Source organism: Desulfocurvus thunnarius (genome assembly GCF_055390965.1).
In genome coordinates this window covers 2,396,176-2,453,846 of sequence record NZ_AP042411.1, presented here as the reverse complement: position 1 = coordinate 2,453,846, position 57,671 = coordinate 2,396,176, and the positions used below count along the sequence as shown (strand labels likewise).

The following is a 57,671-nucleotide window of genomic DNA, read 5'->3' as shown; positions in this document are numbered from 1 at the left end:
AGGTTGTATTCGATGGAATACTGCGGCCAGAGCCAGGCGCCGCCGGAGTGGGCCGAGGGGCTGTGTTCGACGAAGGTCTGGTGCGGGGTGTCGGTGAGCTTCGTGTCGCCGAAAACGAGGTCGGCTTCGGGGCTGGCGTCCAGGGCGGCGGCCAGGGTGGCGTAGGCGTCGGGGGCCAGACGGTCGTTGGTGCTGAAGGGCGTGAGGTAGCGGCCCGAGGCCAGCAGGGCGGCGTGGTTCCAGGCGCGGTAGATGCCGATGCGCGTGGGGGTGCGCAGGTAGCGGATGCCGTGGTGACGCTGCTGGAAACGGCGGACCACGGCCGCCTCGTTTTCGGGCGAGGCGGCGTCGATGATGATGATTTCCAGACGTTCGGCGATGGTTTGGGCCAGCAGGTCGGTGAGGCATTCCTCCATGAAGGCTTCGGAGGCGTAGGTGGAAACCAGGGCGCTGACCAGAAAGTCGCCGGGGCGGTGGCCGGTGTCGTCGCGCAGGCTGGCGGCGGCCTCGCGGCCCAGGTCGCGCAGGCGCGCGGCTTGGAGCAGGGCGGCCACTTCGGCGTCGTCGGGGTTGGAGTCCAGGTGATGCTGGGCGGCGGCGATGCAGGCCGGGTCGTCGCCCGCGGCGGCCAGGGTTTCCAGCAGGCCGAGCAGGGCCTCGCGATGGTGGCGGTTGGCGGCCAGGGCGGCGTCGAATCCGGCCAGGGCGGCGGGCAGGTCGCGGGCGCGCAGGGCGGCCCGGGCGGGGGCGAGGTCCGGCGCCGGGGCGCCGGGGTGCGCGGGCCAAGGCTGCCCGGCACGGTGGGCGGCCAGGGCGAGGTCGGCTCCGGGCATGTCCGGCGGCAGGTAGAGGATCAGGTCGCCCGGCGGCAGGGCCAGGGGCAGTTGAGGCAGCTCCAGCAGGGCGGCGGGCGGCGTGTCGGCGGCGAAGAGGGCGTGGTGCGGCCCGAGCCATTCAGGGGCGATGGGGGCCGGGTCATGGTCGGGGTCGGCCTGGCGCAGGGCGCGGGCCATGCGCAGCACGGCCCGCGCAAAGGGCGCCAGCCGCCCGGCGAGCAGGTTGCGCGTCAGCGGCGCGGCGGCCGAGGCTTCGGGCACGAGGAAGCGTTGCATGACGAGGCGCGCGCCGGTGCAGTCCACGGGCTGGTCGGGCCGGGCCAGCCAGGGTTTGGCGGCGGGCGGCGGGGCCGAGGCCGCGCCGGGGAGGGCCCGGCCCGAGGCCAGGGCGTCCAGGGCCTCGCGGCCCGCCGGGCCCGGGGCAAAGGCCGCGCGCACGGGTCCGCCGCCGCTGCCGAAGAGCAGGGCCGGGGCGCCGGAGGGCACGGCCAGCAGGGGCCGGGGGTCGTCGGGCAGCAGGACGCGCGGGTCCAGCAGCAGGAGCGGGGCGTCCGGCGCCATTGCGGCCGTGGCGGCCAGGGCGTTCACGGCGGCGGCCAGGGGCTGGGGGCCCGTGGCGTCCAGGGCGCGCAGCCCGGGATGGGCCACGGCGCCCAGGGCGCGCAGGGCGCCGGGGTCCAGGCAGCCGCAGGCCAGGGCCCAGGGCAGGCGCAGGTCGTCCAGGCGCTGGCGCAGGGCCAGGACGAAGGCCAGCTCGTCGCGGGCGGCAAGGGTCAGCAGGCAGGCGGGCGCGGGTGTGGGCATGGCGTCTCGGGCGGTTGCGGTGCGGGCGCGGTCGTTCCGGCAATAGCGCAAATCGTGGCGGCTGCATACCGGGGCGGGGGGCCCGGGCTCCGGGCGGGGCGCTGTTCCCTACCGGAGCATGGGCGGAAAATGCGCTTGTGCCAATGGTTTTTGCCCGTGTACCGACTTTGCGCGAAAGGGGTTGTCATATTTTGCACAATCGTAATATAGCCAGCCATAAGGAAAAGAGGGGCGCTGCGGCGGGCGGGGCCCCACGGGGGGGAAGGAATCCGGGGGGAGGGAGATGGAAGAGCCGAATGGAATCAATGGATTAAAGGCTGCGCCCAAGGCCAGGCGGCGCCGTGGGGGTGCGTCGGGACTGCGTTGGGTATTGCGGTTGCTCGATCCGGGCCGCTGGTCGCTCAAGGGACGGTTCCTGTACATTACCGGCGCGTTGCTTTTTCTTGGAAACTTTATTCTTATCGGATATTTATACATCATCCTGGAAGAAAATATCACCACCACGGCGGCGGACCGGCTGACGCTGCTGCGCGAGGTGGCGGCGGGCGAGGTGCGCCGGATGCAGGACACCCTGCACGCCCAGGCCCTGGCTCTGGCCGACATCCGGGCGGTGCAGGAGGGGCTGGAAGCCGGGGAGGCGGCGGCCCTGCGGGCCCTGCTGGTGCCCTATGAAAACAAGATCCGCCATGGGCTGCGGGCGCAGTCGGCGGAGTTCCGCCTGGCGCCCCGGGAGGCCGGGGGCCAGACCGTGGACCCTGCGGCGGCCCAGGCCTGCGAACGGCACGCGGCGGCCATGGGCGTGCGCGTGGAGGACGGGCGGCCGGTGGTCTACGCCGTCGTGCCGGTCTTGCGCGATACGCGCGTGGTCGGCACGGCCATGGCCGCGGTGTCGCTGTGCGAGGCGCTGGCCGGGGCGTCGCTGCCGCCGGAATACGGCCTGGCGGTGCTGGTGCCCGAGGCCGGGGGCCCGGCGGACGGCGCCGCCCCGGGCCTGGGGGAACGGCTGGTGGTTGCCTCCTCCCTGGGGCGCGGCGGGCAGGACCTGCCCAGCCCGGAGACCTTGCGCGCCCGGCCCGTGGCCCGCAAGGGCCATGTTCACGCCACGCTGATGGGGCTTGCCGATTCACAGGGGCGGCAGACGGCGGGGGTCGTGGTCAGCTACAACGCGGCCCTGCTCGGCCAGGCCAAGTGGAACCGCATCAATCTGTTCGCCTGGTTCTTCATCGGCGGGGCGCTGGTGCTCTGGTTCGCGCTCTATGCCAACGTGGCGCGCATCGAGCGTTTCTTCAGCCGTCTGAAGAAGATCATCATTTCGTCGCATTCCAATTATTTCGGCGAGCGCTTCGAGGCCGACCACCTGCACTGCCTCGACGTTATGCATTGTCATAACGAGGAGTGCCCGGTGTACCAGAATCCGTCCCTGGTCTGCTACCTGGAGACGGGCTCCGAGGCCATTTCGCCGCGCTGGCGCGACACGTGCATCTTCCTGAACAAGTACGACAGTTGCAAGGCCTGCCCGGTCTACGCCATGCGCCGGGGCGACGAGCTGACGGAGATGCGCAACGTGGTCAACACCATGATGCGCCTGTGGAGCAACTTCCTGGGCCGGGTCGGCCACCTGATGGCCTATGTGCTGCGCAGCCAGGAGCACACCGGGCAGATGCCCTCCCTGGACGAGATTTCCGACCGCCTGGAGGAAATGGCCAAGCTGACCTTCTTCAGCCGCGACCTTCAGGGCGTGCTGAACAAGGAGGAGGTCCACGCGCAGCTCGGGCACGTGTTCGCGGACCATTTCGGGCTGCGCCGGCTGCTGCTCTTCGAGGTCCGCGCCGACGACGGGTCCATGGACGTGGTGCTGGACCATGTGCCCGACCAGCCGCTGTGCCGCGACATGGTGTTGCGCAACACCGACGCCTGCCGCGCCTGCCGCACGGCCGAGGACGTGGTGTCCTTCTACAACCCCGTGCTCTGCCCCTACTTCAACTGCGACCAGGACAAGGACGTGCGCTGCTGCCTGCCCATGGTCATGGGCGGCAAAGTCGGCGGGGTGGTGACCTTCCTGGCGCCCCGGCGCGACTGGGAGGGCCTGCGTAAGCAACTGCCCATCCTGCGCAAGTATCTGGACGAGGCCGCACCGGTGCTTTCGTCCCTGCGGCTGCTCATGCTCTCCAAGGAGCAGGCCCTGCACGATCCGCTCACGCGCTGCCACAACCGGCGATTCCTGGACGAGTTCATCACCACCTTCGAGCCCCTGGCCGACCGCGAGAACCGCACCACCGGCCTGCTCATGTGCGACATCGACTACTTCAAGCAGGTCAACGACGAATACGGCCACGAGGCGGGCGACGCTGTGCTCAAGCAGCTTGTGGCCATCATCCAGGCGACCATCCGCAAGACGGACCTCCTGGTGCGCTACGGCGGCGAGGAGTTCCTGGCCCTGCTCCAGAACGTGGAGCCCGGTGCCTCGGAGGCCGTGGCCGAGAAAATCCGCGCCACGGTGGAACAGACGGCCCTGCGCCTGCCCGGGGGCATCACCATCCGCAAGACCATCAGCGTGGGCGTGGCCGAGTTTCCGCAGGACGGGCCGGGCATGTACAAGGCCATCAAGTTCGCCGACGTGGCGCTCTACGAGGCCAAGCGTGCCGGGCGCAACCGGATCATGCGCTTCGTCCCGACCATGTGGACGGACCAGGAATACTAACGGAGCGGCCGCCGGGAGAGTCTCCCGGCGGCCGACAGCCCGCCCGGGGCCGCCCACGCCGTGCGCCGCGCTCCGATGGCTCGCCCTTTTCCCTTGTCCGCCGGTTCCGGCGCCAGTCCTCCCTTGCCCTGCCTCCGGGCTTTCGATGTCGGGGTCTTTCCATCGTGCAAAACAGGTGCGCCCGGCGGATTAGGCAATAATCGCGCAGGATCATGTCTGCCGCCAGCCGGACAAAAGGGATATAACCACCTCGGAAAAACGGGTTCCCTCCGGCGGGATACCCGCCGCACCCGTTGAGCCAAAAGGTTTTTTGTGGTTTGGTTGTTTTTGCAGACGTATTTCAAGCAGAGGAAGCAGCATGGAAAAGGCAAAAGTGTTCTTCACTGATTTTCGGACCGTGGCCTTTGGCGACGGCCTGCCCGCCAAGCTCAAGAAAATGATCAGGAAAGCCGGAATCGGTGAAATCGACATGCAGGGCAGGTTCGCCGCCATCAAGCTGCATTTCGGCGAGCTGGGGAACATCAGCTACCTGCGCCCCAACTACGCCAGAGCCGTGGCCGACGTGGTGAAGGAGTTGGGCGGCAAACCCTTCCTGACCGACTGCAACACCATGTACCCGGGAAAACGGAAAAACGCGCTGGAGCACCTGGAGTGCGCCTGGGAAAACGGCTTCACGCCGCTGACGGTGGGCTGCCCGATTCTTATCGGCGACGGGCTCAAGGGCACAGACGACATCGCCGTGCCCGTGGCGGGCGGGGAATACGTGAAGGAGGCCAAAATCGGACGGGCGGTCATGGACGCCGACGTATTCATCAGCCTGACCCACTTCAAGGGCCACGAGGTGACCGGCTTCGGCGGCGCCATCAAGAACATCGGCATGGGCTGCGGCTCGCGCGCGGGCAAGACGGAGCAGCACAGCGACAGCAAGGCGACCATCGACGAGGCGCGCTGCAAGGGCTGCCGCACCTGCCTGAAGGAATGCGCCAACAATGGCCTGGAATATGACCCCGAGGCCAAGAAGGCACGCGTCAACCAGGACAATTGCGTCGGCTGCGGGCGCTGCCTGGGCGCGTGCAACTTCGACGCGATCTCCTTCGGGTTCGACGCGGCGGTCAAGGCCCTGAACTGCCGCATGGCCGAATACACCAAGGCCGTGATCGACGGCCGACCCCACTTCCATATCTCGCTGATCGTCGACGTGTCGCCCAACTGCGACTGCCACGGCGAGAACGACGCGCCCATCCTGCCCAACCTCGGCATGTTCGCGTCCTTCGATCCTCTGGCGCTGGACCAGGCCTGCGTGGACGCCTGCCTCAAGGCCAAGCCGCTTCCGGGCAGCCAGCTCGCCGAGAACATGACCAAGCCGGGCTTCAGGGACCACCACGACCATTTCACCAACTCCACGCCCGAGTCCGAATGGCGGACCTGCCTGGAGCACGCGGAGAAAATCGGCCTGGGCACCCGGGAGTACGAGCTGGTCATCGTCAAATAGCGGGACGGCCCCTTCCCCCCGGGAGTCGGCCCGCCAACGCCTGCGCCCGGCCCCTCCGCCAGCACGGAGGGGCCGGGTGCGGACCCGCCAGGAGGAGAGCCATGGATCGTCGCGACTTTCTGAAAAAGGCCATCGGTGGCGGCATCGCCGCCGGGTCCACCCTCGCCCTGGGCGGCGTGGGCGGCTTTTGGAGCGCCGCGGCCCGCGCGGCGGAGCCGGAAACGGCCTGGGACCTCGTGGCCGTTCGCGGCGGCGAACCGGACGAAATGTTCGACGCCGCCATCAACGCCTACGGCGGCATGCAGGCCTTCGTCCCCCGGGGAACCTCGGTCGTGGTCAAGCCGAACATCGGCTGGGATGTAACGCCGGAGCGCGCGGGAAACACCCACCCCGGGCTGATCGGGTGCATCGTGGCCCGCTGCCTCAAGGCCGGGGCCCGGGAAGTTCTCGTTTTCGACCACACCTGCGACGACTGGCGGCGATGTTACCGCAACAGCGGCATCGAGGCGGCGGTGGAGGCGGCGGGCGGCCGGATGGTTCCGGCCAACAGCCAGGACCACTACCGGGAGGTGACCGTGCCCCGGGCCGCGCGGCTGACCAAAACCATGGTCCATCAGGCCCTCCTGGACGCGGACGTGTTCATCAACGTGCCGGTGCTGAAGGACCATGGCTCCACCATGCTCACCGCCAGCATGAAGAACCTGATGGGTGTGGTTTGGGACCGGGGACAATGGCACCGCAACGACCTGCACCAGTGCATCGCGGACTTCGCCTCCTTCCGCAGGCCGGACCTGACCGTGGTGGACGCCTACAACGTCATGAAGCGCAACGGGCCGCGCGGCGTGTCCGTGGACGATGTGGTCACCATGAAGGCGCAACTCCTTGCAACGGATTTCGTGGCCGCCGATGCCGCCGCCGCCAGACTGTTCGGCGTGGAGCCTGCGGAAATCCGGCACATCCGGCTGGCCGCGGAGATGCACCTGGGGCGGATGGACCTCCAGAACCTGACCATCAACCGCATCAAGCTCGGGTAGCATGAGCCCGCGGTTCTTGAAGCGGTTGCGGGTTGCCGTCGCCGTCGTCTTCCTGGCCCCGACCGCGCTTCTCTTTCTGGATTTTCGGGACACCGGGGCGCGGCATCTGGCCGAGGGCGTGCTGTACCTGCAATTCGTGCCCTCAATGCTGCGCTTTTTGGGCGGCGCCACGTCCGGTGCCGCCGGGTGCCTCATCGTGCTGGGCCTGACCCTGCTTTTCGGGCGGGTCTATTGCTCCACCGTCTGCCCCTTCGGGGCCCTGCAGGACGCACTGGCCCGCCTCCCTGGCGGCAAGGGCCCGGGCCCCGGAAAACGGCGGCCCCGGTTTTCGTTCGCCAGGGCGCACGGCGTGCTGCGCTACGCGACCCTCCTGCTGGCCGTGCTCCTGTTCCTGGGCAGCAGCGGGCTGCTGTTGAACCTGCTCGATCCTTTCAGCAACTTCGGACGGATTTTCACCACCCTCGCCCGGCCCGCCGTCCTGGCCGCGAACAACCTGGCGGCGCCCGTGGCCGAGCGGCTGGGAATCCTGGCCCTGTACCGGGTGCCGTGGCCGGAAACATCCCCCGCCGCCGTGGGCGCGGCCCTGGTCGTGCTGCTGGCCGTGGCCTGGGCCGCCGCCCGGCGCGGCCGGCTCTACTGCAACACCCTCTGCCCCGTGGGCACGCTGCTCGGAATGGTCTCCAGGCATGCGCCGTTTCGCGTCCGGCTCGACCCCGATGCATGCCGGGGCTGCGGCCTGTGCGCACGCGTCTGCAAGGCGGAGTGCATCGACCACGCGGCACGGACGCTGGACGCGTCACGCTGCGTGAACTGCTACAACTGCCTGGAGGCCTGCCCCGAGGGCGCCCTGCGGCTTGGCCCCGGTTCCGGGCGGCCCCGTCCCGTCCAGGGCCGCCCCGGCCGCAGACGATTCCTGGCCGCTCTGGCCGTGGCGGGGCTGGGGGTGACCGCGGGCAAGAGTGTGGCGCAAACCGCGCAGGCCGTGCCGCCGCCTCTGCAAAGCCGCCCGACCACCATCCCCGAGGCCAGAACCAGTCCGGTTTCGCCCCCGGGCTCACAAAGCGTGGCGCGCTTCACGGCCCGGTGTACGGCGTGCCACCTGTGCGTGGCCGCCTGCCCGGCCCAGGTGCTGGTGCCCGCCTTTCTCGACTACGGCCTGTCCGGCCTGCTGCAACCGCAAATGTCCTTCCGGTCCGCCCACTGCAACTTCGACTGCACCCTCTGCTCGGAAATCTGCCCCAGCGGGGCCATCGCGCCGCTGGACAGGGAGCGCAAACAGCGCACCCAGGTCGGCGTGGCGGCGTTCATCCGGGAAAACTGCGTGGTGTATACCGACAACACCAACTGCGGCGCCTGCTCCGAACACTGCCCGACCAAGGCCGTGCGCATGGTGCCCTACCTGGACATGGCGGGCCACAGGCTCGTCATTCCGGAAGTGCGCCCGGCCCTTTGCGTCGGGTGCGGCGCCTGCGAACACGCCTGCCCCACCCGGCCGTACCGGGCCATCGCTGTGAACGGAAACCCGGTCCACGCGCTGGCCGACAAGCCCGAGGAGGAAGCACCGCTCCCGGAGCCCGCCGCCACAGAGGATTTTCCTTTCTGAAAACGCGCTTCGGCGCCCGGCCTGCCTTGACGGGTATTCCGCTCTCCCTTCGAATCTGCTCGTCCCGCAGGCACGATGCCAGGTTCTTCGCGGCCTTTGTCCGCTGCGGCCGCACGATTTGAACCATTTTTCACAAATCGCATTTTCCGGCCTCCACGGCCGGGGTCATTTTTCGGGCTTCGCCCAGGGCTGGGTCCACATCGCACTGCGCATCCGGACGGCCAGGAGCAGCGAACCATTAATGAATCCTATTTAAAATAGGTATATTATCTCATTAGCACCTGGAGCGTCCGCTTGGATTCCGGGCCTCGGCCCGGCCTTGGGGCACCGCGATGTACCCTCCCGCGAGGCAGCCCGAGGGCGTGGTGCGATGGCCATTGGGGATGCTTTTCGGCTTTCCCGGTCATTTTTCATTCAGAAAATACATTTTCAAAAAACAGGCAATAATATATTGATATATAATACTTTTCAATGAAAAACACCACGCCGGGCCCAGAAGGACAGCCAGAAGAGGGTTTCCGGTGCTTCGGCACCATATCCGGGTGAAATATAATTGATTCTCAATGCACTTTGCGCTGCTTCCCGTGTTGCGTGAAATCAGTAACGAACGTTGCGTTCCGCGAGAGAGTCTTCTAAGACGGTAAAGCTGGTTGAATACCCCTATCTTGGAGGACTGCATCCATGGAAAAGCTGCGCAAAGTGCTGGCCGTCTGCTTCGTCATTGCCTTCGTGACCGCCCTGGCGGGCGCCGCCCAGGCCGGGCCCATCGTCATCAAGTATTCCCACGTCGTCGCCGAGAACACGCCCAAGGGCCAGATGGCCACCAAGCTCAAGGAGCTTGTGGAACAGCGCCTGGCCGGAAAGGTCGTTGTGGAGGTTTTTCCCAACTCCCAGCTCTTCGATGACGACAAGGTGCTCTCGGCGATGCTGCTGGGCGACGTGCAGCTTGCTGCCCCGGCGCTGTCCAAGTTCGAGAAGTTCACCAAGCGGTTGCAGATCTACGACCTGCCCTTCCTGTTCCGCGACATGCCGGCCATCGACCGCTTCCAGCAGGGCCCCGAGGGCCAGGAGCTGCTCAATTCCATGACCAAGAAGGGTCTCATCGGCCTGGGCTACCTGCACAACGGGCTCAAGCAGATGACCTCCAACGTGCCCCTGCGCGTGCCCGCCGACGCCAAGGGCCGCAAGTTCCGCATCATGCAGTCCGACGTGCTGGCCGCGCAGTTCGAGGCCCTGGACGCCGTGCCCCTCAAGGCGCCGTTCTCCGAGGTCTTCACCCTGTTGCAGACCAAGGCCATCGACGGGCAGGAGAACTCCTGGTCGAACATCTACTCCAAGAAGTTCTTCGAGGTGCAGCCCTACATCACCGAAACCAACCACGGCGTGCTCGACTACATGCTGGTGACCTCCGTGGAATTCTGGAACAGCCTGCCCGACGACGTGCGCACCGTGCTCAAGGAGTGCATCGACGAGGCCATCGTGCACAACAACAAGGTTTCCGACGCGAAGTCCACCGAGGACAAGGCCAAGATCGCCGAATCGGGCCGGACCGAAATCATCGAACTGACCGACGCCGAGCGCGAGCAGTGGGTCGAGGCCATGAAGCCGGTGTGGAAGAAGTTCGAGGGCGATATCGGCACCGACATGCTTGAGGCCGCCGTCGCCTCCAACAAGAACTAGCCGGACCGGCCCATGCCCACCATACGGATGATTCTCAACCGCTTCGAGGAGACGGTCATCTCGCTGCTGCTCGCGGCCATGACCCTGGAAGTCTTCATCGAAGTCATCATGCGCTATGTGTTCAACAAGGGCCTGCTCTGGGGTACGGAGCTGACCCTGCACCTGGGCGCATGGATGGTCCTCTTCGGCGCCTCCTACGGCATCAAGGTCGGCTCGCACATCGGGGTGGACGCGTTCTTGCGCGTCCAGCCCCCGATGGCGCGCCGGGTCATCAGCACCCTGGCCGTGCTCGGGGCCCTGGCCTACTGCGCCCTGGTCATGATCGGGGCCTGGGGCTACCTCTCCAAAATGTATGCCATCGGCATAGAATTGCAGGATATTCCAGTCCCGCGCTGGATGGCCCACAGTATCCTGTTCATCGGCTATGTCATGCTTTCGGCCCGGCTCATCGAGCTGCTGATCCGCGTGGTCACCGGCAAGGCCGACGGCTTCAAGCTGCCCGACGAGGCCAAGGAAGGCATCAAGATGTACGTCAAGAAAGAGGGTCGCGACGGGCGCGGTGCCGCACCAGGCGGCGGGGAGGCGTCCAGGCCATGACCACCGTCGCCCTGTTCCTCATCCTCTTCCTGTGCCTGCTGTCGGGCATGCCCATCGCCATGGGCCTGGGCCTGGCGAGCATCTCGACCATCCTGTTCTTCTCCAGCGACTCCCTGGCGTCCATCTCGCTGAAACTCATGGCCAACCTGGGCGAACACTATACCCTGCTGGCCATTCCGTTCTTCATCCTGTCCTCGGCGTTCCTGTCCACAGGCGGTGTGGCCAACCGGCTGATCCGCTTCGCGGTGGACTGCGTGGGCTCCATCCGGGGCGGCCTGGCCATGGCCTCGGTGCTGGCCTGCATGCTCTTCGCCGCCGTGTCGGGCTCCTCGCCCGCCACCGTGGCGGCCATCGGCAGCATCGTCATCGCGGGCATGGTCCGCTCCGGCTATCCGGAGTCCATGGCCGCCGGCGTCATCTGCAACGCGGGCACCCTGGGCATCCTCATCCCGCCGTCCATCGTCATGCTCGTCTACGCGGCGGCCACCGAGGAATCCGCCGCCCGGCTGTTCATGGCCGGGGTCGTCCCCGGGCTGATGATGGGCCTCATGCTCATGCTGGTCATCTACGTGGTGGCGCGGGTGAAGAACCTGCCCGCCCAGCCCTGGCCGGGCCTGCGGGCGCTTGTGCTCTCGTTCATCTCGGCCTCGGGCGGCCTGTTCCTCATCTTCATCGTGCTCGGGTCCATCTACCTCGGCGTGGCCAGCCCGACCGAGGCGGCGGCCCTGTCGGCGGTGTACGCCTACCTCGTGGCGGTGTTCTTCTACCGCGACATGGGCCCGCTCAAGGGCGTGCCCTGGCGCCACCCCGGCGAGGGCCTGGCCCAGGCCGCCCTGCGCAACGCGGGCGGCATGCTCCTGGCCTTTCCCAGGAGCCTGTACCACCCCGAGGTGCGCAAGGTGGTGCTGGACGCCTCCAAGGTGTCCATCATGCTGCTGTTCATCATCGGCAACGCCATGCTCTTCGCCCACGTGCTGACCACCGAGCGCATCCCGCACCACATCGCCGAGCTCATCGTGCACTGGAACCTGCCCGCGTGGGGCTTCCTCATCGTGGTCAACATCCTGCTGCTCATCGCGGGCAACTTCATGGAGCCGTCGGCCATCCTGCTGATCATGGCGCCCATCCTGTTCCCCATCTCGCAGCAGCTCGGCATCGACGGCACCCACCTGGGCATCATCATGGTCGTGAACATGGAAATCGGCATGATCACCCCGCCCGTGGGCCTGAACCTGTTCGTCACCTCGGGCATCACCGGCAGGCCGCTGACCTGGGTGCTGCGCGCGGCGCTGCCCTGGCTCATGGTCCTGCTGGTCTTTTTGGTGCTCATCACCTACATCCCGGAAATCTCCCTGGTCCTGCCCGACTACATCGACCAGGTGCGCGGCTACAAGTAGGCCGGGAACCGGCCCCGAAACCAAAGGCCCCCGCCGGAGAACTCCGGCGGGGGCCTTTTCGTGCGCGCGGGCCGGGCGGGCCCCGGCGCGGGCCGCTATTCGGTCTTGCCTTCGCGGCCGGTGATCAGGATCAGGTGATACCCGAACTGGGTGCGCACCGGGCCGTGGACCCTGCCGACCTCTTCGGTGAAGCAGACCTTGTCGAAGGGCTCGACCATCATCCCGGGGCGGAAGGTGCCCAGGTCGCCGCCCTGGCGGCCCGAAGGGCACTTGGAATGCTCGCGGGCCACGGCCTCGAATTCCGCACCGGCCTCGATCTGCTGTTTCAGCTCCAGGCAGGCCTCTTCCGTGGGCACCAGAATGTGCTTGGCGGTACACGTCAGCATGGGCTCTCCTTGCGTTTTTTGCATTGATGAACGCCCGGCCCGGGCGGGCCGCGGCGGGAGGCGCAGGGTCGCACAAGGGCCCGCCCTTGGCAAGCCGCCCCGTGCCCCGGGGGCCGACTTTTCTTGACAGGTCCCTCAGGGCACTGTACCGCTATTCTCCCGTTCCCCTGAAACCATGGAGAACCGATGAAGATCATTGTGCAAATTTTTGCAGTTGCCCTGCTGGCCCTGGCCGTGTGCGCCGTGGACCCGAGCCCCGCCGACGCCGCGCGCTTCGGCGGCGGCAAATCGTTCGGCGGCAGCCGCTCTTTCAATCAGAGCTACTCCAAACCCGTGGCGCCCCAGCGCCAGACCGGGCAGCAGCAGATGGCCGCCCCCGCCCGCCCGGGCATGGGCGGCATGGGCGGCATCTTCGGCGGCCTGCTGGCCGGAACGCTGCTCGGCTCGTTGTTCTTCGGCCAGCCCTTCGCCGGGGGCGGCATGCTCGACATCCTGCTCATCGGCGGTGCCCTGTTCCTGGTCTTCCGCCTGCTGCGCGGGCGCAGGCCCATGGCCCAGCCCGCCGGGGCGGGCTACGGCGGCGCGGGCCCCGGCGCCTATCCGGGCATGACCCGCGACGCGGGCCCCGGCGCGGCCTGGGGCGGGCTGGCCAGCGGCCCCGACACGCGCCCCGAGGTCAGCATGCCTCCCGGCTTCGACGAGGCCGAATTCCTGCAAGGCGCCAAGGCCGCCTACGCCCGGCTCCAGGCCTCGTGGGATGCGCGCGACATGGAGGACATCCGCCAGTTCACCACCGGCGCGGTGTTCAGCGAAATCAGCGCCCAGGCCCAGGCCGACCCCGGCCCCTCGCGCACCGAGGTGCTCATGGTCGATGCACGCCTGCTCGAAGCCCGCACCGAGGGCCCGGCCACCCTGGCCACCGTCTACTTCGACGCCCTGCTGCGCGAAACCCGGGGCGGCGGCACCGAACAGGTCCGCGAAGTCTGGCACTTCCGCCGCCAGGACGACACCGCTGGCGGCATGTGGCTCCTGGACGGCATCCAGCAACTGGAACAGTAACAGCCGCGGGGAGCAGGGGCGCGTAAGAACGCCCCTGCCCCAGGCGCCAAAAACAGGCGCTCCGCCCTGCCCTGCCCCGGGCCCACCCCACTCTCCCCCGTCCGGAAAGGCTCCCTCGGGGAGAACACGAAAGCGACCCGGCCAAAGCCGGACCCAAGGCCTCAAAGCAACCGGGCCGGGTTCCCACTCAGGGAATCCGGCCCGGTTGTCTTGGGCCCGCCGGGGCCGTGTCTGTTTTTCGGTGCGGGCCCGGCATGCGGGCCATCCGGGGCCTCCGGCCCGCCCGGAAGCGGCTCCCGCCTCTCTCGCCATTCCCCGGGGGGAGGCGCCGCCTTTCCCGGGTCCGGGCCGTCGCCGCTCCCGCCGGTTTCGCGCTCCCCGTGCCTACCGCTCCCGGCGGCCCTTGGGCCGGGAGGCGGCGTCCTGGTCCAGGAGTTCCAGGTCCACCTCCAGGCGCGCGAGGCTGACGCCACCCAGGCGCACACGCAGCTTCTGGCCCAGGGCGAAGCGTTTGCCCGTGCGCTCGCCCACGATCTCCTGACGGTCGGTGAGGTAGTGGTAATAGTCGTCGGACAAGGTGGACAGGCGGACCATGCCTTCGGCCATGACCTCGTTGAGTTCGACCCAGAAGCCGTAGTCGGACAGGCCGTTGACGATGCCGGTGTAGGTTTCGCCGACCTTGTCCTCCAGGAAAAGGATGGTCAGGCGCTTGAGGATTTCGCGCTCGGCCTCGGTGGCCACGCGTTCGCGGGCGCTGATGTGCTCGGCGATCTTCTTCATGGTCGTGGCCCGGGGCAGGGGCTCGTGGTCCATGCCGATGGCCGCCTTGAGGGCGCGGTGAACGACCAAATCCGCATAGCGGCGGATGGGCGAGGTGAAATGGCAGTAGCAGTCGGAGGCCAGGCCGAAGTGCCCGGTGTGCTGCGGGGAATAGACGGCCTGCATCATGGAGCGCAGCACCAGCCGCCCGGCCAGGAACTCCAGGTCCGTGCCCTGGGCGGCGGCCAGCAGGGCCTGGAGGTCCGCCGGGGAGACGGCAGCCCCCGGGGCGGGCAGCTTGGGCGCCAGCTCGGTGCGCGAGAGCAGCTTGAACACGGCGCGCAGCTTGTCGGCGTCGGGCGCGGGGTGGATGCGGTACATGCAGGGCAGCCCGCGCGCGGTGAGCAGCCGGGCCACGGCCTCGTTGGCCGCGATCATGAACTCCTCGATGAGCTGGTGGGCAAAGGTGCGCGGGCGGGGGCGGATGTCGGTGGTTTCGCCCATCATGTTGAACATGATTTCGGGCTCGGGCAGGTCGAAGTCCAGGCTGCCGCGCGCGGCGCGCACGCGGTTGAGCACGCGGGCCAGGCGTTCGGCCTCTTCGAGCATGGGCAGGACGGCGCCCAGGGTCTGGCGCTCGGCGGGGTCGTTTTCGCCCAGGGCGCGGTGGACCTGCATGTAGGTCAGCCGGGCGTGGCTCTTGATGACTGCGGCGTGGAAGCGCTCGTCGCGGGGCTGCCCGTCGGGGGTGAAGCCGATTTCGGCGACCATGGCCAGCCGGGGCACGTCGGGGTTCAGGCTGCACAGGCCGTTGGACAGCGCCTCGGGGAACATGGGCTCCACGGACTGGGGAAAATAGTAGGAGTTGCCGCGCTCGAAGGCCTCGCGGTCCAGGTGCGAGCCGGGGGCCACGTAGTGGCTCACGTCGGCGATGGCCACGGTGAGGCGCCAGCCGTCGCCCTCGCGGCGCACATGCACGGCGTCGTCGAAATCGCGGGCCTTGGCGCCGTCGATGGTCACCAGCCCCAGGCCGCGCAGATCCTTGCGGCCCTCGAAGTCCTCCGGGCCGGGGTCGCCGGGCAGGATGCGGGTTTCCTCCAGCACGCGGCGGGGGAACTTGCGCGGCACGCCGTGGGCGCTCTTGACCAGGGCCTCCTGGACCTTGGGGTCGGATTCGGAGCCCAGGTTCTCGGCGGCGCTGGCGGCCCATAGCCCGGCGTCGAGCTTGTCGCCGGGCAGCACGTGCACGATGTCGCCGCGCTCGGGCTCGTCGGCCAGGGGTTTGGTGTCGGCCATGACGTTGAAGTGCAGGCGCGGGTCGGTGGGAAAGGCCAGGTAGAGGTCCGGGCCCAGGCGGCGCTCCACGCGCACGGGCAGGGTCTTGAGCCCGCGCGCGAGCACGCGCACGATGCGGCCCTCGGGGCTCTTGCCCCGGCCCTGGCCGTCGCGCCCGCCGCGCGGGGGCGCCACGGCGACCATGACCTCGTCGCCGTGCCAGGCGTCGCCGAAGCTGCCGCGCGGCACGAAGATGTCCTTGCGGCGCTGGTCTTCGGGAATGACGAAGCCCACGCCCGAGCGCTGGACCTGGAGCCGCCCCTTGACCAGGGACATGCTCTCGGTCAACCCGTAGGCCCCGCCCCGGGTGCGGATGATGCGCCCGGCTTCCAGCAGGGCGGCCAGCACGGCCTTGAGGTCGCGCTTGCGGTCCTTGCGCAGGTCCAGGCGGCGCAGCAGTTCGGTGGTCCGCAGGGGCTGGCGCGCTTCGCGGAAGGCGCGCAGCACGGAGGTCTGGTCCAGCCCGGAGGGGGCGGATTCCTTTTTCTGGGGTTTGCGTTTGCGGGCCATGGGGGCTCCTGGGCTCGGGTGGCGGGGGCGGCGGCTGCCGCTGGGGCAATTGTACAGCAGGGCGCGGGAATGGCAACCGCCAAGGCCGTGGCGATCCGGTGGCGGCCCTGCGCGGGCTGGGCCTCAGGCGCGGCCCGGTGCGGGAAGGCCGTGCGGCCTCAGGCGCGGGCCACGGCGGCCTCCCACCACTGGGGGAAGGACAGCTCGGTGAACAGGGCCTCGCCGAAGGCCAGGGTGGTGTCGAAGGTCCACAGCCGGGCGGGGCCCAGGGCGGCGAGCTTCACGGCGTCCTTGGCGGTGCAGAGCACGTGGGCGGCGCCCGTGCGCCGGGCCTCGGCGTCGATGAAGTCGCGGTCGGCGCGGGTGTAGGCGTGGTGGTCGTCGTAGCGCAGGTGGTGTGCGGGCGGGGTGCCCAGCAGGGCCTGGGCCGTGGCGGCGACCTGATCGGGCTCGCCCACGCCGGTGACCAGCAGGTACGGCTCGCCGCCGAAGTTGCGCACGGTGCCGCCCTGGTCCAGGCGCACCAGCCCGCGCACGGCCAGGGAAAAATTGAACACCGGCTTGCCCAGGGGCTCCAGGTGGCGGCGGATGAACGGGCCCAGGGCCCGGAATTCGTCGGGCGGGCACTTGATGAGCAAGGCATGGGCGGCGGTCAGGGCGCCCGCGCCCTCGCGCCAGGGCCCGGCGGGCAGCACGCGGTCCCAGTCGGCCAGCAGGTCCGCGGGTTTGAGCAGTACGAGGTCGATGTCCCGGGCCATGGCCAGATGCTGGAAGCCGTCGTCGAGCACGAGCATGTCGGGCGGGTCGGGAGTCTGGGCCAGGGCCAGGGCCGCGCGGGGCCGTCGCGGGTCCACCACCACGCGGGCCCCGGGGTGCGTGCGCGCCAGCAGCAGGGGCTCGTCGCCCGCCTGCCCGGGGCCGGATTCGGGCGTGACCAGATAGGGCAGGTGCGGCGGACTGGCCTTGTAGCCCCGGGTGAGCACGGCGGGGCGCCGCCCGGCCTTGAGGGCCCAGTCGAGAATCCAGTCCGTAAGCGGGGTCTTGCCCGTGCCGCCCCAGCAGATGTTGCCCACGCTGACGGTGAGCCAGGGCGCGCGGTGGGCGCGCAGGGTCCCGGTCGCATAGGAGCGGCGGCGCAGGCCCATCAGCGCGGCGTAGAGGCGGCCGGGTATTCGCAGCAGGGGCGAGAGGGCGTCTTGCAGGGGGACGAGTTGGCGCATGGGAAAAGCCCGGGGGCGCGGGGCCGCCCCCGGGCTGGTGCGTCTAGTTGCGCGAGGAACCCATGAAGCGCAGCAGGAACAAGAAGAGGTTGATGAAGTCGAGGTACAGGGTCAGGGCGCCGAGAATGGTGCCGCGGCGCAGGGCGGCATCGTCGCCCGCCGGGGCGGTTTCGCCCATGACCTTGAGCTTCTGGGTGTCCCACGCGGTCAGGCCGGTGAACAGCAGCACGCCGACGCCGGAGATGATCCAGTCGAGCGAGCCGGACTGCATGAACATGTTCACGACCATGGCGATGATCAGGCCGAAGACGCCCATCATCAGGAAGCTGCCCATGGCGGTCAGGTCGCGCTTGGTGGTCATGCCGTAGACGCTCATGGAGCCGAACATGCCCGCGCAGACCAGGAAGGTCTTGAACACCGAGGCCCCGGTGTAGGCGATGAGAATGCTGGACAGGGACAGGCCCATGGCGCAGCTATAGGCCAGGAACATGCCCGTGGCCATGCCCGGGGACATTTTGCGGATGCCCGCCGACAGGGCGATGACGAAGCCCAGGGGCGCCAGCAGGACGATGAACATGCTGATCTGGTTGCCGAAGATGAGCTGAAGCAGGGTCGGGCTGCTCGCCGTCATGAACGCCACGGCTGCGGTCAGCGCCAGGCCGGCGGTCATCCAGCCGTACACGCCGCGCATGAAGGCGTTGAGGACCTCGGCTCCGGTGCGGGAAAGGCCCGCAGTCTGGTACCGTTGCATTGTTTCCTCCGAATTCATGGTCACGTTCAGGGTTTCACGTTCTTCCGACTAATAAACAGCATCGGGCCCCCTGGCAAGGGAAAGCGGACGGCGGCCGGGGCTCAGGAGTGGTTCTTGGGGTCCATGCGGTCGCGCACCGGGGCGGCGTCGGCCCAGGTCGGCTCGCTCCAGGCCAGGGGCGTGCTCCGCGACGGGGCGACCTCGACCGTACGCTGGGCGCCGCCCTGGCGCACGGCCACGGTCACGGCCTGGCCCGAGGCCACGGCCCGGGGGCTGAAGGACGCCACGAAGGCGGCGGCGGCGGCCACGGCCTCGGGCGCCCAGGGCCCGGCCAGTTCGCGGCCCACGGCCAGCGGCCCCGGGTAGCCCTGGACAACGAAGACCATATCCTCGGGCCGGGCCAGCTCCGAAAGCTGGTCGTTGCTTTTCTTGTCGCGGCCGATGGCCAGCCAGTGCGTGCCCGCCCAATACTGCCGCCCCACGTTGGCCAGGTAAAAATGGGCCGCCGGGGGCTCGGCCACCTGGGCGAAGATGGGCGCGTAGCGCTTGGCCGAGGATTCCTCGGTCAGCAGGCAGCCGCCCGCCGGGGTCGGGATGTCGGTGATGCCGAAGCTTCTGGCCAGCTCAAGCTGCGCGGTACGGCCCCGGCCCCAGAAGCCATGCAGGCGCTCCCGGTCCACGAGGCCCGAGGTCTCCATGGGCGTGGGCTCCTGGCGCAGGGCGCACAGCGGGCGCAGCAGCACGTCGCGCGTGCCGGACTCGTTGCGCACGCTGTTCATGGCGTCCTGGCGCTGGGACATGGGCCGCTGGCCGACCACCTCGCCGGTGACGATGCACCGCGCGCCGTAATGGTCCATCAATTCCCGGGCGCGGGTGAGCATGAGGATCTTGCAATCCACGCAGGGGTTGAAAAAACGCCCGAAGCCGAAACGCGGCCCGGCCAGCATCATGCGCACGAAGTCCTCGCCCGCGTCCACGGCGGTCACGTCCAGGCCGTAGGTCCGCCGCCAGTAGCCCAGGCGGCGCGGGTGGCCGAAAAAAGGGCTGGTGAAATGCAGGCATTTCACGGCCAGGCCCTGGGCTTCCATGACCTTCACGGCCAGCAGGGAATCCAGCCCGGCGCTGAACAGCGCCACGGCGTCGTAAGTCTTTTTGCTCATAGGTCGCGGTACTCTCGCGGGCAATGTCCCGTGGCAGGGCCTATAATGCCTGGGCCCGGGGCTGGCAAGGGCGGGGCGACCCGGGGCGCCCGCGCACGGCGGCGGCCCTGTTTCCCTTGTTATTCCGCACGGCGCGGCGCTTTGGAGTCCCGCGCCGCGATCCGTGTCGCGTGCGGGCCGCCCCGTGTACAGCGCTGTTGCCCGCCGCCCCGCGTTTTGCTATGTCGTGGCTCTTCGCACCAAAGACCCCCGCCCAGCCAGGAGAACCAGACATGGCCCGACGCCCCCAAGCCAGCCCCGAGGAAATGCGCCGCGAGGCGCTCGACACCGCGCTTTCCACCATCGAGCGCAAGTACGGACAGGGTTCCGTGATGAAACTGTCCGACGAGGCCCACGTCCGCATCCCGGTGATCCCCTCCGGCTCCATCGGGCTGGATCTGGCCCTGGGCATCGGCGGCGTGCCGCGCGGGCGGGTCACGGAAATCTACGGCCCCGAATCCTCGGGCAAGACGACCCTGGCCCTGCACATCATCGCCCAGTGCCAGAAGCAGGGCGGCACCGCAGCGTTCATCGACGCCGAGCACGCCCTGGACGTGAACTACGCCAAGCGCCTGGGCGTGAACACCGAGGAGCTGCTCATCTCCCAGCCCGACTACGGCGAGCAGGCGCTGGACATCGCCAGCCTGCTGGTGCGCTCCGGCGCGGTGGACGTGATCGTCATCGACTCCGTGGCCGCGCTCATCCCCCAGGCCGAGCTGGAAGGCGAAATGGGCGAGTCGCAGGTCGGCGGGCAGGCGCGGCTCATGTCCCACGCCCTGCGCAAGCTCACCGGCACCATCCACAAATCGCGCACCTCGGTGGTCTTCATCAACCAGATCCGCATGAAGATCGGCGTCACCGGCTACGGCAACCCCGAGACGACCACCGGCGGCAACGCGCTCAAATTCTACTCCTCCGTGCGCATGGACATCCGGCGCATCCAGACCCTGAAGGACAAGGAGGAGGCCTACGGCATCAAGGCCCGGGTCAAGGTCGTCAAGAACAAGGTCGCCCCGCCCTTCCGCGAGGCCATCTTCGACGTGCTCTACGGCACGGGCATCTCCCGCGAGGGCGAAATCATCGACATGGCCGCCGACGCTGGGATCATCGACAAGTCCGGCGCGTGGTACTCCTTCGGCGACGAACGCCTGGGCCAGGGCAAAGAGAACGTGCGGGCCATGCTCCAGGAGAACACCGAGCTGCGCGACGCCGTGGAGGCCAAGCTGCTGGAGCACCTGGGCATGCACGAATACGCCGCCCCCACCGTCGAGGGCGACATCGAGGACGCCGGGGCCGACCAGGACTAGCGCCCCCGGCGCGCACTTTTCGGGCCGGGCGCGTGCCCGGCCCAGGGTTTTCTTCCGCGCTCCGGCCGCCCCGGGGCGCGGAAATCCAATTCAAGGAGACGCCACACAGTGCTCACCGCCAACGAAATCCGCCAACGCTTCCTGGAATATTTCGAGAGGAACGGCCACACCCAGGTGCCGTCCTCGGCGCTCATCCCGCGCGACGACCCGTCCCTGCTGTTCACCAACGCGGGCATGGTCCAGTTCAAGAAAATCTTCCTCGGCCAGGAGCGCCGCGGCTACGTGCGCGCCACCACGGCCCAGAAGTGCCTGCGCGTGGGCGGCAAGCACAACGACCTGGAGAACGTCGGCCGCACCGCGCGCCACCACACGTTCTTCGAGATGCTCGGCAACTTCTCCTTCGGCGACTACTTCAAGGAAGACGCCATCCGTCTGGCCTGGGGCTTTCTGACCGAGGAACTCGGCCTGCCCAAGGACCGGTTGTATATCACCGTCTACAAGGACGACACCGAGGCCGCCGAGCTGTGGCGGAAGGTGGCGGGCGTGGCCCCCGAGCGCATCTACTGGCTGGGCGAGAAGGACAACTTCTGGTCCATGGGCGACACCGGCCCCTGCGGCCCCTGCTCCGAAATCCACTTCGACCAGGGCGAGGAAGTCGGCTGCGGCCCCGGCTGCGGCATCGGCAAGTGCGACTGCGACCGCTTCCTGGAAGTCTGGAACCTCGTGTTCATGCAGTTCGATCAGGCCGAGGACGGCACGCGCACCCCCCTACCGCGCCCGAGCATCGACACCGGCATGGGCCTGGAGCGCATCGCCGCCGTGTGCCAGGGCGTACATTCCAACTACGACTCCGACCTCTTCCAGGAGTTCATCCAGTTTACCGCCAAGCGCGCCGGGGTGGCCTACCGCCAGGGCGAGGACAGCGACACCGCCCTGCGCGTCATTGCCGACCACAGCCGGGCCATCGCCTTCATGGTCGCCGACGGCATCCTGCCCTCCAACGAGGGCCGGGGCTACGTGCTGCGCCGCCTGATCCGCCGCGCCCTGCGCTTCGGCCGCCTCATCGGCCTCACCGAGCCCTTCCTCTACGCCACGGCCATGCGCGTGGTGGAGGTCATGGGCGGACACTACACCGAGCTGACCGGCAATGCGGACTTCATGGTCCGCGTGGTGCGCGAGGAGGAGGAACGCTTCGCCCAGACCCTGGACAAGGGCCTGACCCTGCTGGAAGAGGAACTGGCCGCCCTGGGCAAGGCCGGGGCCGAAACCGTGCCCGGCGAGGTCTGCTTCAAGCTCTACGACACCTTCGGCTTCCCCCTGGACATCGTGCGCGACGTGGCCGAACGCCAGGGCTTTACCGTGGACGAAGCGGGCTTCGACGCCCACATGCGCGAACAGAAGGAGCGTGCCAAGGCCGCCTGGAAGGGCTCCGGTGAAAAAGACCTGGCCACCCGCTTCCAGCCCCTGCTGGCCGAGGGCCTGCGCACGGAATTCACCGGCTATGAGGGCCTGACCTCCCACTCGCGGCTGGCCGTGCTCCTGGACGAGGCCGCCCTGCCGGTGGACAAGCTGGGCAAGGGCCAGAAAGGCTATGCGGTGGCGACAAAGACACCATTTTACGGCGAATCCGGCGGCCAGGTGGGGGATGTCGGCGAGATTTCCACACCCAGCGGCAAGGCAGTGGTGACGGACGCCTTGCGACCCTCGGCACAGCTTACCGTCCAGGCCATCACCGTGGCCGAGGGCGAACTGCTGCGCGACCAGGAAGCCGATCTGGCCGTGGACGAGGCCACCCGCACCGCCACCGCCCGCAACCACACCACCACCCACCTGCTGCACGCCGCCCTGCGCGCCGTGCTCGGCGATCACGTCAAGCAGGCGGGCTCCCTGGTGGGCCCCGACCGGCTGCGTTTCGACTTCCAGCACATCAGCGCCATGACTCCCGCAGAAATCGCCCGCGTGGAGGCCCTGGTCAACGAAGCCGTGCTGGCCGACACCGCCGTGGACGTGCGCGAAATGGACCACGCCGAGGCCGTGGCCGAGGGCGCCATGGCGCTGTTCGGCGAGAAATACGCCGAGCGCGTGCGCGTGGTGCGCGTGCCGGGCGTGTCCATGGAGCTGTGCGGCGGCACGCACCTGCGCGCCACCGGGCAGGCCGGGCCCTTCGTGATCCTCTCCGAATCCGGCGTGGCCGCCGGGGTACGGCGCATCGAGGGTGCCACCGGGCACAACGCCCTGGCCTTCCTGCGCGCCCAGCGCGAGGCCATGGCCCAGGTGGCCGAACTGCTGCGCGCCAAGCCTCAGGAGGCTCCCGAGCGCGTCCGCGCCCTGCAGAAGGAAATCAAGACCCTGCGCAAGGATCTGGAAAAGGCCGCAACCCAGGCCGCCGCAGCCGGGCCCGCCGGAGACATCCTCGACGCCGTGGAGACCGTGGGCGGCGTGCGCCTGCTGGCCGTGAAAACCGGCGCCCCCAACATGGGCGCCCTGCGTTCCATGATGGACGACGTGCGCTCGCGGCTGGACTCGAACAGCATCATCGCCCTGGCCTGCGAGGCCGACGGCAAAGCGAACCTCATCGTCGCCGTGTCCAGGGATCTGCACGCGCGCTTCACCGCCCCGGCGCTCATCAAGCCCGTGGCCGCCGAAATCGGCGGGGCGGGCGGCGGCAGGCCCGACATGGCCCAGTCCGGCGGCTCCAACCCCGCGGGCATCCCCGCCGCCTTCGCGGCCCTGCGGGCCCTGGTGCAGGGCTAGGCGCCGGGGGCGCGCAGCGGGGGGCGGGCAGGAGCCGAGACAGTCCGGCCACGGAGGGAACACATTCGCCCGGGGACATGGGAAACGCTTCGGACATCCAAGCCTGAAGGCAACCATGCCTGGAACGGGGCCGGCGGGCTGGACCAGTGAGGGGACTTCGTAAAGGAAACCCGGGCGGCTGTGCAGGGAATGCCCCAGTCGTGCGCGGGGTTCTGGCGCCTGCGGAGCGTTCCCATCCCATCCGGACAGCGGGCTCCAAGGACTGATCCCGGAGCCTGAACGCAACCATCCGTCATTCTTTGAAGGCATGAGCCTGCACGGTCGTTTCCTGAACGGCTGTGCAGGCTTTTTCCTCGCCCGCCTTCGGCCCACCCGGGCGTCCTTCGGGCGGCCGTCCTCCCGGCGCGGCCTGCCGCAGATCACCCGCAAGGACAACGCCTCCCCGTTCGCGGGGCACGGCGCGGGTGGGCTTTCGCGCCTGAGCTTCCCCGGCCGGGACGCGGCGCGGAGTTTCTCCGGCCCGGCAAGCCCCGGCAAAACGGCGACCATGACCACACGGCACCGCACGCTGGAGCGGAAACGCCGCAAGGGGCGGAACTCGCGACAGCAAGCCGGTCTTTCCGCTCCCGGCAGCGGCTCCGCAACCACCGGCGCGGGCGCGAAGCCTGGGCATGGCCGTGCCAGCCAGCCTGGAACCAACGCTGAAAGCGTTTCCCTGTTCCCGGGCGGCGGCGTTGCCCATGCTTCCGGGCGCACACGATTCCGTTCTCCTCAAGAAGGGCCCCGCCCGCTCCCGCCGCGCTTCCGCCGCCGGTCTACGGCGTTCCGCCCTCCCGGGCCACCTGGGCCATTCCGCCCAGGCGCAGCAGGAGGTTGCCGCCGGGGCGTTCGAGTTCGGGCAGGTCCTCGCCGGGCTCCAGGCTGGTGATGACCGTGGCGCCGATGACGTGGCGGCCTTCGGCCTCGCCCACGCGGGTGCGCACGCCCCAGGCGGCGTGGAGCACGGCGGGGCGGCCCCGCCACTGGCCGATGTAGAGCACGATGTGCCCCGGGCGCCAGAGCAGGGTCAGCCAGGGCCGGGCTTCGGCGCCGATGACGCGCAGGCGGCCTTCGCGGTCCAGGTCGCCCAGGGGCGCCAGACCCCAATGCCGGGCCTGGGCTCCGGAATTGCGCGGCTGCCAGATGCCCAGGGGCGCGAAGAGGTCCATGATCAGCGCCGAACAGTCGCGGTTCCGGTACAGCCCGCCCCAGCCGTAGGGCTGGCCGAGCATCTCGTTGGCCAGCCTGGCGAAGGTGGCCGGAGTCGCGGCCAGGGGCCAGGGCGCGGCCGCGTCGTCGCCCAGGCTGGCGGTGAGCAGCAGGGCCCGGCCCGAGGCGTCGCGCGCGGCGATGAGCACGTCCACCGACCCGGTTTCGCGGCCGGTCATGGGCAGGACCATGCCGATGCGGCCCATGAAACGGAACTGGCCGTAGCAGTCGGCCACAGGCACGCGGTCGGCGGTGACGGCGGCCAAGTGTACGGTATTGAAGGCGTCCATGAACCCGGCGTCCACGAAGGCCAGGTCGCGGGTGGGCATCCATCCGGCGGCGGCGGAGGTCTCCACCAGGGCCCAGGCGCCGTCGGCGGAGGTATGCAGCACCAGCAGCGGGGTCTGGGCCCAGACGGCGGAGTTCTGGTTGTAGTCGAAGGGGAAGCCCTCGCCCGCGAGGTCGAAATTGTAGAACAACGGACGCACGGTGGGCAGCACGCGCAGATCGGAGTTCACCACGCTGATGGCCGGACGCATGGTGTTGGGAAAGCTGGCCGGGTCCGCGAGGGCGCGCATCTCGTCGGCCAGCTCCGGGGGCAGGGGCAGGCGGTTCTCGCCGTGGTAGCGGCCGGGGTCGAACTCGTCCAGGAGCTTGAAGACCTCCTGGGGCCCATGGGCCGGGGCAGTGCGGTGCCAGGGCGCGAAGAAGCGCTGGCGGTAGTCGTCGGCCAGGGCCTGCTGGCGGGCGGCGGGCAGCAGGGGCCGGGTCGCCGTGAGCGGATCGATGTAGGCCCCGGCGTCCTGGGGCATGTCGCGCAGGTCGGCGATGACGGTTCCGGGCGGGGACACGCGCGGAGCGCAGCCCGGGGCCAGCGCGGCCAGCAGCAGGAGCAGCAGCCCGGGGAGCCAGGGCCGGGAGACGGCGGATGCACCGGAAAACGGGCGGGGAGTGGCGGATTTCATGGCTCCAGGTGTATCCGCCCCGCGGGGGAAAGGCAACCGGCGCCCCCTTGGAAACGGCGAAGGGCCGGAACGGCCTGAAGGAGACGCGCGCGGGCCGGGCCCGGCCGGAGAGGACGCACGCCACCCCACCGGAGCGGCGCTTTGCAAACGGCGGGGCCTCGCGTATATCCCGGGCCATGCGCCAGCTCGCGGGAATGAAAGACACCATCGCGGCCATCGCCACCCCGCCGGGGCGCGGGGGTGTGGGCATCGTGCGCGTCAGCGGCCCGGATGCGCGCGCCGTGGGCAGACGGCTGTTCCGGTCGTCGCGCCCGGGGTTCGCGGGGCTTTTGCCCTACCGGCTGCACCACGGCTGGGTGCACGACGCGGCGGGGGAGCGGCTGGACGAGGTGCTGGCGGCCTTCATGCCCGGGCCGGGTTCATATACCGGCGAGGACGTGCTCGAACTCCAGGGCCACGGCGGCCCGGCGGTGCTGCGCGCGGTGCTGGCGGCGGCCCTGGCCTGCGGGGCGCGCATGGCCGAGCCCGGGGAGTTCACCTACCGCGCGTTTTGCAACGGACGCATGGACCTGACCCAGGCCGAGGCCGTGGCCGAGCTGATCGCCGCGCCCACGGCGGCGGGCGCGGCCCTGGCCCGGACCCGCCTGGCCGGAGACCTGGGGCGCGGCGTGGCCGGGCTGCGCGCGCGGCTGGAGGATCTGCGGGCCCGGCTCTGCGTGGCCGTGGATTTTCCCGACGACGAGGTGGAATGCCTGGCGCCTGAGGCCTTCGCGGCCGGGGTGCGCGCCGTGCGCGAGGAGCTGGCGGCCCTGGTGCGCAGCTTCGAGCGCGGGCGGGTCTGGCGCGAGGGCGCCCTGTGCGTGCTGGCCGGGCGGGTCAACGCGGGCAAGTCGAGCCTGATGAACGCCCTGCTCGGGCGCGAGCGGGCCATCGTCACCGACGTTCCGGGCACGACGCGCGACTGGCTCGAGGAGGCCCTGGACCTGGACGGACTGCCCGTGCGGCTGGTGGACACGGCGGGCCTGCGCGAAACGGGCGACGCCGCCGAACGCGCGGGCCTGGAGCGCGGGCGCGAACTGACGCACCGGGCCGACGTGGTGCTCGTGGTGGTCGACCGGACCCTGCCCCTGGCCGAAGAGGACATGGCCCTGGCCCGCGCGCTGGGCCCGGGGCGCGCGCTGGCGGTGCTGAACAAGGCCGACCTGCCCGGAGCGGCGCAGGAACAGGCCGGGCCCGGGACCCTCGGTGCGCCGGACGCCGCGCAATGGTTCGCCGGGGCGGGCTTCGAGGTCGCCCACGTGTCGGCACGCACGGGCCAGGGGTTGGCGGCGCTGTGCGACGCGCTGCGCGCGCGGGCCCTGGGCGGCGGTGCCGGGCCCGCCACGGGCGAACTGGTGCCCAACATGCGCCAGGCCCGGGCCCTGGCCGCCGCGCACGACGCCCTGGAAGCCCTGGAGGCCGACCTGCGCGCGGCCCTGCCCTACGACCTGCTGGGCGTGGCCCTGGAGACGGCCTGCACACACCTTGCCGAAATCACCGGCGAAATCACCCCTTCCGAAGTGCTGGACAACGTGTTCGGCGCCTTCTGCATCGGCAAGTAGGGCGCGGCGGATGGCGCCGGGCGGCCCCGGGTGCTGCGCGCGCGTTCCGTTGTCTCCACCGGGGCGCAGACCCTTGCCGTTTCCGCCTCCGTGCTGCTGGCTCCCGGCTTTGGACGAAGAGCACCCGCGCACCCGCAACCCCATCGTCGGCTTTGCGCGCCTCTCCGCGGCCCGGATTCCGGGCCGCGCCTGCGCGCGGAACCCCCAGAGGGCACCAGCCGGACTACGGCTGAATCATCGGGCCACATTCGTGCGGGACGCGGGCCCCGGGCCAAAGACGGGCTGCGGCTCCTTGCGGGCCTCAAAAAGGACGCCCGGCGCGGATGCGCCGGGCGGGAGTGTGGGCCGGACCGGGGGTGTTTCTGGGGGGGGTGCCCCCGGGCCGGGGAGGTGTCGGTGCGTGTCAGGAACTCTCGGGACCGTCGGGGCCGGTGCCATACTGTGCGCAAGACCCGGGAATATGCCTTGGCACTGGCGAAGGGGTGATGCCCCGGAACGGTCCATGCGGCAAAAGCCTTGTGCTGCCTGACCCGCATGTGTTGCCGTCGCTTTGCGGCGACGTGGCAAGATGCATGTAATAATTTTCACATGACTTGGCAAGCAGAAACCGGAAAACCGGAATATTCTTTTTTAATTATTTAATTACAGCATGTTATGTCTCAAACTCCGCAGCAGGTCATTCCAGCCCGGAATTCATACTTTTTAACAGAAAATATGGCATGTTGTAATACAATCGGCACCCCTGCCCCGGTGGATGGTCCAAAAATATATTGTCTTTAAATTCACAAAACGCTCCGACTCCCGCGCGGCGGTCCGCCCGGAGTGCGACCTGCCTTTGCCGGGTGCGGCCCTGCCCTGCCGGGCCGGGCCGCCGGGAGCGTCGTCGGCGCCCGCCGCCGCATGCCCCGGGGCCCGGCGACACCGCCGTTTCCGCCGGGGTCCGCTCCACCCGGAGCCGCAACGCCGCCCCGGCCGCCAAACGTCGCGCGGGCCGCGGCCTCCCGGCCGTGGCCCGCGTCCATTGCGCCCCTCCGTGGCTGGCGGCCACGGGGGCGTCCGGTCACCGCATCCGCATGGGAGGCACGCGCGCGTCCGGCTCGGGGCCGCCACGTACCTCCCGCTCCCCGGCCTAGTGGCGCATGGTGCCCAGGAAGAAATCGAAGCCGCGCACCTGCACCGTGGGCACGCTGTCCGGCCGGTCACAGCCGCCCAAGGTCATTTCCACGCGTGAACTCAGGCCGAGGGGCTCGTTCCCGTTGCTTGCCGAACCCATCCGGCTGCGCTGCATGGCCTGATCCACGCGCACGTCGTACCGCCCCCCGCCGCGCGAGGTGATGCTGAACTCCAGCAGGTCGCTCAGCTTGTTGCCCTGGGCCGTGAAGGCCCTCATGGTCTGCTCCCCGGTGGTGGGATCGCCGAGCAGGGCTTTGAGCATGGAAGCGCCCGTGGCCTGGAAAAGGCCCCGCGTCGTCCGCCCGGCCTCCTCGACGCTGGGGAAGCGACCGATAAACCGGTCCAGAGCCTGCTCCATGGCCTCGTAGTCGTTGGTTCCCGTGCTCGCGATGCGCTCACCGTCGATCACGATGCCGTTGCGGAAGAAATCCTTCAGGAAGGCTTCGGAGAAGTGCATCATCTTGGCCTGGAGCCTTTCCGGGGCATTCGCCATGAGGCCCTGACCGGGAGTGGGCGCTTCGGCGTGCATGTCCTCGCCGATGTTCGTTTCCAGGAATCCTTGGGCCCTGGTCATGTCGAAGCCTTCGACCCGGGGCAACCCGTGGTCGGAATGCACCCCGGGGCCGAAAAGCTCGCGGAGCTGGTCGAAGGTCACGCTGTGCAGCCCGACCTCGTTCATGGCGGTGGAAACCTCCCCGGGCAGGCCCAGGTGCCGGGCCAGCCCGGTGAGCAGTTGCAGGCAGGCCACGTTGTTCTTGAGCGCCCGGGGTTGGGTCATGTCCTGGCGGGCCAGCTCGAAGCGGTAGAGGTTCATGGCCGAACCCCGGGCCATCATGCGCTCCAGGGCCTGGGTGCCCGTCTCGCCGCTCAGGCCCTCGCACTCGAAGGCGCCCTTGAACAGCGCGTCCTTGACCACCTCGACCTCGTCCATGCCGTCGATGCCCTCGCGCAGGCCGCCGTCGCGGATGAAGACCCCGTCCATGGCCTCCCGGAAGGTATCCACGGCCTCGGCGATCTCCGAGCGGCCCATGAGCGGGTGGGTCGCGGTGGCCACCAGGACCCGGGCGTCGCGCAAGCCGTCGCACAGGGCGCCGACCATGCCCGGGGTCAGCACCGAAGGCGCGGACAGCACCGCGTTGCGGGCCGCCGTCTTCTCCTCGGGGTTCAGGGTCGTGTTGGCGTCGATGACCTGCAACGCGTCCAGGAAGCCGTCGATGACGCGCTCGCGCAGGGCCTGGGTCTCGATGTCCGTAGGCGGATGCATGGCCTCGGGGTTGTAGGTGCACTGGACCGTCAGCTTCTTGTGCACCAGGGCCTCGAGTTTGCCCATCTGCCCGGGGCTCATGTCCACGACCATGCCGCGCAGTTCCGCGCGCTGGCGCAGGGCCGTGGGCAGGGCGGAGTCCGGCCCGGAGCGGTCGCAATGCTGCTGGACCTTGGCGTCGATATGGGTCCGGACCCGCGCCAGGCTGAACTGGCGGCAGGCCTCCAGCAGGGCGTCCCTGGCCTGGGCCAGGGTCGGGGTGGAGCCGGAGCGCACGAACTGCTGCGCCACCTTGTCCTGGATACCCTGGAAATCCTCGGGGGCCAGGGTGTCGATCTCGCCTTCCATGCCGAAGAGAGTCATCTTCTCGCGCATGGCGGCCTTGAGCAGGGACTCCGAGCCCTCCCCGGCGCTGGGCGCTTCGCACATGCCCTTGATATTCAGGCGGATGCCCGCCTCGCGGGCCTGGGTTTCGCCGGTCTTGGTGCGCACCAGATCGCCGATGACCTGGGAGACCTCGCGCCCGGTGATGGGCGTGCCCCGGGTCAGGGCGCTGCCCAGGCGGCCCCGGGCGATTTCCGCGAAGCGGTCGCCCATGCCCTCGGTGTCGCGGATGCGCGCGACCACGTGGTTCATGATGGAGCTGTTGATGGTCGCGGTGTTGCCGATGTTCAGGGCCGACTTGATCCAGTTCACGGCGCGGCCCAGCCAGTTGCCCGCCCCGGCCTGGATCTGGTTCTGCCCGTCCAGGCCCACGTGGCGGTCGCCGATGGTGGCGAACTGCTGCTCCAGGCCCCTGAGCCCTTGGATGTCCCCAGGCATGTGTCCCTCTCCTGTGTTGGTTCTTGATACTCAGACGCGCAGGGCCATGCCCGACGGGTCCGGCGGCGCATCCGTGCCCGCGTCGGCCTCGGCGTCGATGTCGCGCAGGTCCCGCGCGAATTCCTCGGCCAGGTTGACGAAGGCCTGCATGTATTCGCCAAGAATGTTGGCGTTCAGCCAACCGCCGACGCCAACCTTGTTGGTATAGACGACGGCGCCGCGTTCCATGTCCACACCCAGAACACCGCCGCTGGTGCTCCGGAAAAAGCAGTCGGCTTCCAGCAGGAACGTAAATACGCGCAACCGGACGGCCTCTTGCGCGGGCACATTTCCGACGCGGGAATAAAAATAAAGTTCATCGGAATCAGGGAGATGCTCAACGTTGACCACGACGGAATCGAACTGCAGGGTGCAGCACCGGCCAGCGTCCAGGGCCAGCCCCTCCAGTCCGATGGTCCGGCCGAATTCGGCGATGATCTCTGTGACGTTGCTCATGAACGGCTCCTTTGCGAAAGAATGTATCAAAAACGATGCCAACTTTGCGGGCGCCCGGAGACATCCCACCGTGCCCTTGGCCGCCCACCGGGGGCGAACCGGTTTTCCATGAAACGCAGTATGGTCCATATCCCCCGGCCCGCTTCCTTTGCCAAGGGAAAGATGGGCTCAGGCCGTCCGGGCCAAGGTGTCGAGCAGCGTGTCCAGCAACGGCCGCATCGGCCCGGAGGTGTCGCACATCGCGCGCATCCGCCCGGCGCTTTGCACCAGCGGCGCGTCCACCAGTTCGCTTGCGCAGTTCTCGATAAGCAGCTCCATGCTCGCCGGGGTGGTTTCCAGGTGGAACTGGAGCCCGAGCGCGCGCTCGCCGAAGGCGAAGGCCTGGTTGACGCAGCCCTCGCTGCGGGCCAGGCGCACGGCTCCGGGAGGGATGGAGAAGGTCTCCCCGTGCCAGTGAAAGGCGGTGAAGCGGTCGGGCAGCCCGGCCAGCAGCGGCGCGGCGCGGCCCTCGGGGGTCAGTTCCACCGGAAACCAGCCGATTTCCGGCCCGGGGTTGCGGCGGACCTCCCCGCCCAGGGCCTCGGCCAGCATCTGCGCGCCCAGACAAATGCCCAGGATGCGCACGCCACGCTCCACGGCCTGGCGCAGAAAGGCTTTTTCCGGCGCCAGCCAGGGGCAGGCGGCCTCGTCGTGAACGCTCATGGGCCCGCCCATGACGAACAGCAGGTCCACGTCCTGCACGCGGGGCAACGGCTGCCCCGCGAAAACGCGCGTGCGGTCCAGGCTGTGGCCGCGCGCCCGGGCCCAGTCCGCCAGGGCCGCCGGTCCCTCGAAGGGGACATGCTCGAAGCTTTGAATGCGCATGGTTCTCCTCGTTCTGTTTCCATGATCGACGAATGGCGCGTGTGTGCCCGCAGGCCGGGGCCGCCGCGCCCGGCGTCGGCGCGACGCGCGGCTTGCCCCCCCGGGGAGATGGCGATACAAGAGGCCCTTTCCCCGACCGTCAACCCACGAAAGGCCATGCAGCACGACTCGCTCCGCCACGCCGTCGACGAATCCCCGTCCCTGGGCCTGTGCGCGGCCCTGGCCCTGACCCACGTGCTGGTCATCTTCGACGGCATTGTGTTCATTCCCAACGTCATCGGCAAGACCCTGGACGTGGCCCCGGACACATTGCGCTTCGTGACCTTCGGGACGCTGCTGGTGGCGGCGGTGTTCACCTTCCTGCAAAGCAGGCGCACCCTGGGCATCGGCGCGGGGTTCATCCTCTTCACCGGCTCGTACAGCGCCTTCCTGGTCTGCTCGCTGGACGCCGTGCGCATGGGCGGCTTCGCCACGCTGGCCACCATGTCCCTGCTCACGGTGCCCCTGGTGTTCCTCTACACCTTCTTCATCCGCTTTTTCCGGCACATCATCACCCCCGGAGTGGGCGGCGTGGTGGTGCTGCTCATCGCCATGGCCATGGTGCCCGTGGCGCTGGACCTGTGGAGCGGCGGCGGCCAGGACTCCCCGGAAGCCACACGCATCCAGTTCGCCATAGGGCTGGCCACGGCCCTGCCCATGACCCTGTGCCTGCTCTTCGGCAACGCGGCCCTCAGGCTGTGGGGTCCGCTGCTGGCCCTGGCCTGCGGCTACGGCGCGGCCTGGGCCGCGGGCACGCTGCATTTCGAACACTTCACGGCGGCGCCCTGGTTCGGCCTGCCGCCCCTGGCCTGGCCCGGGCTGGAGCTCGAACTGACGACCGCGCACGTGCCCCTGCTCATGGCCTTCGCCATCGCCATGTTCGTCAGCGTCATCGAAAACACGGGCAACATCATGCTCGTGCAGCGCATTTCCCGGCGCGACTTCCGCCGCGTTTCCTACGACGACATCCAGAGCGGGCTGTACTGCGACGGCCTGAGCAAGGTCGCCGCCGGGCTGCTGGGCACGGCGGTGCCCTCGGTCTACTGCGACAACCTGCCCCTGGTGGAGATGACCGGCGTGGCCTCGCGGCGGGTGGGCGCCCTGGGCGGGGCGCTGCTGCTCCTGCTGGCCTTCATGCCCAAGGCCGGAGCCTTCATGCTCGACATGCCCGGCCCGGTGATGGGCGGATTCCTGGTGGTGGTCGTCTCCATGCTGTTCCACGCGGGCATCGGGCTGGTGACCATGAACCGCCTGAGCAACCAGCACGGCATCATCCTCGGGCTGTCCATGGCCGTGGGGCTGGTGGCCCAGAGCGGATCGTACTTCCCCGGGCTGGTGCCCGGGTCGCTGGCGCCGCTGCTGGGCAACAGCGTGGCCGTGGGCGGGTTCACGGCCTTCGGCCTGAGCGCCGTGGCCTGGCTGCTGCCCAAGCGCTCCGTGGGCGGCACGTTCCCGGCGCGGGTGGACGTGCTGCCCGAAATGCAGCGCCTGCTGGAGGCCGGGCGGGCGCGGCTCGGCCTGTCCCGGGAGTCGTTCAACGCCCTGTCGCTGTGCTGCGAGGAGGTCTTCTGCCACATGGCCGGAGAAGACGGCGCCCAGGCGGACCGCTTCCTGACCATCCGCGTCTCGCGCACGGAAGACGGCGTCTTCACGGAAATGATCTGCGGGCACAAGATGGACGACATCAACAACTTCGCCCTGCCCGAGAGCCTGTTCAACGCCAAGCCCGACGAACTGCGCCAGCTCGGCATGGTCCTCTTCGCCGGCTACGCGCGCGACGTGAAGCACATCGAGATTTCCGGCTACTCCTTCATCTCGTTCCTCACCCCTTAGAGTCGGGGTGCACGCCCTGCCCATCAATCCGAACGGCAACGACCTTTCCGGCGGCCGGACCTTTTCAAAGCTGCCGATTCCGACTATAGCAACAGCCAGCCCTGCCCCCGGCGCCCGGAGCCGGGGCGCCGGGCGCGCTGGGCTTGAATGTGCGCAACAACCGGCGGAGGCGGGTTCGCGGAAAGCCTCCGGCCCGGGGCCACAGGCGAGCCGTGCGCTCCGTCCCGCGCAGGGGCGGGCCACGGCGGCGGGCGCCTGGAGAACGCATGAATTCCGTGGAGCGGCTGAAACTGGACTTCAAGACCTTCGTCGGGCTGATCGACAACCTGCACGACGAAATCCTCATCTACGACGACAACTACAGACTTCTTTATATAAACAAGGCTTGCGAGCGGCATTACGGCTTCACCCAGGCCGAAATGCTCGGCCTCTCCTACTGGGACATGGTCAAGAAATACCGGGGCTGGGACAATTCCGTGCTGCCGGTGGTCTATGAGCACAAGCGGCCGGTCAAGCAGCGGCAGAAAACCTACCTGGGTTACGACGTGCTGACCATCGCCGTGCCCATTCTCGATGCACAAGGCGCGGTGCGGCACGTGCTGCTCAACGTCCGCGACGAATGCCACGAGACGCAGATTCCCTGGCGCGACGGCCTGACCACCACCCCCGACGCGCCCCTGGAAGAACGCCCCGACAACCTCATCTACCACAGTTCGGCCATGACCGCGGTGGTGGAGGCGGCCCGCAAGGTGGCCGGGCTCAGCTCCCCCTGCCTGCTTCTGGGCGAGTCGGGCTGCGGCAAGAGCCTGCTGGCGAAGTTCATCCACACCAAGGGCAAACGCGCGCACCAGCCTTTCGTGGTGGTCAACTGCGCGGCCATCCCCGGGGAGCTGTTCGAGTCCGAACTGTTCGGCCACGTCCGGGGCGCGTTCTCCGGGGCGACCCACGCCCGGGGCGGCCTGTTCGCCAAGGCCGAAGGGGGCACCCTGTTCCTGGACGAAATCTCCGAGCTGCCGCCGCCGATGCAGGCCAAACTGCTGCACGTGGTCCAGGAGATGGAGTACCGCCCGGTGGGCAGTTCCCAGACCGTTCGCGCCGACGTGCGCATCCTCGCCGCGTCCAACAAGAACCTCGAAGTCATGGTCCAAAGCCGGGCCTTCCGCCAGGATCTCTACTTCCGGCTCAACGTGTTCGACATCACCATCCCGCCGCTGCGCGAACGCGACCGGGACATCCTGCCCCTGCTCTACCATTTCCTGCGCTATTTCGGGACCAAGTACGACCGGGCCAAGACTCTTTCGCCCGAGGCCCAGGCCTTTCTGCGCGACTATTCCTGGCCGGGCAACGTTCGCGAGCTGGCCCACCTCGTGGAGCGGATCGTGGCCACCGTGGAGGAGGAAATCGTGACCGTGGACCACCTGCCCACCTCGGTCTACCAGACCATCCTGCAACCTCCGGTCGCCATATCCGGATCGCTGGACAACACCCTGGAACGCATGGAAAAAGAGATGATTCTTGAAGCCCGCAAACGCCACGGCAGCTCGCGCAACGTGGCCCGGGCCCTGGGCATCAGCCAATCGCGGGCCAGCCGCCTCATCCGCAAGCATTGCCCGCAGGGCGAGTCGTAAACGACTCGTGAGTCGTTTACGACTAGGCGCCACGCCGTAACCCCCTTGCGGGTTCCCCGACTTCCGAGTCACTCCCGACTCACGTCCTCCCGCTCAAAACGATACCATCCTATGGAAGTATGGAATATATCATACTGAAATAAAAGATTTTTCTCGCGAATCCCGACAGCGAGCCATTGGCATGCGTCTTGCCTCAGAGGTTCCGTCCACACGGTACCGCTGGATTCTGGAGGCAAAGGAGACGACTGAATCAGGCACAAGCACACTGTAACGTCTGCGCGCTGGTCGGCGCCGCCCGGCCCCGGGGGGTGGGAGGCGGCAGCGATCCCGGCGCGCGTGTGGGAGGCTGTATGCTGGAGAATCGCACGCTTCGGGGTTCCGTGTTCGCGCTGCTGACGACCGTGATCTGGTCCGGCAACTTCGTGGTCGCCAGGATGGCCGTGGGCAAGATCTCGCCCATGACCCTGGGCGCGGCGCGCTGGCTGGTGGCGCTGCTCGTCCTGTGCTGCTTCGCCCTGCCCAGGCTCAAACGCGAATGGCCCGTCGCCCGGAAGTTCCTGCCCCAGATCCTGGTGGCCGGGCTCACCGCGGTGACCCTCTACAACCCGCTGTGCTACCTCGGCGCGGCAACCACCTCGGCCATCAACCTGGCCCTGATTTCCGTCACCACGCCCATCTTCATCGTCATCATCTGCTCCCTGCTGGGCGAAAAGCAGGCCGTCAACACCTGGGTGGGCTGCACCATCGCCCTGGTGGGATCCATCTACCTGGTGGCCAATGGCGAACTGGGGCGCCTGGTGGGCCTGCAATTCGCCTTCGGCGACATCCTCATGCTCGGCGCGGCCATCGGCTTCGCGGTGTACAGCATCGTGCTGCGCAAGGTCCCCGAGGGGCTGTCCCAAAGCACCATCCTCACGCTGATGGTCTTCTTCGGCCTGATCATGCTCACGCCCTTCCTGATCTGGGAATGGTCGCAACCCACGGCCCGCATCGAAGCCAGCGGAACGGTCATCTTCAGCATCCTCTACACCGGCGTGGGCAACTCCCTCATCGCCTGGTGGCTGTGGAACCTGGCCCTGGAAAACGCCGGGGCCGCCCGCGCGGGCATGATCTACTACGCCCTGCCGTTGCTCAGCGGCCTGTTCGGCTACCTGTTCATCGGCGAAACCATGGGCATGGTCCATCTGGTCAGCGGCATCCTGATCGTCGGCGGCATCCTGTGGAGCAACCGCGCGCCCAAGGCCGGGCAGGCTCCGGCGCGGACGGCGCCCGCCACCGAATAGCACGACCGGGCGAAAGCACAACAAACTGAAATAGCTGTTTATTTTTCGGCACGACCCGTGCCGGACAGGAGCGGTGCGCCCAAAATCCGGCGCAAGGCAAGACACCGCGCCCCGACGGGCGGCAACAATCGAACGAGGAAACCCGCTGTGGAACACAAAGACATGAAACGCATACGGCTCACCGTGAACGGCGAAAGCCACGAATTGCAGGTGGAGTCGCACCGGGTGCTGTCCAGCGTCCTGCGCAACCAGCTCGGCCTGACCGGAGCCAAAGAGGCTTGCGGGGAGGGTGCGTGCGGTGCCTGCACCGTGCTCATCGACGGCATCCCCACCCCGTCGTGCATGGTCCTGGCCGTGGAACAGGAAGGCAGGGACATCGAAACCATCGAGGGGTTGTCCAAAAACGGCAGGCTCCATCCGATCCAGGAGGCATGGCTGGAGGAATACGGCGCCCAGTGCGGCTTCTGCTCCCCGGGGATGATCATGTCCACCAAGGGCCTGCTGCTCAAAAACCCCGACCCCACGGAAGAGGAGATCAAGGAGGCTTTGGGCGGCAACATCTGCATCTGCAGCAACTACGAGCACATCGTCAACGCGGTGAAAAGCGCCGCCAGAAAGATGCGCGAGGAGCAGGGCAATGGCTGACATGAAATGCATCGGCACCACCGTGCGCCAGAAGGACGGCAGTCCGCGCGTCACGGGCCAGGCCAAATACTACGGGGACTTCCAGTTCCGGGGCATGCTTGAGGCCCGCATCCTGCGCAGCCCCCATCCGGCCGCGGACATCGTCGGCATCGACACGACCCGGGCCGAGGCCATGGACGGCGTCCACCTGGTCATGACCCACGAGAACTTCCCCAAGGCGTTCCGCAAGTCGGTCTACTACGTGGGCGACCTGGTGGCCGCCGTCATCGCCGAGGACGATACCATCGCCGAGGAGGCCCTGGCCGCCATCGCCGTCGAGTACGCCCCCAAACCCTTCGTGCTCGACATCGAAACGGCCATCGACCCCGGGTCGCCCCAGGTGTTCGCCGGCGAGGCCAACTGCCACGACTGGGAGTACCACGCCTTCCTGAGCGACCGCGACCCGCAGACGCGGCTGTTCAAGACCAAGACCCCCGCCGAATACAACGGTTTCGGCGATGTGGAACAAGGGTTCGCCGAGGCCGACATCGTCGTGGAACACAAGGGGTTCAAGTACGCCTACTGCAAATCCCCGGCCATGGAGCCGCGCGGCTGCACGGCCCGCTTCGACGGCGTGAAGCTGCACGTGCACACCCACTCCCAGGGCATGCACGACGAGAAGTACTGCCTGGCCGAGGCCCTGGGCATCGGTTCGGACAAGGTCAACCTCGTCTCCCCGTTCACCGGCTCCAGCTTCGGCGGCAAGAACGCCACCGTGCTCGACCCCAACCTGCCCTCCCACTACCTGCTGATCGCCAGCCTGGCCTGCCTGCACCTGCACCGGCCCGTGCGCTGCGCCTACTCCCGCGAGGAGGAAATGCTCTGCGGCTGGTCCCGGGGCAGCCTGAACGACGTGAAGATCGGGTTCAGGAAGGACGGCACCCTGACCTCCATGGAGTTCAACCACTGGCAGGAGGTCGGCGCCAGCGGCGACAAGTACCCGCCCAAGAACGCCATGCTCGCCACCGGCGCGGTGCTCTACTCGCGCAACTGCGAACACCTGCGCGGCAAGATCCGCTACGTCTACACCAACCGCTTCGCCTCGGTGGGCTGGCAGGGCTACGGCGCACCCGAGGGAATCTTCCCGGTGGAAACGGCCATGGACATGGCCGCCGACCAGATGGGCATGGACCCCATCGAACTGCGCAAGAAAAACTGCATGCGTGCCGGCGACATCGACGCGGGCTGGGATCCCCTGACCTACAAATCGGGCTACATCTCCTCCTCGGGCATCCACGAATGCCTGGACCTGGGCGCCAAACACCTGGGCTGGAAAGAGAACTGGCGGCACCCGAGCACCAAGACCGGGCGCATCCGCCACGGCATCGGCGTGGCCATCTTCGCCATGGGCGCCGGGCGCCCCGGCCCCGGGAACTCCAGCGAAGCCATGGTCAAGATATTCCCCGACGGCACGGCGGCCCTGGTCTGCGCCGTGGCCGACATCGGCCAGGGCCAGCACACCGTGCAATGCCAGATCGTGGCCGAAGTGCTGGGCATTCCCTACGAGAAGGTCGGGCTGGTCTGCGCCGACACGGACTCCACGCCGTTCGCCACCCTGGTGTCCAACAGTTGCGGCACCTGGATCCAGGGCTGGGCGACCTACGAGGCGGCCATGGACGCCAAAAACCAGCTCCTGCGGCTGGCCGCGCAGAAACTGGGCGTGCCGCCCCAGGCTCTGAGCGTGGGCGAAAAGGGCGTCCATCTGACCGCCGACCCCGGCAAGGGCGTGACCTTCAAGGAAGCCTTCGGGCCCATCGGCCACTACGGCGGGCGGCACGAGATCATCGGCTCCTACGTCAACGACTCGCCCCACCCCAACTGCCTCAAGGACGGCAAGAAGGACGAACTGTACATCCCCAAGGAAAAGGGCGCGCAGTTCATCTCCCTGGACGTGGACACCGAGACCGGCATGGTCGCCAACGTCCGGGTGACCATGGTCCAGAACGTGGGCCGCGCACTGAACCCGAAGATCGTCGAAGGCCAGCTTCTCACGGCGCGCCACGGCGTGGAGCACGCGGTGCTCGCCAACGAGTGCATCACCGACAAGCGCAACGGCCGGCTCATGGTCACCAACTTCGTGGACTACAAGCCGTGCACGGCGCTGGACTGCACCGTGGAGCCCTTCATCCTGGAGATTCCGGGCGATCCGACCCATCCCTTCGGGGCCACGGCCTGCGGCGAAGGCGCCGCCTGCCCGTCCCTGGCCGCGTTCTCCAATGCCATCTTCAACGCCACCGGCGTCCGCCTCACCGAGACGCCCTTCACTCCGGCCAGGATCCTCATGGGCCTGGGCAGGATCACGTCTGGAAAAGGGGGCAAACAATGAACCGCTTCAAGCACCTGTCGGCCGCCAGCGTGGAGGACGCCGCCGCGTCCCTGCGGCGGCTCGGCCCGACGGCCCACGTCATCGCGGGCGGCAGCGACCTCATGGGCTGCCTCAAGGACAACCTGTGGATGGAGACACCCACGGCCGTCATCGACCTGAAAACCATCCCCGGGCTGAATGCCATCCGCGAAGACGCCGACGGCCTGCACCTGGGCGCGCTGGTCACCCTGACCCGCATCGCCGAGTCGCAAACCGTGCAAAGCGGCTGGCCGGGCCTGGCCGAGGCCGCCCGGCGGACGGGTTCGCCCCTGCTGCGCAACATGGGCACCATCGCCGGGAACATCTGCCAGCAGAACCGCTGCTGGTATTTCCGCTACCCGGACAAGATCGGGGGCCGCATCGACTGCGTGCGCAAGGGCGGCCAGCGCTGCCTGGCCGTGCCCGGCGACCACCGCTACCACTCCATCTTCGGCGCGGTGAAGAAATGCATCGCCGTGAACCCGAGCGACACGGCCCCGGCCCTCGTGGCCCTCGGTGCCGTGGTGCGCACCGACCGGCGGGCCATCCCCATCGACGGGTTCTTCAGCGCCGAAATGGGCGCCCAGTCCACCGTGCTGGAACACGACGAAATCGTCACGGATATCCTTGTTCCGCACCAGGGGCCGGGGGCGGCCAGTGCCTTCCGCAAAATCGCCTTCCGCCAGTCCATCGACTTCGCCCTGGTCAACTGCGGCGTGGCCCTGACCCTGGCCGAAGGTGTGGTGCGGACCGCGCGCATCTGCCTGAACGGCGTGCACAACAACCCCTACCGCTGCACCGGAGCCGAAGAGGCCCTGGTGGGCGGCGCGCTGACGGAAGAGACTGCGGCCAAGGCCGGCGAACTGGCCGTGGCCGGGGCCAAACCGCTCTTCCAGAACGCCTACAAGGTGCCCATGGCCCGCGCCCTCGTGGCCGACACGCTCCTTGACTGCGCGCCCGCGGCATAACCAGGAGCGGCACACGTCATGAAACAGGAAATAGCCGACGTTTCCGGCGTGCTGCTTGCTGCTGGGCAATCCTCCCGGATGGGCGGGGACAAACGGTTCCTGCCCTTCCGGGGGCTGCCCCTGCTCCAGCACGTCGTCAACGCCGCCCGCGCGTCCCTGCTGCGCGAGGTCGTCGTGGTGCTGGCCGAGGAACCGCCCGCCCGTCCGGGCCTTGATTTGTCGGGCTGCCGGGTGGTGGTCGCCCCCGATGCGGCCCTGGGCGAGGCCGAGGCCCTGGGGGCCGGACTGCGGGCCGTCCGCGACGCGGCGGGCTGCATGGTCCTGCCTGCGGACCTGCCCCTGCTTTCCGCACCCGTCATCGACCGCCTGCTCTGGGCCTTCTCCCAGCATCCGGACTTCTGGATTCTGCCGGTGATCGAAGACATGCGCGGCGCGCCGGTGACCTTTCCCGCCGCCTGGTTCCCCAAGGCGCTGACCCTTGCGGGCGACACCCCGGTGCGGACGCTGATCGCCTCGCGCGGGCTGGCCCTGCGGCTGGTGCGCATCGACGACCCCGGCCCCTTCACCGACATCGACACCCGGGAGCAGTACCGCCTGCTCCTCAAACGGCACCAACCCGAGGACGGGCATACGCCATGACCCGGAACACCGCACGACAGGACCGCCCCGCCCCGCTCCGGCTGGCCACGGGACGCATCCGCACGGCCTGCTTCCTGGGCACCCTGGGCATCGTTCTGGCCATCTGCATTCCGCTCATCGCCCGGCCCAGGGAGGGTGAACGGATCATCAACGCGCTGTTCACGGCCGTCACCACGGACATGGACTGGCTCTACCTGCTGGCCGGACTCGGCTCCCTCGCCCTGATCCTGTGGTTCGCCTTCGGCCCGCTGGGCGGCAAACGGCTCGGCGACACGGTGGAATACTCCACCTTCTCCTGGATCGGGATGCTCTTCTGCGCGGGGGTCGGCGCGGGAATCATGTTCGGCGGGTCCATCGACTGGGCCTTCTACCTGCGCTACCCCCTGCTGGGCGAGCCCGTGGGGTCGGACAAGGCCATGGCGCTGACCTGCGCCTACGGCATGTTCCACTGGGGGCCCATCTGCTGGGCCATCTACGCCACCCTGGCCGTGCCCATCGGCTACAGCTACTACGTCAAGAACGTCCCGATCCTGAACATCTCGCAGACGTGCACCGGCCTTCTGGGCCGACGCGCCCTGGGCTGGCCCGGAACGCTCATCGACATCCTGTTCATGGTCGGCCTGGTGGCCGGTTCGGCCACGGCCCTGGGCCTGGGCATCCCCATCGTGGCCGCCAGCGTGGTTTCCGTGGCGGGCGTGGCCCATTCCTTCTGGCTGGAACTGGCCGTCCTGGGGGGCATCACCCTGATCTTTTCGGTCACCTCCTCCCTGGGCCTGAAGCGGGGGCTCAACCGGCTGTCGGACTTCAACGTCTACATCGCCCTGGGGCTGCTGCTGTTCGTCTTCCTCGCCGGGCCCACCCTGTTCCTGACCCACCTGTCCATGGAGGCCGTGGGCCTGCTCGTGGAAAACTTCGCGCGCATGGCCACCTGGACGGGCCCCCTGGGCCGCGACCGCTTCGCCCAGGACTGGACCGTCTTCTACTACGCCTGGTTCGCGGCCTACGCCCCGTTCATGAGCCTGTTCATCGCCAAGATCTCGCGGGGCCGCACCGTGCGCCAGGTGGTTCTGGGCCCGGTGATCCTGGCCTCCCTGGGCTGCGGCTGCTTCTACATGATCTTCGGCAACTTCGGGCTGCATCTGCAAGCCACGGGACAACTGGATGTGGTGGGCCTGCTCAGGTCCATGAAGGGCGCCTCGGCCATCATGGCCATCGCGGACCATCTGCCGCTGGCTCCGGCCTACAAGCTGGCCTTCGCCCTGGTCACGGCCATCTCCATGGCCACCACCTTCGACGCCGTCTCCTTCGCCCTGGCGGCCACCACCACGGCCAAGCTCACGCCCGAAGAGGAGCCCGCGCGCTGGAACCGCCTGTTCTGGGCCCTTTCCCTGGCCCTCATCCCCACGGGCATCCTGCTCATCGACGGGCCGCTCTCCGTGCTCCAGACCGCGTCCATCGTGGTCGGCCTGCCCGTGCTCTTCGTGCTCTGGCTCGGGGTGGCCTCCTTTTTCCGGGAATACCGCCGCACCGGCTGGCGGGCCGCTCCCGCGACGCCCGTTCCCCAACCCGCCCCGCGCAACGGGGCCGAGGAGACGCCTCATGAAAGTCATCGCCGTTGAAGACGCCGTGGGCATGGTCCTGTGCCACGACATCACCCGTATCATACCCGGACAGTGCAAGGGCCCGGGCTTCCGCAGGGGGCACGTCGTCCGCCCGCAGGACATCCGGGAACTGCGCAAGATCGGCAAGGAACACCTCTACGTCTTTGATCCCGGCGACGGCAACGTGCACGAAGACGACGCGGCCCGGCGCATCGCCCGGGCGGCGGCGGGCCCGGGGCTGACGCTGGACGAACCCGTGGAGGGCAAGATCACCTTCACCGCCGCCGACGACGGCGTGGTGGACATCGACACCGAGCGCCTGCTGGCCCTCAACGCCCTGGGCGACATCCTTTTCGCCACCATCCATTCCGGCCAGATCGTGCGCCGGGGGCGCAAGCTGGCGGGGGTCCGGGTTCTGCCGCTGGTGGTGCCCGAAGCCCTGGTCCGCGACGCCGAGGCGCTGCTTGCGGCCAGCGGGCCGATACTGCGCGTGCGGCCGTTCAAGCCCTCCCGGGTGGGCATCGTGGTCACCGGCAGCGAAGTTTACGGGGGGCTGATCGAGGACAAGTTCGGCCCGGTGGTCCAGGCCAAATTCGAGAGCTACGGCTGTGCCGTCCTGGGCAAACGGCTGGTGTCCGACGATCAGGACATGACCGCCCGGGCCATCCGCGACTTCCTGGACCAGGGGGCCGGATGCGTGGTGGTCACCGGCGGCATGTCCGTGGACCCCGACGACAGGACGCCCGCGGCCATCCGCGCCGCCGGGGCCGAGGTCGTCGCCTACGGGGCCCCGATCTTTCCGGGGGCCATGTTCATGCTGGCGCGCATCGGCGAGGTGCCTGTCCTGGGCCTGCCCGGCTGCGTCATGTACTTCCGGGCCAGCATCTTCGACGTGGTGGTGCCCCGGCTGTTGAGCGGCATGGCCGTTACCCGCGAGGACATCCTCGCCCTGGGGCACGGAGGCTTCTGCGAAGGCTGCGCGACCTGCCGCTACCCGGCCTGCGGTTTCGGCAAGGGTGCCTGACCCCGCCCGCGCCGCGCACGCTCAGGCACCCAGGCGCAGGGCGCTCTGGCGCACGTCGCCGGGGGTGGCGCCGAAGCGCTTCTTGAACAGGCCGATGAAGTTGCCGGGATTGGTGTAGCCCACGGCCACGCACGCCTCGCAGACGTTCATGGCCCCGCTCTCCAGGTATTCCCGCGCGCGGGACAGGCGCGCGTCGCGCAGCACGCCGTAGGGCGTGGCCCCGAAAAGCTGGCGGAACCCGCGCTTGAGCTTGAACTCGTTGATGCCCGCCAGCCGCGCCAGCTCGCCCAGGGACGGCGGGTTCTCCATGCGTTCCAGGAGCAGTTCCCGCGCGGCGTGGATGTTCTCGCGGTCCTCCGGGGAGAGGGGCACCGGCCGGGCCGGGCGCTCACCGTCGGCCCGGGCCAGGCTGTCGAGCATGAGGATCAGCAACTCCGTGGTTTTGCACTCCAGGTACAGCCTGCGGGCCGGGCCGGAAACCGGGCAGCGCCGCAGGCAGCCCAGGGTCATCTGCATGGCCGGGGTCACGGCCGCGCCCGCGTAGAAGGGCGCCGGGGCCTTGCCCCGGGCCAGGGCCAGCAGCTCGGCGGGCAGCCGCTGGCCGAACTCCAGCCACAGAGGCGCGAACTCGTCGGGGGAGACGCACAGCGTCAGCAGGCTGCACCCCCCGGCCGGAACCCGCCACTGCCCCCGGGCCTCGGGCAGGAAGGACGCCGTGAGCAGGCCGGGCCCGTGCTCCAACTCGGCCAGCCTGCGGCCGCCGACGCGCACGCGCGTGGCCGTGCGGCCCTGCCCGGCAAAGGAAAAGCACAGGTAGTTGCTGTGCACGGCGAAGTCGAAGGTATCGGGCCGGGCGCAACGGAACTCGCCCACGTGCAGGCTGACCCCGGGCATGAGCTGCGAGGCCTTGAAATGTTCCAGGGGCCGTTCCCGGCAGACGCAGGCGTCCCCGGCCTCGCCGCTCAGCTCCAGGGCGAAGCAGCGCCTGCCGTCCTGGCTTTCAAGGTGGAACCGTTGCGAAGCCTCTGCGGAAATGAGCTGGGTGCTGGGCATTGCTTCTCCTGTCTGGCGGGGGTGCAATGCCCGTTCATAATGATAATGAGTGTCAAAATCAACAAGAAAAGCCGGGGGAGGCCCGCCCCTCCCCCGGCAGCCGCACGCGGCGCTAGAAGGTATAGGCCAAGCTGATGCCGAAGGTCCGGGGGTCGCCTGCGCGGGCGTACCACACGCCGCTGCTCTCGAAGGCGCGGGTGGCGTAGCCTTCGTCGAAGAGGTTCTTGGTCCACAGGCTGACCTCGAATCCGTCCGCGGCGTAGCTCAGCCGGGCGTCCACGGTCTGGTAGGCGTCCTGTTTCCTGGAGTTGTCCAGGTCCAGGTAGCGCTCGCCGACCCGGTTGTAGAGCAGGCTCAGGGCCCAGCCGTCCAGGAAGCGGTAGGTCGCGCCCAGGCTGGCGGTGTAGCCCGGCACGTTGGGCGCCCGGGAGCCGGAGTAATCCGCGCCGGAGTATTCCATGTCGTCCAGGGTCGAGTAGACCATGCCGAAGCTGCCGGTGAATTCCAGATCGGACCTGGGCAGGGCGCGCAGCTCAAGCTCCAGGCCCTGGCTGGTGGACGACTCGGCGTTGATGACGGTGAAATCCGGATAGTTGGGCACCTCCACCTGCTGGTTTTCCCAGGAGATATGAAACAGGGCGAGGTTGGCCTGAAGCCGGTTGTTCAGCCAGCGGCTCTTCACTCCGGCTTCGTAGTTCCAGGTGTATTCGGCGTCGAAGGCCTCGCCCGGGGAGTCCTTGACGTTGAAGCCGCCGCTCTTGAAACCCCGGGAGACCGAGGCGTAGGTGTTCAGCCCGTCGGCCCAGCGGTAGTCGACCACGAACTTGGGCAGCCAGGCGTTGAAGGTCTTGGAGGCCGTGCCGTCCTGGTCGGGCACGGCGGTGCCGCCCAGCAGGCCCCAGACGCTGCCGCCGCGCCAGGTGTAGTCGAAATCCTTCTGCTCGCGGTCGTAGCGCAGGCCGCCGGTGAACGTCAGGCGGTCGAAGAACGTGTAACTGTACTGGCCGAACACGGCGCTGCCCAGGGTCTCGGTGGTGCCCTCCTGGGAAAACGTCGCGCTCAGGGGCCGGATGTCCATGTCCGCACTGAGCAGGGAGGTTTCGTTGAAGAGGTAGATGCCGGTCAGCCATTTGGCCGGGCCGCCGGTGTCCGACACTAGGCGCAGTTCCTCGCTCAGCAGATCGGCCTTGGTTTCCGTGCCCAGGCGCATGAAGTCCACGGGCGAGAAGTCCACGTCGTTGTCGGCCGTGTTGCGCTCGGAGCGCGCGGCGGTGATGGACACAAGGCGCATCCCGTCCATGGCGTGCTCGGCCCGGATGGAGGTGCCGTAGGCCTCGCGCTCGGCCGCTCCCTCGTAGTCCACGTCCACCTCGTGGGGGTCGTCCTCCAGGTTGGCGAGCTGCGTGAAGTCCGCATACGGGCTGCGGTAGTTCTGCACGTCGGAAGTCCACTGGACGGACCAGTCGTCGCTGGGCGCCCAGTCGAAGGTCAGGCGGGCGTCCATGTCCTCCGGGCCGCCGATCTCGTCGTCGCCGTCGGCCCTGTTGGTGTTGTAGCCCTCGGACGCCGCATAGCGCCCGGCCAGGCGGACCTTGAGCGTGTCCTCCACCAGGGGCCCGCCCAGGGAGGTGGACACCTCGCGGCTGCCGTAGCTGCCGTACCCGGCGCGGGTGGTGCCGCTCCATTCGTTGCCCGGCTTGCGCGTGACGATGTTGATCACGCCCGCCTCGGAGTTGCGGCCGTAGAGCGTGCCCTGGGGCCCGCGCAGCACTTCGGCGCGCTCGATGTCGTAGAGGTTCATTTCGAGGTTGGTGTAGTATACGTCGTCCACGTAGAAGCCCAGCACCGGGCTGCCCGCCATGTACGAGGTGATGCCGCGCATGCTGGCAAAGCCCGTGGGCCCGGCCTTGGGGCCCATCTGCACCAGGAACAGGTTGGGCACCATGCGGAACAGCTCGGGGCTGTCCACCACGCCATACTCGTCGAGCTGTTCGCCGGTGACCACCGACACGCTGGCGGGAATCTCCTGCGCCTCCTGGGTCGTCTTCTCCGCCGTGACCAGCACGGTGTCCAGCATGATCTCCGCACTTTCGCCCGTACCCTGGTCGGCCTGCGCCGCCGCCGCCAGGGCCAGGGCAAAGAGGCCCAGCAGCGCGGCCCGCCCCATCCGTTTCATTCGTTGTGACATGACTCCTCCCTGAAGATCGTGGCCGCCGCCCCCCGGCAGGCCCGGCGGGCGCTGGCAAGGCGGCGGTTGTCCGCATTGCATACCCGACCCCCGGCCCCGGCGTCTGACCCGCCAGGGAGCATCTTTGCCTGAAGCCGGAGCGCACGCATGCCCGGGCCCGGGCATTCTTGCTCCCTGCTCGGGTAGCGGGGTCCGCGCGGCCCGCCTATCATCGCCAGCCGAACCAAGGAGGAATCCATGCGCATCAGAACCTGGGCCATGCCGCTGGCCCTGGCGGGGGCGTCGGGCGCCCTGCTGCTCGGGGCCTGGGCCCTGGGCGGGGGCGGCCTGGCCGCCTTCGCCGCCGAGCCCGCCCGGCCCCTGCTGCTGGCCGTGACCATGGCCATGTTCCTGGCCGGGCCCCTGGCCGCGCGGCGTATCGGCGACATCAACGCCAAGGGCGGCAAGCACCTGAAACGCCAGGACGGAATGATCTTCCTCAGCATGGGCCTCAGCCTGGCCCTGGGCGTGGCCAGCCCCCTGAGCGACGCCGCCGGGGTCGGCACGCTGCCCGGCGGGGCGGCCCTGCGCTGGTGCGGCCTGGGGCTCTACGCCCTCGGCGGGATGCTCATGATCTGGGCGCCCATGTACCTGGGGCGCTACTTCAGCACCCGGGTCACCATCCAGGAGAACCACCGCCTGGTCACCGACGGGCCCTTCGCCCTCATGCGCCACCCGCGCTACGCGGGCTGCCTGTATTGGGGCCTGGGGCTGCCGCTGGTGTTCCTGTCCCTGCCGGGGCTGGCGGCGGCTGTGCTCTACGGGCTGACCTTCGTCTGGCGCATCCGCGACGAGGAGCGCCTGCTGGCCGCGCATTTCGGCCCGCAGTGGGCGGCCTACGCCGCGCGCACCCGGCGCGTGGTGCCCTTCGTGTTCTAGCCCGGAGCGGATGCATGACCACCCAAGGACAAACAGCCGCGCTGTGGCGACTGACGGCGCCGGTACGCGCCCGGCTGCTCTCGGCCTGCGCCATGCAGGCGGCGGCCACCCTGTGCGGCCTGGCGCCGCTGGTGGCCGTGGCCGAGGTGCTGCGGCGCATGGCGGCCGGAGGCGGCCCGGCGGGGCCGGAGTTCCTGTGGCGCTGGGGCTGGGCCTTGCTCGGGCTCCTGCTGCTGCGCACGGCCCTGGCCTTCGGCGCGGGCGCCATGACCCACTTTGCGGACAACGACCTGCAACTCCTGCTGCGCCGACGCATGGCCGCCGTGCTGGCCCGGGCGGAGTTGCGCTGGTTCGAGGGCCGCCACTCCGGCGCGGTGAAAAAAGCCGTGCAGGACGACGTGGCGGCCATGCACCATCTGGTGGCCCACGCCTGCCTGGACATCGCGACGGCCCTGACCCTGCCCGTGGCGACCCTGGCCTACCTGGCGACGGTCGACCCCGCCCTGGCCCTGCTGGCCCTGGTGCCGCCCGGAGCCTGCGCCTGGCTCTACGTGCTCCAGGTGCGCGGCTTCGCGCGATACATGGGCGAGTACGCCCGGAGCCTGGCCGAGGTGAACGCGGCCACAGTGGAACTGGTGCAAGGCATCGAGGTCATCAAGACCTTCGGCCAGGCGCATCGGGCCCACGACCGGCTGCTGCGGGCCACCCGGGGCTTTCTGGCCGCCTTTCGGGGCTGGGTGCGCGGGCTGGTGCGCATCTCCGCCGCCTGCGAAACGCTGCTTTCCCCGGCGGCCACGCTGCTGTGGCTGTGCGCCCTGGGGCTTCTGGCCGTGCGTGGCGGCTGGCTGGCCGGGCCGGACCTCGTGCCCTTCCTGCTGCTGGGGGCCGGACTGGCCACGCCGGTCTCGACCCTGACCGCCGCCGTGCCCGCCTTCCAGGCCGCCGCCGACGCCTCGGCCCGGGTGGCCGCCCTGCTGGACACGCCGCCCATGCCCGAGCCCGCCGCGCCCCAGGCCCCCCGGGGCACGCGGGTGCGCTTCGAAAACGTGAGCTTCAGCTACGACGGCCAGCGCACGGTGCTGCGCGGGGTGGACCTCGACCTGGAGCCGGGCACGCTCACCGCCCTGGTCGGCCCGTCGGGCTCGGGCAAGACAACCCTGGCCCGGCTGCTCCTGCGCTTTGCCGACCCCACCGCCGGGCGGATCAGCATCGGCGGGGCCGACCTGCGGGACATTCCGGCCGCCGGGCGCGGCGGGCTGGTGGGCTTCGTGTTCCAGGAGGCCCAGCTCCTGCGCGCCTCCCTGCGCGACAACATCCGTCTCGCCCGGCCCGGGGCCGACCGGCAGGAGGTGGAACAGGCCGCCCGGGCGGCGCAAATCCACGAGGTCATCGCCGCCCTGCCGCGCGGCTACGACACCATAGTCGGGCAGGACGCCGCCCTGTCCGGCGGCGAGGCCCAGCGCGTGGCCATCGCCCGGGCCCTGCTGGCCGACACGCCCATCCTCGTGCTCGACGAGGCCACGGCCCACGCGGACCCGGCCTGCGAAGCCGCCATTCAGCGCGGCCTGAGCGCCCTGGCCCGGGGGCGGACCCTGCTGGTGGTGGCCCATCGGCTGGAGACCATCACCGGGGCCGACCGCATCGTGGTCCTGGAGGACGGCCGCGTGGCCGAGGCGGGCAGGCACGACGAACTGCTGCGGCGCGACGGGGTCTACGCCCGCATGTGGGCCGCCGGGCCCGGCCGGGACGGAGCCGCGGGCCGAAACGAAGCGAGGGCCCGGGCATGAGGAAGATCATCACCCGCGTGCTGCCCGGCGAGGCGCGGCTGCTTTCCGGACCCCTGGGGCGCACCGTCCTGGCCGCCGTGGTCCAGGGCGCGGGGTTCGCGCTGCTGGCGGCCTTTCTCGGCGCCGTGCTGCGAGGGCGGCTGGACACCGCCGGCTGGTGGCTGGCGGCCATGGCCCTGGCCGTGGCCCTGGCCGCCGCCCTGCAATACCGCGCCCAGCTTTCCTGCTACGCCGCCGGGGAGCGGCTGGCCGCCCTGCTCTACGAGCGACTTTCCGCCCACCTGGTGCGCCTGCCCCTGGGCTGGTTCGGCCGGGGCCGCGCGGGCGAGGCCAGCCGCCTCATGAGCAAGGGCGTCATCGATCTCATGGCCGTTCCGGCGCACCTGCTGCGGCCCATCGTCGGCGCCTTCGCCACCCCGGCGGCGGTCCTGGGCTGCATGCTGCTGTACGACTGGCGCGTGGGCGCCCTGGCCGGGCTGGCGGCCCTGCCCCTGTGGGGGGCCTACCGTCTGGCCGGAAGCCTGGCGGCCCGGGCCGCGCGCGCGGCCCACGAGGCCGGGGCCGAGGCCAACGAACGGGTGCTGGAATTCGCCCGCCTGCAAGGCATGCTGCGCGCCTACGACCGCAGCGGCGGCGACCCGGATGATCCCGCCGCCGGGGAAAGCCTGGGTCAGGCCCCGCTGCGGGCGGCCCTGGCCAGCCAGCATGCGGCCACGCGCCGCCTGCTGCGCACGGGCGTGACCGGGCTCATCCTTTTCGCCCTGGCCTTGCAGGTTTTTTTCAGCGCCGTACTGGGCCAGGGCTTCTGGCTGCTGGCCCGGGGCGGGCTGGAACTGCCGGTGCTGGCGGCCCTGGTTGTGCTGGCCGCGCGCTTCGCCGAACCCATGGCCCTGGCCGCCGACCATGGCGCGGCCGTGCGCGTGGCGGGCAACACCCTGCGGCGCATGGCCGAAATCCTGGCCGAGCCGCCGCTGCCCGAGCCGGAGCGGCCCCTGACCCCGGGCCCGGAGCCCGACGTGGTCTTCGAGGGCGTACGCTTCGCCTACCCGGGCGGGGCGGGGCCGGTGCTGGCGGAGGTCGGCTTCCACGCCGCCGCGCGGCGGGTCACGGCCCTGGTCGGCCCGTCGGGCGCGGGCAAGAGCACCGCCATCCACCTTGCCGCCCGGTTCTGGGACGTGGACCGGGGCCGGGTGCGCGTGGCGGGGCGCGACGTGCGGGCCATGGCCACCGAAACGCTCATGGCCCAGTGCGCCCTGGTTTTCCAGCGGGTCTACCTGCTTGAGGGCAGCATCGAGGAGAACATCCGCCTGGGCAACCCCCGGGCCACGGACGAGGAATTCCGGCGCGCGGTGCGCCTGGCCCGGGTGGACGCCATGCTCCCGCGCCTGCCCGACGGGCTGGGCACCCGGGTGGGCGAGGCCGGGGCCCTGCTCTCCGGCGGCGAGCGCCAGCGCATCGCCCTGGCCCGGGCCCTGCTCAAACCCGCGCCCATCCTCCTGCTGGACGAAGCCACCGCCGCCCTGGATCCGGCGAACCAGCAGGCCGTGTCCAACGCTTTGGAGGCCCTGCGCGGGCAGCGGACCGTCGTGGTCATCGCCCACCGCCTTTCGACCATCGCGGGGGCCGACCATATCGTGGTTCTGAACCGCCGGGGCCGGGTGGACGACGCGGGCACCCACGCCGAACTGCTGGCCCGGGGCGGACTGTACGCCGAGCTGTGGCGCCAGCGGGCCGAGGCCCAGGGGTGGCGGCTGTGACCCGCGCCCCGAAGCCGCGCACCCCGGGGCCCCCTCTGAAAACGGCTGGCCGGGTCGCAGGGCGGGCACCGAACCTGGCATCCGGGCTGGCTTCCGGGCCGGACATCCGCATCGCGCTGGGCGTGGCCGTGGCCTGCGGGCTGACCGGGCTGGCCGCAGGCGGCCCCGTGGGCCTGGCCGCCCCGGCTCTGGCCGCGCTGCCGCTGCTGCTGCTGCTGCGCCAGTGGGTCGTGCTGCTGGCCCTGGGCGCGGCCATGCCCGCGCTGTACGCGGGGTTCACCGGCCTGGGCGGGCTGGCCGCCGGGGGCACGCTCCACGGGGCGGCGGCTGTGGCCGCCAATCTCGCGGCCTATGTTTGCTATTTCCTGCTCAAACTCGCGCCCCTGGGGGCCGTGTTCGTCGCCGTCTGCCGCACCAGCCGCCTGGGGCAATTGCTGGCGGCGCTGGAGTGGGCGGGCCTGCCGCGCCCGGCGGTACTGGCCGTGGCCGTGACCTTCCGCTTCGTTCCGACCCTGCTGGAAGAATACGGGCACATCCGCGACGCCCTGGCCCTGCGCCGGGGCCGGGGCCTTTGGCGCCGCAACCCGCTGCGCGTGGCCGAGGAATTGCTGCTGCCGCTGCTGGTGCGCTCGGCGCGGCTGGCCGACGAACTGGCGGCCTCGGCCCTGACCCGGGGCATCGAGGCGCCGGAAGCCCTGCCCGCGCGGCTGCCCCGGCCCGGCCTGCGCGACGCCCTGGCCCTGGGCTGGGCCGTGGCCGTGCTGGCCGCCACCCTGGGCCTGCGGAGGTTTTCATGATCCGTCTGGAGAACGTGACCTGCACCTACCCGGGCGCCCCGGAGCCGACCCTGCGCGGGGTGGACCTGCGCGTGGCCCCGGGCCGCTGCGTGTTGCTGCGCGGCGGCAGCGGCGGAGGCAAAAGCACCCTGGTGCGGCTGGCCTGCGGGGTCATCCCGCACCTGCTGCCCGCACGGGTGACGGGGCGGGTGCTGGCGGCGGGCGCCGACGTGGGCGCCCAGGCCCTGCACGAAACCGGGCGGACCCTGGCCAGCGTGTTTCAGGACTGCCGCTCGCAGTTCTTCATGACCCACGTGGCCGAGGAACTTGTTTTCGCCGCCGACAACTACGGCCGCCCCCGCGAGCGGACCGCCGCGCGTCTGGCGCGCTTTGCCGCGCTGATGGACGTGACCGGGCTCATGGAACGCAGCGTGTTCCGCCTTTCCAGCGGGGAGCGCCAGCGGGTGGCCATCGCCGCCGCCGCCGTCCAGGGCCCGGAGGCCCTGGTGCTCGACGAGCCCTCGGCCAACCTGGACGCGGCGGGCATGCGCCGCCTGGCCGAGTTGCTGGCCGCGCTCAAGGCCGAGGGCCGCGCCCTGCTGGTGGCCGATCATCGCACGACGTATCTGGACGCCGTGGCCGACGAGGTGCTGTTCCTGGAAGGCGGGCATCTGACGCCCACGGCCCCGCCCACGGTTCCGGCCCCGGCCCTGCCGTTGCCGGAGCCCGCGTCCCGGGCGCCGCTGCTGGAGTTGCGCGGCGTCGGCGTGGCGCGCGGGGGCCGGGTGGTACTCCGCGCGGCGGACCTCACCCTGTGCGGCGGCGAGGTGCTGGCCGTATGCGGCGGCAACGGCGCGGGCAAGACCAGCCTGCTGCGGACGCTCTGCGGCCTGGAACGCCCGGCGGGCGGGCGCATCCTGCTGCGCGGCGGGCCGGGCCGGGCCGGGGCCCTGCGCCGGGCCTGCGCCCTGGTCATGCAGGACCCGGACTATCAGCTCTTCGCCCCAAGCGTGCGCGAGGAACTGGCCCTGGGCCACCGCTCCGGAGCGGACGCGGCGGCGCTGGACGCAACGGCCCGCGGCATGGGGCTGGCCGCCCTGCTGGAACGGCACCCGGGCTCCCTGTCCATGGGCGAAAAACAGCGCACGCTCATCGCGGCGGCCCTGGCCGCCGGGCGGGCCGTCCTGCTGCTGGACGAACCCACCAGCGGCATGGACCCCGGGCGCATGGACCAACTGGCCCGGGCCCTGGGCGACTGGGCGGCGGCGGGCCGGGCGGCCGTGGTCGCCACCCACGACGAAGCCTTCATCCAGGCGGCGGCCACCCGCCGCATGACCCTGCACCACGGGCTGCTGACGCCCGCAACCCGCGCAACGGGCGAGGAGGAATGAACCATGGCACTGCGGATCATCGACATGGACGCGCGCGCGAGCATCACCCTGGGCATCTTCACCGCCGTGGCCGTGGCCCTGGGCATGGTCCTGCTGGCGCTGCTGCACTTTTTGCCCGGGGCCCTGGTGCTGTTCAAGGAGGCGGTGGTGGCCGTGCCGCTGGGGCCGGTGTACATGCTCATGCTGGCCAAGGTGCCGCGCCGGGGCGTGTTCCTGGTCAACGGCGCGGCCCTGGGGCTCCTTTTCGCCCTCACGGGTTTTTTCACCGTGGGGCTGGTGGCCGTTGCGGGCGGGCTGCTTGCCGACGCCGTGGCGGCCACGCGGGGCTACCGCTCCCCGGCGGCCAACGCGGCGGCTTACGCCGTCTTCCGGCTGGGGCAGGCCGTGGGCACCTACATTCCCTTCTACCTCTGGGCCGACAGCTTCGTGGCCGACCTGGCCGCCTCGGGCCGGATGGACCCAGAATTCCTGGCCGTGTTCACCACCAGCCTGACCCCGGGCATGGGCCTGGCCGTGCTGGCGGCCAACGCGGCCGGTGCCCTGCTCGGCGCGGCCTTCGGCCAGGCCATGCTCCGCCGCCACTTCCTGCGCGCGGGCATCGTCGGCCCCGGGTGAACCCGCAACACGGCGGCCCGTCTCCTGCCTCCTGCTCCCGGCCCCGGTTCCGGTTCCGGCCCAAAACAAAAAGGCTCCAAGCGTCACCGCTTGGAACCTTTGTTTTCGCGTGGTCGGGATGAGATGATTTGAACATCCGGCCCCCTGAATCCCATTCTTGCTTTTAGAGGCGAAAAATTCATACCTAATAATATGAAATAAAAGAGCTTTAGTCCAGCACTCGCCGCTTTGGCGCCCTGCGCATGGCGTGCATGGCGATGCATGATTTCAATGGGTTACGCAGGGTTAAAAAATGAAAGCGGACACATGCGGACACGGGAAGATGAGGCGGACCCTTTTTTAGGCAGTTCAATTGGCATAGCTGGTGCCTTTGGAGCGATAGCCGGTACCATTCCTGGAGCTTTGCTTGGTGCATATGTGGCAAGAAGAATGGCTTACAGAACGCCTACCTGCCCTAACTGCGGATTTAAGCACATTGGTTGACCAACTTGATATAGCTGGTTGTGGTACCCAAGGTGTTCCAGCGGCCATGGCTGGATGGAAAAAAAATGTGTGATTTAGTGATTGGTTGATGAGGCGTGAGAAAGACTACCGGGCATGAAGTCGGATGACGAGAGAAGAAGCTTGTTGCCGCAGTATCTTGCCCCGGAAGTGCTTGCGTGATAACTGGATGGTGAAGATTAGAAAAGGGCAAAAAATTGCGCTTACGTAAAAATCGTATAGGCAGGAATCGCTGAAATCATAGTCTCGAAGGTGTGCCAGGAGGGGGGGGGACGGCATGAAAAGCAGGCTCAACATAGATGTAATTGCTAATCGAATTCTTGCAGTGCAAACTATGTCTGCCCAAAGCATCGAGCAACTTGTGAGCGACCTACGCTCCTTTGGTATTATTGTAAACAGGCATGATGTGGAAGTAATCTCTCGGGAAAGCTATGACGATGTGCTGCACTGGATAGAAGAGAAAATCGAATCCACCTCTGCCGAAAGAGAATCGGATGAAGCTCAGCTTGCTGTTGAAACGAAAAACAAAATATCAGGGATGGGAGGGGCAGATTATTTAGAGAAATTTGTCGATGGCATTATTAGCGGAAAATTCACTCATGACGACGTTGACAACCTGCTCAACCTTTTAAACGAAAATGCAGCAAGTAAGATATCAAAAGATTCTCTACTTTTAGCCGTAGCATACACGGAAAAGTCGAGGCAGCATGATTCCGGCGTGGAGACCCTGCTTCAGATGTCAAAGAGCAATGGGTACTCAGGGGTCGAAGCTATCATTGTGGCGTATCGAGAAGGCGACGAAGTAAAAGATCCAAAATGCCTCATATCAGCAATTAGAAACAAAATAGGCACTGCAACAAGCAAATGGAAAGCACTCTCTCTCATTGAAAAGATGCACTCATCAGTGTCTACAAAATTGTTTGCTGACGACCTAATGGACGTTGCTTCAGAAGATAAAGAAAAAAGATTATCTCTCCTTGACGCGTTATCCTATGCTCGTGAATCAATTTCAAGAATGGACGGAAATCACTGCACCCGAGTTGACAGCGCCAAGCACATCGAAGGAGGCACTCTACACCATGTCGAAGAAATGGCAATTGGATCAAATGATGACCCCTCTGCGCACAGAGGTGTCCTACATAAGGAAGAAAGAGAGGCCAGTCAACTAAATAAAATAGTTGATAAAATTCTTTCTGGAAAAGTGCCACTTGTAAAAATATATTGGCTTTATTGTGTGGCGGTGAATTCTATACTTGCATTGATTTTACATACAATTGATGATCAAATTTCAACAGACGGTCTGGCGCTATTTATTTTAACTGCGTCCTTGTACAACGTGGTCTGCTTTACTGGTGTGTGGAAAAGTGCAAATAATTACACAGGACCTAAGGTTTGGGTTGTCCTTTCTAAATTAGCAGTAATACTAGGATGCATTTCTCTTGCCTTTAATGCTATACTCATCTTGTCAATTATTAAGGCTTCACAGTGAGATGAAGCGTTCCTTGGCCTCGCCAATGATGTTCAGAATAGCCTGGTAGTTCAACGAAGACCGCGCCGTGGAAAACAGCGCACACGCCCTGCGTTGCGACAAGCCGCGCTTGTGCGCGAATGTCGCCTGCTGGCGGCGGACGGGTGCGCCTACCATTTTTTTGCGGCGATCTCCTTCATCACCTCGATCTCGAGGTCCCGCTCGGCCAGCAGCTTCTTCAGCCGAGTATTCTCATGCTCAAGCTGCCGCAGCCGCCTTACGTCATCAGCACTCATGCCCCTGAACCGCTGGCGCCAAGTGTAGATCGTCTGCTCGCTCACGCCATGCTTGCGGGCCACCTGCGCCACCGGATCGCGATCCGCCTCGCGCAAGATGGCCACCATCTGCTCTTCCGAAAACCGTCCTTTCCTCATGGCTCCCTCGTTTGCTTTTGAGGAGCCGCCTTCTCAAGTTTCGGCTGGTCCGAAAAAGGCTGGGCAGGTCAGCCGCACTCCGCCGTCACCCTCCGGCATCCTGCAACGGACACGGGCCCTGCCGGGAAAACGAAAAAGGTTCCAAGCGTCACCGCTTGGAACCTTTGTTTTCGCGTGGTCGGGATGAGATGATTTGAACATCCGGCCCCCTGAACCCCATTCAGGTGCGCTACCAGACTGCGCTACATCCCGACGCGTGGCGCGCTTTCGCGCGCGGAAGGCTTACCTAGAGCTTTGGGGCCCAAATGTCAACCCGCCTTGGCGAGGTGGACGGGAAAAATCGCGGAGCGGAGGACGGAGCCGGAAAATCCGCGCGAGCGGCGGACCGGAAGCCTCCATGCCGCAGTCCGCCCGGGCCCGGATCAGTCGCCCAACAGGCGCTTGAGGGCCAGCAGTTCCCGGACCATCTCGCGGCGCAGGGTCGCGTCCCCGGCGGGGCCCTCCACGGCGGGCGCGCCGCTCTCCGTCCTGGTTCGGGCGCCCTCGGGGTCGGGCAAGGTCCCGGATGCGCCGGGGGCCGGGAATGAGCCGTCGCCCGTCGTCCCCTCCGTGCCCGCGCCGTTGCGCCCGGCGGCTCCGGCTCCGTCGGCACGGGCCAGGGCTTCCTGCTCCAGGCGTCTGCGGGCGCCCTCGATGGTCAGGCCTTCGCCATGGACCATGGCCCGGATGCGCTCGACCAGGGCCAGATGCTCGTCGGTATACAGACGCTGGCCCTTGCGCGTGCGCACGGGTTCGAGCTGCGGGAATTCGGACTCCCAGTAGCGCAGCACGGAGGGAGCCAGCCCGAGCTTTTCCGCCGCCTGCCCGATGCGGTATCTCCTGCC

40 protein-coding genes, 1 tRNA gene and 1 pseudogene (2 of these 42 only partly in view) are annotated in these 57,671 nt (G+C 68.6%); 27 read left to right on the top strand and 15 right to left on the bottom strand.

Translation table 11 applies throughout. The features are described from left to right. Nucleotides 1-1,640, bottom strand: the 5' portion of a protein-coding gene (locus ACZ5KV_RS10655; RefSeq protein ID WP_464239279.1) for a glycosyltransferase. 412 nt of this gene lie to the left of the window's left edge; 1,640 of the gene's 2,052 nt are visible here — the first part of the coding sequence; the start codon lies at nucleotides 1,638-1,640; its stop codon lies off the left edge, out of view. A 376-nt stretch (nucleotides 1,641-2,016) separates the two neighbouring features. Here ACZ5KV_RS10655 and ACZ5KV_RS10650 point away from each other — a divergent pair, with 376 nt between their 5' ends. The 7 genes from ACZ5KV_RS10650 to ACZ5KV_RS10620 all read left to right on the top strand — a co-directional run bounded on the left by ACZ5KV_RS10650 (nucleotide 2,017) and on the right by ACZ5KV_RS10620 (nucleotide 12,144). After that, entirely contained in the window at nucleotides 2,017-4,341 is a 2,325-nt protein-coding gene (locus tag ACZ5KV_RS10650) for a GGDEF domain-containing protein (RefSeq protein WP_464239278.1), read from the top strand. 358 nt (nucleotides 4,342-4,699) lie between these two features. Beyond that, nucleotides 4,700-5,833 (top strand): DUF362 domain-containing protein, encoded by a 1,134-nt coding sequence (locus tag ACZ5KV_RS10645; protein WP_464239277.1) that lies wholly within the window; start codon nucleotides 4,700-4,702, stop codon nucleotides 5,831-5,833. A gap of 101 nt (nucleotides 5,834-5,934) precedes the next feature. Beyond that, nucleotides 5,935-6,867 (top strand): DUF362 domain-containing protein, encoded by a 933-nt coding sequence (locus tag ACZ5KV_RS10640; protein WP_464239276.1) that lies wholly within the window; start codon nucleotides 5,935-5,937, stop codon nucleotides 6,865-6,867. Between the two features lie 16 nt (nucleotides 6,868-6,883). Further along, complete coding sequence (locus ACZ5KV_RS10635; RefSeq protein WP_464239275.1) at nucleotides 6,884-8,470, top strand: 4Fe-4S binding protein; 1,587 nt, start codon at nucleotides 6,884-6,886, stop codon at nucleotides 8,468-8,470. A 681-nt stretch (nucleotides 8,471-9,151) separates the two neighbouring features. Beyond that, nucleotides 9,152-10,150 (top strand): TRAP transporter substrate-binding protein, encoded by a 999-nt coding sequence (locus ACZ5KV_RS10630; RefSeq protein ID WP_464239274.1) that lies wholly within the window; start codon nucleotides 9,152-9,154, stop codon nucleotides 10,148-10,150. Between the two features lie 12 nt (nucleotides 10,151-10,162). Then, complete coding sequence (locus ACZ5KV_RS10625; RefSeq protein WP_464239273.1) at nucleotides 10,163-10,747, top strand: TRAP transporter small permease; 585 nt, start codon at nucleotides 10,163-10,165, stop codon at nucleotides 10,745-10,747. Further along, on the top strand, nucleotides 10,744-12,144 hold the full coding sequence (locus ACZ5KV_RS10620) for a TRAP transporter large permease (RefSeq protein WP_464239272.1): 1,401 nt from the start codon (nucleotides 10,744-10,746) through the stop codon (nucleotides 12,142-12,144). The genes ACZ5KV_RS10625 and ACZ5KV_RS10620 overlap by 4 nt, the downstream gene beginning before the upstream one ends. A gap of 95 nt (nucleotides 12,145-12,239) precedes the next feature. Here ACZ5KV_RS10620 and ACZ5KV_RS10615 read toward each other — a convergent pair whose 3' ends face one another. Further along, nucleotides 12,240-12,530: a peptidylprolyl isomerase gene (locus ACZ5KV_RS10615; protein WP_464239271.1), complete on the bottom strand. Its 291-nt coding sequence runs from the start codon at nucleotides 12,528-12,530 to the stop codon at nucleotides 12,240-12,242. 186 nt (nucleotides 12,531-12,716) lie between these two features. Here ACZ5KV_RS10615 and ACZ5KV_RS10610 point away from each other — a divergent pair, with 186 nt between their 5' ends. After that, nucleotides 12,717-13,589, top strand: coding sequence for a Tim44 domain-containing protein (locus tag ACZ5KV_RS10610; RefSeq protein WP_464239270.1), 873 nt, complete (start codon nucleotides 12,717-12,719; stop codon nucleotides 13,587-13,589). Between the two features lie 384 nt (nucleotides 13,590-13,973). Here the strand turns inward: ACZ5KV_RS10610 and rnr are convergent, their stop codons facing one another. The 4 genes from rnr to ACZ5KV_RS10590 all read right to left on the bottom strand — a co-directional run bounded on the left by rnr (nucleotide 13,974) and on the right by ACZ5KV_RS10590 (nucleotide 19,324). Beyond that, on the bottom strand, nucleotides 13,974-16,193 hold the full coding sequence (gene rnr / locus ACZ5KV_RS10605) for a ribonuclease R (protein WP_464239269.1): 2,220 nt from the start codon (nucleotides 16,191-16,193) through the stop codon (nucleotides 13,974-13,976). Nucleotides 16,194-16,351: 158 nt separating this feature from the next. Next, nucleotides 16,352-17,413 (bottom strand): tetraacyldisaccharide 4'-kinase, encoded by a 1,062-nt coding sequence (gene lpxK / locus ACZ5KV_RS10600; protein WP_464239268.1) that lies wholly within the window; start codon nucleotides 17,411-17,413, stop codon nucleotides 16,352-16,354. 43 nt (nucleotides 17,414-17,456) lie between these two features. Then, a complete protein-coding gene (locus ACZ5KV_RS10595) occupies nucleotides 17,457-18,164 on the bottom strand; it encodes a Bax inhibitor-1/YccA family protein (RefSeq protein ID WP_464239267.1) in 708 nt (235 codons plus the stop codon). Between the two features lie 101 nt (nucleotides 18,165-18,265). Then, entirely contained in the window at nucleotides 18,266-19,324 is a 1,059-nt protein-coding gene (locus ACZ5KV_RS10590; RefSeq protein WP_464239266.1) for an adenine nucleotide alpha hydrolase family protein, read from the bottom strand. A gap of 272 nt (nucleotides 19,325-19,596) precedes the next feature. Here ACZ5KV_RS10590 and recA point away from each other — a divergent pair, with 272 nt between their 5' ends. Together recA and alaS are read left to right on the top strand one after the other, a co-directional pair. Further along, nucleotides 19,597-20,670: a recombinase RecA gene (recA, locus tag ACZ5KV_RS10585; protein WP_464239265.1), complete on the top strand. Its 1,074-nt coding sequence runs from the start codon at nucleotides 19,597-19,599 to the stop codon at nucleotides 20,668-20,670. Between the two features lie 108 nt (nucleotides 20,671-20,778). Continuing rightward, nucleotides 20,779-23,424 (top strand): alanine--tRNA ligase, encoded by a 2,646-nt coding sequence (alaS, locus tag ACZ5KV_RS10580; protein ID WP_464239264.1) that lies wholly within the window; start codon nucleotides 20,779-20,781, stop codon nucleotides 23,422-23,424. A gap of 815 nt (nucleotides 23,425-24,239) precedes the next feature. Here alaS and ACZ5KV_RS10575 read toward each other — a convergent pair. Next, nucleotides 24,240-25,637, bottom strand: coding sequence for an SH3 domain-containing protein (locus ACZ5KV_RS10575; RefSeq protein WP_464239263.1), 1,398 nt, complete (start codon nucleotides 25,635-25,637; stop codon nucleotides 24,240-24,242). A gap of 194 nt (nucleotides 25,638-25,831) precedes the next feature. Here ACZ5KV_RS10575 and mnmE point away from each other — a divergent pair, with 194 nt between their 5' ends. Further along, nucleotides 25,832-27,238 (top strand): tRNA uridine-5-carboxymethylaminomethyl(34) synthesis GTPase MnmE, encoded by a 1,407-nt coding sequence (gene mnmE / locus ACZ5KV_RS10570; RefSeq protein WP_464239262.1) that lies wholly within the window; start codon nucleotides 25,832-25,834, stop codon nucleotides 27,236-27,238. 1,129 nt (nucleotides 27,239-28,367) lie between these two features. Here the strand turns inward: mnmE and ACZ5KV_RS10565 are convergent. From ACZ5KV_RS10565 to ACZ5KV_RS10555, 3 genes are all read right to left on the bottom strand, one after another. After that, complete coding sequence (locus ACZ5KV_RS10565; protein ID WP_464239261.1) at nucleotides 28,368-30,497, bottom strand: hypothetical protein; 2,130 nt, start codon at nucleotides 30,495-30,497, stop codon at nucleotides 28,368-28,370. Nucleotides 30,498-30,527: 30 nt separating this feature from the next. After that, entirely contained in the window at nucleotides 30,528-30,992 is a 465-nt protein-coding gene (locus ACZ5KV_RS10560) for a type III secretion system chaperone (RefSeq protein WP_464239260.1), read from the bottom strand. Nucleotides 30,993-31,160: 168 nt separating this feature from the next. Further along, entirely contained in the window at nucleotides 31,161-31,856 is a 696-nt protein-coding gene (locus ACZ5KV_RS10555; RefSeq protein ID WP_464239259.1) for a type 1 glutamine amidotransferase, read from the bottom strand. Between the two features lie 156 nt (nucleotides 31,857-32,012). Here ACZ5KV_RS10555 and ACZ5KV_RS10550 point away from each other — a divergent pair, with 156 nt between their 5' ends. The 9 genes from ACZ5KV_RS10550 (at nucleotide 32,013) to ACZ5KV_RS10510 (ending at nucleotide 43,899) form a co-directional block, all read left to right on the top strand. Next, nucleotides 32,013-33,728 (top strand): uracil-xanthine permease family protein, encoded by a 1,716-nt coding sequence (locus tag ACZ5KV_RS10550; protein WP_464239258.1) that lies wholly within the window; start codon nucleotides 32,013-32,015, stop codon nucleotides 33,726-33,728. Between the two features lie 266 nt (nucleotides 33,729-33,994). Beyond that, a complete protein-coding gene (locus tag ACZ5KV_RS10545) occupies nucleotides 33,995-35,356 on the top strand; it encodes a sigma-54 interaction domain-containing protein (protein ID WP_464239257.1) in 1,362 nt (453 codons plus the stop codon). A 350-nt stretch (nucleotides 35,357-35,706) separates the two neighbouring features. Then, entirely contained in the window at nucleotides 35,707-36,639 is a 933-nt protein-coding gene (locus ACZ5KV_RS10540; RefSeq protein ID WP_464239256.1) for a DMT family transporter, read from the top strand. Nucleotides 36,640-36,801: 162 nt separating this feature from the next. Beyond that, the gene (locus ACZ5KV_RS10535; RefSeq protein ID WP_464239255.1) at nucleotides 36,802-37,284 is read left to right on the top strand and encodes a (2Fe-2S)-binding protein; all 483 of its coding nucleotides are present in this window, start codon (nucleotides 36,802-36,804) and stop codon (nucleotides 37,282-37,284) included. Continuing rightward, on the top strand, nucleotides 37,277-39,649 hold the full coding sequence (locus tag ACZ5KV_RS10530; RefSeq protein ID WP_464239254.1) for a xanthine dehydrogenase family protein molybdopterin-binding subunit: 2,373 nt from the start codon (nucleotides 37,277-37,279) through the stop codon (nucleotides 39,647-39,649). Before ACZ5KV_RS10535 ends, ACZ5KV_RS10530 begins: the two co-directional genes overlap by 8 nt. Beyond that, nucleotides 39,646-40,635: an FAD binding domain-containing protein gene (locus ACZ5KV_RS10525; RefSeq protein WP_464239253.1), complete on the top strand. Its 990-nt coding sequence runs from the start codon at nucleotides 39,646-39,648 to the stop codon at nucleotides 40,633-40,635. Before ACZ5KV_RS10530 ends, ACZ5KV_RS10525 begins: the two co-directional genes overlap by 4 nt. Nucleotides 40,636-40,653: 18 nt before the next feature. Beyond that, nucleotides 40,654-41,274, top strand: a complete 621-nt coding sequence (locus tag ACZ5KV_RS10520) for a nucleotidyltransferase family protein (RefSeq protein WP_464239252.1) — start codon at nucleotides 40,654-40,656, stop codon at nucleotides 41,272-41,274. After that, nucleotides 41,271-42,893 carry a BCCT family transporter gene (locus tag ACZ5KV_RS10515; RefSeq protein WP_464239251.1) on the top strand — a complete coding sequence of 541 codons (1,623 nt, stop codon included), beginning with the start codon at nucleotides 41,271-41,273 and terminating at the stop codon, nucleotides 42,891-42,893. The genes ACZ5KV_RS10520 and ACZ5KV_RS10515 overlap by 4 nt, the downstream gene beginning before the upstream one ends. Beyond that, on the top strand, nucleotides 42,874-43,899 hold the full coding sequence (locus ACZ5KV_RS10510; protein WP_464239250.1) for a molybdopterin-binding protein: 1,026 nt from the start codon (nucleotides 42,874-42,876) through the stop codon (nucleotides 43,897-43,899). The genes ACZ5KV_RS10515 and ACZ5KV_RS10510 overlap by 20 nt, the downstream gene beginning before the upstream one ends. Nucleotides 43,900-43,920: 21 nt before the next feature. On the opposite strand, the gene ACZ5KV_RS10505 is transcribed toward ACZ5KV_RS10510, so the two are convergent. Then, nucleotides 43,921-44,952: a helix-turn-helix transcriptional regulator gene (locus tag ACZ5KV_RS10505; RefSeq protein WP_464239249.1), complete on the bottom strand. Its 1,032-nt coding sequence runs from the start codon at nucleotides 44,950-44,952 to the stop codon at nucleotides 43,921-43,923. A 112-nt stretch (nucleotides 44,953-45,064) separates the two neighbouring features. After that, nucleotides 45,065-47,140: a TonB-dependent receptor gene (locus tag ACZ5KV_RS10500; RefSeq protein WP_464239248.1), complete on the bottom strand. Its 2,076-nt coding sequence runs from the start codon at nucleotides 47,138-47,140 to the stop codon at nucleotides 45,065-45,067. Nucleotides 47,141-47,377: 237 nt separating this feature from the next. On the opposite strand from ACZ5KV_RS10500, the gene ACZ5KV_RS10495 reads away from it, so the two are divergent. From ACZ5KV_RS10495 to ACZ5KV_RS10465, 7 genes are all read left to right on the top strand, one after another. Beyond that, on the top strand, nucleotides 47,378-48,058 hold the full coding sequence (locus ACZ5KV_RS10495) for a methyltransferase family protein (protein ID WP_464239247.1): 681 nt from the start codon (nucleotides 47,378-47,380) through the stop codon (nucleotides 48,056-48,058). 14 nt (nucleotides 48,059-48,072) lie between these two features. Beyond that, on the top strand, nucleotides 48,073-49,845 hold the full coding sequence (locus ACZ5KV_RS10490; protein WP_464239246.1) for an ABC transporter ATP-binding protein: 1,773 nt from the start codon (nucleotides 48,073-48,075) through the stop codon (nucleotides 49,843-49,845). Then, complete coding sequence (locus tag ACZ5KV_RS10485; RefSeq protein WP_464239245.1) at nucleotides 49,842-51,602, top strand: ABC transporter ATP-binding protein; 1,761 nt, start codon at nucleotides 49,842-49,844, stop codon at nucleotides 51,600-51,602. The genes ACZ5KV_RS10490 and ACZ5KV_RS10485 overlap by 4 nt, the downstream gene beginning before the upstream one ends. Next, on the top strand, nucleotides 51,599-52,399 hold the full coding sequence (locus tag ACZ5KV_RS10480; protein WP_464239244.1) for an energy-coupling factor transporter transmembrane component T: 801 nt from the start codon (nucleotides 51,599-51,601) through the stop codon (nucleotides 52,397-52,399). Before ACZ5KV_RS10485 ends, ACZ5KV_RS10480 begins: the two co-directional genes overlap by 4 nt. Continuing rightward, nucleotides 52,396-53,769: an ATP-binding cassette domain-containing protein gene (locus ACZ5KV_RS10475; RefSeq protein ID WP_464239243.1), complete on the top strand. Its 1,374-nt coding sequence runs from the start codon at nucleotides 52,396-52,398 to the stop codon at nucleotides 53,767-53,769. Before ACZ5KV_RS10480 ends, ACZ5KV_RS10475 begins: the two co-directional genes overlap by 4 nt. Nucleotides 53,770-53,772: 3 nt before the next feature. After that, entirely contained in the window at nucleotides 53,773-54,384 is a 612-nt protein-coding gene (locus tag ACZ5KV_RS10470) for an MptD family putative ECF transporter S component (RefSeq protein ID WP_464239242.1), read from the top strand. A 778-nt stretch (nucleotides 54,385-55,162) separates the two neighbouring features. Beyond that, nucleotides 55,163-56,374, top strand: coding sequence for a hypothetical protein (locus ACZ5KV_RS10465; RefSeq protein WP_464239241.1), 1,212 nt, complete (start codon nucleotides 55,163-55,165; stop codon nucleotides 56,372-56,374). A gap of 33 nt (nucleotides 56,375-56,407) precedes the next feature. Here ACZ5KV_RS10465 and ACZ5KV_RS10460 read toward each other — a convergent pair. The 3 genes and pseudogenes from ACZ5KV_RS10460 to ACZ5KV_RS10450 all read right to left on the bottom strand — a co-directional run. Beyond that, nucleotides 56,408-56,787 (bottom strand): annotated as a pseudogene (locus ACZ5KV_RS10460) (transposase); the annotation flags it as partial. 175 nt (nucleotides 56,788-56,962) lie between these two features. Beyond that, nucleotides 56,963-57,039: transfer RNA gene (locus ACZ5KV_RS10455), tRNA-Pro, on the bottom strand. 170 nt (nucleotides 57,040-57,209) lie between these two features. Beyond that, on the bottom strand, nucleotides 57,210-57,671 hold the 3' portion of the coding sequence (locus ACZ5KV_RS10450) for a MerR family transcriptional regulator (protein ID WP_464239240.1). It continues 3 nt past the right edge of the window; only the last 462 of its 465 coding nucleotides appear in the window; its start codon lies beyond the right edge, outside the window; it ends in the stop codon at nucleotides 57,210-57,212.

What these genes read in the sequence shown, in the direction of transcription:
- ACZ5KV_RS10645 (WP_464239277.1), top strand. Translation starts at nt 4,700, where the DNA reads ATGGAAAAGGCAAAAGTGTTCTTCACTGATTTTCGGACCGTGGCCTTT.
- ACZ5KV_RS10640 (WP_464239276.1), top strand. Translation starts at nt 5,935, where the DNA reads ATGGATCGTCGCGACTTTCTGAAAAAGGCCATCGGTGGCGGCATCGCC.
- ACZ5KV_RS10630 (WP_464239274.1), top strand. Translation starts at nt 9,152, where the DNA reads ATGGAAAAGCTGCGCAAAGTGCTGGCCGTCTGCTTCGTCATTGCCTTC.
- ACZ5KV_RS10625 (WP_464239273.1), top strand. Translation starts at nt 10,163, where the DNA reads ATGCCCACCATACGGATGATTCTCAACCGCTTCGAGGAGACGGTCATC.
- ACZ5KV_RS10620 (WP_464239272.1), top strand. Translation starts at nt 10,744, where the DNA reads ATGACCACCGTCGCCCTGTTCCTCATCCTCTTCCTGTGCCTGCTGTCG.
- ACZ5KV_RS10615 (WP_464239271.1), bottom strand. Translation starts at nt 12,530, where the DNA reads ATGCTGACGTGTACCGCCAAGCACATTCTGGTGCCCACGGAAGAGGCC.
- ACZ5KV_RS10610 (WP_464239270.1), top strand. Translation starts at nt 12,717, where the DNA reads ATGAAGATCATTGTGCAAATTTTTGCAGTTGCCCTGCTGGCCCTGGCC.
- rnr (WP_464239269.1), bottom strand. Translation starts at nt 16,193, where the DNA reads ATGGCCCGCAAACGCAAACCCCAGAAAAAGGAATCCGCCCCCTCCGGG.
- lpxK (WP_464239268.1), bottom strand. Translation starts at nt 17,413, where the DNA reads ATGCGCCAACTCGTCCCCCTGCAAGACGCCCTCTCGCCCCTGCTGCGA.
- ACZ5KV_RS10595 (WP_464239267.1), bottom strand. Translation starts at nt 18,164, where the DNA reads ATGCAACGGTACCAGACTGCGGGCCTTTCCCGCACCGGAGCCGAGGTC.
- ACZ5KV_RS10590 (WP_464239266.1), bottom strand. Translation starts at nt 19,324, where the DNA reads ATGAGCAAAAAGACTTACGACGCCGTGGCGCTGTTCAGCGCCGGGCTG.
- recA (WP_464239265.1), top strand. Translation starts at nt 19,597, where the DNA reads ATGGCCCGACGCCCCCAAGCCAGCCCCGAGGAAATGCGCCGCGAGGCG.
- ACZ5KV_RS10575 (WP_464239263.1), bottom strand. Translation starts at nt 25,637, where the DNA reads ATGAAATCCGCCACTCCCCGCCCGTTTTCCGGTGCATCCGCCGTCTCC.
- mnmE (WP_464239262.1), top strand. Translation starts at nt 25,832, where the DNA reads ATGAAAGACACCATCGCGGCCATCGCCACCCCGCCGGGGCGCGGGGGT.
- ACZ5KV_RS10565 (WP_464239261.1), bottom strand. Translation starts at nt 30,497, where the DNA reads ATGCCTGGGGACATCCAAGGGCTCAGGGGCCTGGAGCAGCAGTTCGCC.
- ACZ5KV_RS10560 (WP_464239260.1), bottom strand. Translation starts at nt 30,992, where the DNA reads ATGAGCAACGTCACAGAGATCATCGCCGAATTCGGCCGGACCATCGGA.
- ACZ5KV_RS10555 (WP_464239259.1), bottom strand. Translation starts at nt 31,856, where the DNA reads ATGCGCATTCAAAGCTTCGAGCATGTCCCCTTCGAGGGACCGGCGGCC.
- ACZ5KV_RS10550 (WP_464239258.1), top strand. Translation starts at nt 32,013, where the DNA reads ATGCAGCACGACTCGCTCCGCCACGCCGTCGACGAATCCCCGTCCCTG.
- ACZ5KV_RS10545 (WP_464239257.1), top strand. Translation starts at nt 33,995, where the DNA reads ATGAATTCCGTGGAGCGGCTGAAACTGGACTTCAAGACCTTCGTCGGG.
- ACZ5KV_RS10540 (WP_464239256.1), top strand. Translation starts at nt 35,707, where the DNA reads ATGCTGGAGAATCGCACGCTTCGGGGTTCCGTGTTCGCGCTGCTGACG.
- ACZ5KV_RS10535 (WP_464239255.1), top strand. Translation starts at nt 36,802, where the DNA reads ATGAAACGCATACGGCTCACCGTGAACGGCGAAAGCCACGAATTGCAG.
- ACZ5KV_RS10530 (WP_464239254.1), top strand. Translation starts at nt 37,277, where the DNA reads ATGGCTGACATGAAATGCATCGGCACCACCGTGCGCCAGAAGGACGGC.
- ACZ5KV_RS10525 (WP_464239253.1), top strand. Translation starts at nt 39,646, where the DNA reads ATGAACCGCTTCAAGCACCTGTCGGCCGCCAGCGTGGAGGACGCCGCC.
- ACZ5KV_RS10520 (WP_464239252.1), top strand. Translation starts at nt 40,654, where the DNA reads ATGAAACAGGAAATAGCCGACGTTTCCGGCGTGCTGCTTGCTGCTGGG.
- ACZ5KV_RS10515 (WP_464239251.1), top strand. Translation starts at nt 41,271, where the DNA reads ATGACCCGGAACACCGCACGACAGGACCGCCCCGCCCCGCTCCGGCTG.
- ACZ5KV_RS10510 (WP_464239250.1), top strand. Translation starts at nt 42,874, where the DNA reads ATGAAAGTCATCGCCGTTGAAGACGCCGTGGGCATGGTCCTGTGCCAC.
- ACZ5KV_RS10505 (WP_464239249.1), bottom strand. Translation starts at nt 44,952, where the DNA reads ATGCCCAGCACCCAGCTCATTTCCGCAGAGGCTTCGCAACGGTTCCAC.
- ACZ5KV_RS10500 (WP_464239248.1), bottom strand. Translation starts at nt 47,140, where the DNA reads ATGTCACAACGAATGAAACGGATGGGGCGGGCCGCGCTGCTGGGCCTC.
- ACZ5KV_RS10495 (WP_464239247.1), top strand. Translation starts at nt 47,378, where the DNA reads ATGCGCATCAGAACCTGGGCCATGCCGCTGGCCCTGGCGGGGGCGTCG.
- ACZ5KV_RS10490 (WP_464239246.1), top strand. Translation starts at nt 48,073, where the DNA reads ATGACCACCCAAGGACAAACAGCCGCGCTGTGGCGACTGACGGCGCCG.
- ACZ5KV_RS10485 (WP_464239245.1), top strand. Translation starts at nt 49,842, where the DNA reads ATGAGGAAGATCATCACCCGCGTGCTGCCCGGCGAGGCGCGGCTGCTT.
- ACZ5KV_RS10475 (WP_464239243.1), top strand. Translation starts at nt 52,396, where the DNA reads ATGATCCGTCTGGAGAACGTGACCTGCACCTACCCGGGCGCCCCGGAG.
- ACZ5KV_RS10470 (WP_464239242.1), top strand. Translation starts at nt 53,773, where the DNA reads ATGGCACTGCGGATCATCGACATGGACGCGCGCGCGAGCATCACCCTG.
- ACZ5KV_RS10465 (WP_464239241.1), top strand. Translation starts at nt 55,163, where the DNA reads ATGAAAAGCAGGCTCAACATAGATGTAATTGCTAATCGAATTCTTGCA.